At 69.1% G+C, this 57,671-nt stretch carries 55 protein-coding genes and 3 pseudogenes; 51 read left to right on the top strand and 7 right to left on the bottom strand.

Translation table 11 applies throughout. The annotated features are described in order from the left end of the window. Positions 1 to 409 precede the first annotated feature (409 nt). The 40 genes and pseudogenes from GA0115233_RS19120 (at position 410) to GA0115233_RS18935 (ending at position 33,170) form a co-directional block, all read left to right on the top strand. On the top strand, positions 410 to 1,543 hold the full coding sequence (locus GA0115233_RS19120) for a C40 family peptidase (protein WP_093721461.1): 1,134 nt from the start codon (positions 410 to 412) through the stop codon (positions 1,541 to 1,543). Positions 1,544 to 1,682: 139 nt separating this feature from the next. Continuing rightward, positions 1,683 to 1,997 (top strand): DUF6112 family protein, encoded by a 315-nt coding sequence (locus GA0115233_RS19115; protein WP_006143162.1) that lies wholly within the window; start codon positions 1,683 to 1,685, stop codon positions 1,995 to 1,997. Then, positions 1,997 to 2,692: a hypothetical protein gene (locus tag GA0115233_RS19110; protein ID WP_093721460.1), complete on the top strand. Its 696-nt coding sequence runs from the start codon at positions 1,997 to 1,999 to the stop codon at positions 2,690 to 2,692. Before GA0115233_RS19115 ends, GA0115233_RS19110 begins: the two co-directional genes overlap by 1 nt. Positions 2,693 to 2,729: 37 nt before the next feature. Then, entirely contained in the window at positions 2,730 to 4,112 is a 1,383-nt protein-coding gene (locus tag GA0115233_RS19105) for an SCO6881 family protein (protein WP_093721459.1), read from the top strand. An 81-nt stretch (positions 4,113 to 4,193) separates the two neighbouring features. After that, positions 4,194 to 5,666, top strand: a complete 1,473-nt coding sequence (locus GA0115233_RS19100; protein WP_176711856.1) for an SCO6880 family protein — start codon at positions 4,194 to 4,196, stop codon at positions 5,664 to 5,666. A gap of 58 nt (positions 5,667 to 5,724) precedes the next feature. Then, positions 5,725 to 6,174: a DUF6238 family protein gene (locus GA0115233_RS19095; RefSeq protein WP_176711861.1), complete on the top strand. Its 450-nt coding sequence runs from the start codon at positions 5,725 to 5,727 to the stop codon at positions 6,172 to 6,174. Positions 6,175 to 6,202: 28 nt separating this feature from the next. Further along, positions 6,203 to 7,717, top strand: coding sequence for an ATP-binding protein (locus tag GA0115233_RS19090; protein WP_093721457.1), 1,515 nt, complete (start codon positions 6,203 to 6,205; stop codon positions 7,715 to 7,717). Between the two features lie 333 nt (positions 7,718 to 8,050). Next, complete coding sequence (locus GA0115233_RS19085; protein ID WP_093721456.1) at positions 8,051 to 8,311, top strand: hypothetical protein; 261 nt, start codon at positions 8,051 to 8,053, stop codon at positions 8,309 to 8,311. A gap of 123 nt (positions 8,312 to 8,434) precedes the next feature. Beyond that, positions 8,435 to 8,665 carry a hypothetical protein gene (locus GA0115233_RS40655; protein WP_141689539.1) on the top strand — a complete coding sequence of 77 codons (231 nt, stop codon included), beginning with the start codon at positions 8,435 to 8,437 and terminating at the stop codon, positions 8,663 to 8,665. Then, positions 8,655 to 9,581, top strand: a complete 927-nt coding sequence (locus tag GA0115233_RS19080; protein WP_093721455.1) for a hypothetical protein — start codon at positions 8,655 to 8,657, stop codon at positions 9,579 to 9,581. Before GA0115233_RS40655 ends, GA0115233_RS19080 begins: the two co-directional genes overlap by 11 nt. A 29-nt stretch (positions 9,582 to 9,610) precedes the next feature. Further along, positions 9,611 to 10,384, top strand: a complete 774-nt coding sequence (locus GA0115233_RS19075; RefSeq protein WP_093721454.1) for a hypothetical protein — start codon at positions 9,611 to 9,613, stop codon at positions 10,382 to 10,384. Between the two features lie 291 nt (positions 10,385 to 10,675). Then, positions 10,676 to 11,470 (top strand): hypothetical protein, encoded by a 795-nt coding sequence (locus GA0115233_RS19070; protein WP_176711855.1) that lies wholly within the window; start codon positions 10,676 to 10,678, stop codon positions 11,468 to 11,470. Between the two features lie 138 nt (positions 11,471 to 11,608). Then, positions 11,609 to 12,124, top strand: coding sequence for a hypothetical protein (locus tag GA0115233_RS19065; RefSeq protein WP_176711860.1), 516 nt, complete (start codon positions 11,609 to 11,611; stop codon positions 12,122 to 12,124). A 48-nt stretch (positions 12,125 to 12,172) separates the two neighbouring features. Next, the gene (locus GA0115233_RS19060) at positions 12,173 to 12,916 is read left to right on the top strand and encodes a glycosyltransferase family 2 protein (RefSeq protein WP_093721451.1); all 744 of its coding nucleotides are present in this window, start codon (positions 12,173 to 12,175) and stop codon (positions 12,914 to 12,916) included. After that, positions 12,909 to 14,015, top strand: coding sequence for a hypothetical protein (locus GA0115233_RS19055; RefSeq protein WP_093721450.1), 1,107 nt, complete (start codon positions 12,909 to 12,911; stop codon positions 14,013 to 14,015). Before GA0115233_RS19060 ends, GA0115233_RS19055 begins: the two co-directional genes overlap by 8 nt. A 37-nt stretch (positions 14,016 to 14,052) precedes the next feature. Next, positions 14,053 to 14,511 (top strand): hypothetical protein, encoded by a 459-nt coding sequence (locus tag GA0115233_RS19050; protein WP_093721449.1) that lies wholly within the window; start codon positions 14,053 to 14,055, stop codon positions 14,509 to 14,511. Then, positions 14,508 to 15,699, top strand: a pseudogene (locus GA0115233_RS19045) (hypothetical protein). Before GA0115233_RS19050 ends, GA0115233_RS19045 begins: the two are co-directional and overlap by 4 nt. A 41-nt stretch (positions 15,700 to 15,740) precedes the next feature. Continuing rightward, positions 15,741 to 16,238: a hypothetical protein gene (locus GA0115233_RS19040; RefSeq protein ID WP_176711854.1), complete on the top strand. Its 498-nt coding sequence runs from the start codon at positions 15,741 to 15,743 to the stop codon at positions 16,236 to 16,238. 99 nt (positions 16,239 to 16,337) lie between these two features. After that, entirely contained in the window at positions 16,338 to 16,763 is a 426-nt protein-coding gene (locus tag GA0115233_RS19035; RefSeq protein WP_093721448.1) for a hypothetical protein, read from the top strand. A 118-nt stretch (positions 16,764 to 16,881) separates the two neighbouring features. Continuing rightward, complete coding sequence (locus GA0115233_RS19030; RefSeq protein WP_093721447.1) at positions 16,882 to 17,733, top strand: relaxase/mobilization nuclease; 852 nt, start codon at positions 16,882 to 16,884, stop codon at positions 17,731 to 17,733. Between the two features lie 13 nt (positions 17,734 to 17,746). Then, positions 17,747 to 18,451, top strand: a complete 705-nt coding sequence (locus tag GA0115233_RS19025) for a hypothetical protein (protein WP_093721446.1) — start codon at positions 17,747 to 17,749, stop codon at positions 18,449 to 18,451. Positions 18,452 to 18,477: 26 nt separating this feature from the next. Continuing rightward, entirely contained in the window at positions 18,478 to 19,236 is a 759-nt protein-coding gene (locus GA0115233_RS19020) for a hypothetical protein (RefSeq protein ID WP_093721445.1), read from the top strand. Further along, on the top strand, positions 19,233 to 19,562 hold the full coding sequence (locus GA0115233_RS19015) for a hypothetical protein (RefSeq protein ID WP_093721444.1): 330 nt from the start codon (positions 19,233 to 19,235) through the stop codon (positions 19,560 to 19,562). Before GA0115233_RS19020 ends, GA0115233_RS19015 begins: the two co-directional genes overlap by 4 nt. 22 nt (positions 19,563 to 19,584) lie before the next feature. Beyond that, on the top strand, positions 19,585 to 19,968 hold the full coding sequence (locus GA0115233_RS19010) for a hypothetical protein (protein ID WP_093721443.1): 384 nt from the start codon (positions 19,585 to 19,587) through the stop codon (positions 19,966 to 19,968). Beyond that, the gene (locus GA0115233_RS19005; protein WP_093721442.1) at positions 19,965 to 20,768 is read left to right on the top strand and encodes a DUF317 domain-containing protein; all 804 of its coding nucleotides are present in this window, start codon (positions 19,965 to 19,967) and stop codon (positions 20,766 to 20,768) included. The genes GA0115233_RS19010 and GA0115233_RS19005 overlap by 4 nt, the downstream gene beginning before the upstream one ends. 29 nt (positions 20,769 to 20,797) lie before the next feature. After that, entirely contained in the window at positions 20,798 to 21,154 is a 357-nt protein-coding gene (locus GA0115233_RS19000; protein ID WP_093721441.1) for a hypothetical protein, read from the top strand. Between the two features lie 124 nt (positions 21,155 to 21,278). Then, positions 21,279 to 21,437: pseudogene (locus tag GA0115233_RS42380) on the top strand (hypothetical protein); the annotation flags it as partial. A gap of 6 nt (positions 21,438 to 21,443) precedes the next feature. Next, on the top strand, positions 21,444 to 21,965 hold the full coding sequence (locus tag GA0115233_RS42375; protein WP_369691372.1) for a DUF317 domain-containing protein: 522 nt from the start codon (positions 21,444 to 21,446) through the stop codon (positions 21,963 to 21,965). A 74-nt stretch (positions 21,966 to 22,039) separates the two neighbouring features. Beyond that, positions 22,040 to 22,564, top strand: coding sequence for a hypothetical protein (locus tag GA0115233_RS18990; RefSeq protein WP_176711853.1), 525 nt, complete (start codon positions 22,040 to 22,042; stop codon positions 22,562 to 22,564). Between the two features lie 2 nt (positions 22,565 to 22,566). Continuing rightward, positions 22,567 to 23,355 (top strand): DUF317 domain-containing protein, encoded by a 789-nt coding sequence (locus GA0115233_RS18985; RefSeq protein ID WP_093721439.1) that lies wholly within the window; start codon positions 22,567 to 22,569, stop codon positions 23,353 to 23,355. Between the two features lie 35 nt (positions 23,356 to 23,390). Next, positions 23,391 to 25,184 (top strand): type IV secretory system conjugative DNA transfer family protein, encoded by a 1,794-nt coding sequence (locus tag GA0115233_RS18980; RefSeq protein ID WP_093721438.1) that lies wholly within the window; start codon positions 23,391 to 23,393, stop codon positions 25,182 to 25,184. Next, positions 25,181 to 25,639: an XF1762 family protein gene (locus GA0115233_RS18975; RefSeq protein WP_093721437.1), complete on the top strand. Its 459-nt coding sequence runs from the start codon at positions 25,181 to 25,183 to the stop codon at positions 25,637 to 25,639. Before GA0115233_RS18980 ends, GA0115233_RS18975 begins: the two co-directional genes overlap by 4 nt. A 187-nt stretch (positions 25,640 to 25,826) precedes the next feature. Beyond that, the gene (locus GA0115233_RS18970) at positions 25,827 to 26,429 is read left to right on the top strand and encodes a hypothetical protein (RefSeq protein WP_093721436.1); all 603 of its coding nucleotides are present in this window, start codon (positions 25,827 to 25,829) and stop codon (positions 26,427 to 26,429) included. Between the two features lie 197 nt (positions 26,430 to 26,626). Beyond that, on the top strand, positions 26,627 to 27,097 hold the full coding sequence (locus GA0115233_RS41790; RefSeq protein WP_255310263.1) for a hypothetical protein: 471 nt from the start codon (positions 26,627 to 26,629) through the stop codon (positions 27,095 to 27,097). Further along, the gene (gene trpA, locus GA0115233_RS18960; protein WP_093721482.1) at positions 27,094 to 27,933 is read left to right on the top strand and encodes a tryptophan synthase subunit alpha; all 840 of its coding nucleotides are present in this window, start codon (positions 27,094 to 27,096) and stop codon (positions 27,931 to 27,933) included. The genes GA0115233_RS41790 and trpA overlap by 4 nt, the downstream gene beginning before the upstream one ends. After that, positions 27,926 to 28,393, top strand: coding sequence for a hypothetical protein (locus GA0115233_RS18955; RefSeq protein ID WP_093721434.1), 468 nt, complete (start codon positions 27,926 to 27,928; stop codon positions 28,391 to 28,393). The genes trpA and GA0115233_RS18955 overlap by 8 nt, the downstream gene beginning before the upstream one ends. Before the next feature lie 96 nt (positions 28,394 to 28,489). Then, entirely contained in the window at positions 28,490 to 29,353 is an 864-nt protein-coding gene (locus GA0115233_RS18950) for a hypothetical protein (protein WP_176711858.1), read from the top strand. Continuing rightward, entirely contained in the window at positions 29,350 to 30,618 is a 1,269-nt protein-coding gene (locus tag GA0115233_RS18945; protein WP_093721433.1) for a DNA cytosine methyltransferase, read from the top strand. Before GA0115233_RS18950 ends, GA0115233_RS18945 begins: the two co-directional genes overlap by 4 nt. Beyond that, positions 30,618 to 31,736: a DnaB-like helicase N-terminal domain-containing protein gene (locus tag GA0115233_RS18940; RefSeq protein WP_093721432.1), complete on the top strand. Its 1,119-nt coding sequence runs from the start codon at positions 30,618 to 30,620 to the stop codon at positions 31,734 to 31,736. Before GA0115233_RS18945 ends, GA0115233_RS18940 begins: the two co-directional genes overlap by 1 nt. Before the next feature lie 66 nt (positions 31,737 to 31,802). Next, positions 31,803 to 33,170: a DUF317 domain-containing protein gene (locus GA0115233_RS18935; RefSeq protein WP_093721431.1), complete on the top strand. Its 1,368-nt coding sequence runs from the start codon at positions 31,803 to 31,805 to the stop codon at positions 33,168 to 33,170. Between the two features lie 361 nt (positions 33,171 to 33,531). Here the strand turns inward: GA0115233_RS18935 and GA0115233_RS18930 are convergent, their stop codons facing one another. The 3 genes from GA0115233_RS18930 to GA0115233_RS18920 are packed head-to-tail and all read right to left on the bottom strand — an operon-like array spanning position 33,532 to position 39,478. Further along, positions 33,532 to 36,609 (bottom strand): type I restriction endonuclease subunit R, encoded by a 3,078-nt coding sequence (locus GA0115233_RS18930; protein WP_093721430.1) that lies wholly within the window; start codon positions 36,607 to 36,609, stop codon positions 33,532 to 33,534. Positions 36,610 to 36,612: 3 nt separating this feature from the next. Further along, positions 36,613 to 37,935, bottom strand: coding sequence for a hypothetical protein (locus GA0115233_RS18925; RefSeq protein WP_218063500.1), 1,323 nt, complete (start codon positions 37,933 to 37,935; stop codon positions 36,613 to 36,615). Next, positions 37,928 to 39,478 (bottom strand): type I restriction-modification system subunit M, encoded by a 1,551-nt coding sequence (locus tag GA0115233_RS18920; protein ID WP_093721429.1) that lies wholly within the window; start codon positions 39,476 to 39,478, stop codon positions 37,928 to 37,930. The genes GA0115233_RS18925 and GA0115233_RS18920 overlap by 8 nt, the downstream gene beginning before the upstream one ends. Positions 39,479 to 40,039: 561 nt before the next feature. Here GA0115233_RS18920 and GA0115233_RS18915 point away from each other — a divergent pair. From GA0115233_RS18915 to GA0115233_RS18900, 4 genes are all read left to right on the top strand, one after another. Continuing rightward, positions 40,040 to 41,275, top strand: a complete 1,236-nt coding sequence (locus GA0115233_RS18915) for a helix-turn-helix transcriptional regulator (protein WP_176711852.1) — start codon at positions 40,040 to 40,042, stop codon at positions 41,273 to 41,275. A 65-nt stretch (positions 41,276 to 41,340) separates the two neighbouring features. Continuing rightward, positions 41,341 to 42,612: a restriction endonuclease-related protein gene (locus GA0115233_RS18910; RefSeq protein WP_093721427.1), complete on the top strand. Its 1,272-nt coding sequence runs from the start codon at positions 41,341 to 41,343 to the stop codon at positions 42,610 to 42,612. Beyond that, the gene (locus GA0115233_RS18905; RefSeq protein WP_141689538.1) at positions 42,609 to 45,932 is read left to right on the top strand and encodes a hypothetical protein; all 3,324 of its coding nucleotides are present in this window, start codon (positions 42,609 to 42,611) and stop codon (positions 45,930 to 45,932) included. The genes GA0115233_RS18910 and GA0115233_RS18905 overlap by 4 nt, the downstream gene beginning before the upstream one ends. A gap of 32 nt (positions 45,933 to 45,964) precedes the next feature. Beyond that, on the top strand, positions 45,965 to 48,931 hold the full coding sequence (locus tag GA0115233_RS18900) for an RNaseH domain-containing protein (RefSeq protein ID WP_093721425.1): 2,967 nt from the start codon (positions 45,965 to 45,967) through the stop codon (positions 48,929 to 48,931). A 329-nt stretch (positions 48,932 to 49,260) separates the two neighbouring features. Here GA0115233_RS18900 and GA0115233_RS41785 read toward each other — a convergent pair. The 3 genes and pseudogenes from GA0115233_RS41785 to GA0115233_RS18890 all read right to left on the bottom strand — a co-directional run. Then, positions 49,261 to 49,377: pseudogene (locus GA0115233_RS41785) on the bottom strand (transporter); the annotation flags it as partial. Between the two features lie 98 nt (positions 49,378 to 49,475). Further along, positions 49,476 to 49,889 carry an NUDIX hydrolase gene (locus GA0115233_RS18895; RefSeq protein ID WP_093721424.1) on the bottom strand — a complete coding sequence of 138 codons (414 nt, stop codon included), beginning with the start codon at positions 49,887 to 49,889 and terminating at the stop codon, positions 49,476 to 49,478. Further along, complete coding sequence (locus GA0115233_RS18890; protein WP_093721423.1) at positions 49,886 to 50,545, bottom strand: NUDIX hydrolase; 660 nt, start codon at positions 50,543 to 50,545, stop codon at positions 49,886 to 49,888. Before GA0115233_RS18890 ends, GA0115233_RS18895 begins: the two co-directional genes overlap by 4 nt. Before the next feature lie 406 nt (positions 50,546 to 50,951). Here GA0115233_RS18890 and GA0115233_RS18885 point away from each other — a divergent pair, with 406 nt between their 5' ends. From GA0115233_RS18885 to GA0115233_RS18860, 6 genes are all read left to right on the top strand, one after another. Then, entirely contained in the window at positions 50,952 to 51,461 is a 510-nt protein-coding gene (locus GA0115233_RS18885) for a nucleoside-diphosphate kinase (RefSeq protein WP_093721422.1), read from the top strand. An 80-nt stretch (positions 51,462 to 51,541) separates the two neighbouring features. Continuing rightward, positions 51,542 to 51,841, top strand: coding sequence for a hypothetical protein (locus tag GA0115233_RS18880; protein WP_093721421.1), 300 nt, complete (start codon positions 51,542 to 51,544; stop codon positions 51,839 to 51,841). A 156-nt stretch (positions 51,842 to 51,997) separates the two neighbouring features. Continuing rightward, positions 51,998 to 52,582, top strand: coding sequence for a hypothetical protein (locus GA0115233_RS18875; protein WP_093721420.1), 585 nt, complete (start codon positions 51,998 to 52,000; stop codon positions 52,580 to 52,582). 39 nt (positions 52,583 to 52,621) lie between these two features. Then, a complete protein-coding gene (locus GA0115233_RS18870) occupies positions 52,622 to 53,386 on the top strand; it encodes a hypothetical protein (protein ID WP_093721419.1) in 765 nt (254 codons plus the stop codon). Between the two features lie 2 nt (positions 53,387 to 53,388). Then, the gene (locus tag GA0115233_RS18865; RefSeq protein WP_093721418.1) at positions 53,389 to 54,780 is read left to right on the top strand and encodes a hypothetical protein; all 1,392 of its coding nucleotides are present in this window, start codon (positions 53,389 to 53,391) and stop codon (positions 54,778 to 54,780) included. A 51-nt stretch (positions 54,781 to 54,831) separates the two neighbouring features. Then, on the top strand, positions 54,832 to 55,569 hold the full coding sequence (locus GA0115233_RS18860) for a class I SAM-dependent methyltransferase (protein WP_093721417.1): 738 nt from the start codon (positions 54,832 to 54,834) through the stop codon (positions 55,567 to 55,569). Positions 55,570 to 55,866: 297 nt separating this feature from the next. On the opposite strand, the gene GA0115233_RS18855 is transcribed toward GA0115233_RS18860, so the two are convergent. Then, positions 55,867 to 56,763, bottom strand: a complete 897-nt coding sequence (locus tag GA0115233_RS18855) for a DUF5655 domain-containing protein (RefSeq protein ID WP_093721416.1) — start codon at positions 56,761 to 56,763, stop codon at positions 55,867 to 55,869. A 577-nt stretch (positions 56,764 to 57,340) separates the two neighbouring features. On the opposite strand from GA0115233_RS18855, the gene GA0115233_RS18850 reads away from it, so the two are divergent. Next, positions 57,341 to 57,671, top strand: a 331-nt coding sequence (locus GA0115233_RS18850) for a hypothetical protein (RefSeq protein WP_141689537.1), incomplete at its 3' end; no start/stop codon positions are given.

Genomic DNA, 57,671 nt, shown 5'->3' with positions numbered 1-57,671 from the left:
AGGAGGCGAGGGGAGTCCAAAAACTGTAGAGGCGAATCCGCCGACGACCAAGAAGTGCCGTGCGAGGGTGCCGGATTCCGGCACCTCGCGCCAGCTTTTTGGTCAACCGCCAATCCGCATCTACTGTTTTTGAACCGCCCGGCGCACACCGCCGCTGGCTACTCCCCCGCCACACCTCACGGAGGTACCCCCTTGCCCCGGCACACCTAGCTCACGGCCGGGCCAGCTGGGAGCGAGCGGCAACTCGCCCCGCATCGGTCCGCCTTGATCGCCCACCCCGGCCGCCACGCCCTTCCACCACGCCTCGCGCACGCGGCACGCCGGACACCGCACCCCCGAAGGACACGCTCATGACGTCTCGCTACCCACCCCTGCCCGACCTCGCTGACCCACGAGCGGTCCGCTCCGGTTGAAGGCGCTCGCCGCCGGCATCGGCGTCGTCTTCCTCTCCCCGCTTCTGCTCGCCGGCACCGGCATGATGATGGCGTCCTCCGCGGACGCCGTTCAAAGCAGCAGCAGCTCCCTCATCTGCCTGAACGACATCAACACCGGCAAGGTCGCCGAGCAGGTCACCAAGATCCTCGACGGGGCGTCCGGCAAGAACGTCCACGTCGAGGGCCTGGACCTGCCCGCCGAGCAGGTGCCCAATGCCCAGACGATCGTGGCCACCGGTATCAGCCTCGACGTCCCCAAGAAGGGCCAGGTCATCGCGCTCGCCACGGCGATGCAGGAGTCGAGGCTACGCAACCTCAACTACGGCGATAGGGACAGCCTTGGGTTGTTCCAGCAGCGTCCCTCCCAGGGCTGGGGCACCGCCGAGCAGATCCGTGACCCGACGTACGCGAGCGAGCAGTTCTACAAGCACCTGCTCAAGGTGAACGGCTGGCAGCAGATGACCGTCACCCAGGCCGCCCAAGCAGTACAGCAGTCCGGCCTGCCGGACGCCTACGCGCAGTGGGAGCACCTGGCCACCGCGCTGCAGGAAGCCATCGCCAAGACCTTCCCCGGCGCCGGCAACAACAAGGACGCCAAGGAGCCGAACACAGGCAAGGACCCGGGAGCCGGCACTACCGGCTGCGCTCCGGGCCAGGACGGCTCCGGCTTCGGCCCCATCCCCGAGGGCAGCGTCCCGAAGGGATACAAGATCCCCAAGGACGCCGACCCGAAGGCACGCAACGCCATCGAGTGGGCGATGCACCAGCTCGGCACCCTCTACCAGTGGGGCGGATCCTGCACCAACGCCCACGGCCCCGACCCGATGGGCCGCTGCGACTGCAGCTCGCTGATGCAGCAGGCGTACGCACACGCCGGCGTAGCCCTCAGCCGCACCACGTACACGCAGGTCAACGAGGGCAAGGCAGTCTCGCCCGCCCAGCTCAAGCCCGGTGACCTCATCTTCAGCCGCGGTACCGCGAGCCGTCCCGAGCACGTCGGCATGTACATCGGCGAGGGCCTCGTGATCGAGGCACCGCGCACCACCAAGCCGGTCCGGATCACCCCGATCAAGGACTGGACGATTCTCGCCGCCCGCCGCGTCATCTGACGCCACCGCCCGGTCACCGCTCCAGGCCGGCCGCCGCGGCGATCTCCCGCGCCCCGAGCGCATCTCCCCACCCCCTCTGCTTCCCCTCCCCCCGCCGGCCCCTCGTCTGGCCCGCGTATGCAAGGAGCCCGCCACACCTATGTCCCTCCCTCTCGCAGACCGCGTCATCCAGCTCGCCTACGACCCAGGGATCTCGCCCAAGGGCGGCGGCCTGCCCGGGCTCAGCGTGCTGAAGAACGTCGTCAACTCGATCAACATGTTCGGGATCATCGCCGTCGTCGGCGCCCTCGCCGTCTCGCTCGGCGTGTGGGCATGGGGCCACCACACCGGCGGCCACCAGGCCGAGGCCAACGGCAAGAAGGGCGCTGTCGTCGCCGCGGGCGCCGCCCTCGGCCTCGGCGCCGCGAACGGAATCGTCGCGTTCTTCTCCACCCTCGGCTCGCAGGTCCACTGATGCGGACCCGATTCCCCACCCTCTCGCTGTCCTCTTACGGCGTCGGCTGGTCGGCCAACCGACGCATCGCCATCGTCGCTCTGGTCGTCACCGTCCTGCTCACCATCGCCGCAGCCGTCGCCTGGCTGTCCGGCAGCGGCAACGCCCACCGGGATCCGACAGCTGCCGGGCCGGCCGCAACGCACAGCCCGTCCTCCTCCGAGGCCCCCGCCCCGAAACCCGAGGCCGGCTCCGGTTCGGTGCCCAAGCCTCCGCAGATCTCCGAGCCGGTCGCGTACGCCAAGGCAGCAGCCCAGATGCTGTGGTCCTACGACACCCGCGACACCAGCCGCGACCAGCAGCTCGCCGGCATGCGCGAGTGGATGACCAAGGAGCCCACCTACGCCGACTGGGCGTCCGTCTCCGGCCAGGTCCCTGATCCGTTGCTGTGGTCGCGGATGGCCGACCAGGACCAGCACGCCACCGCCCGCGTCACCGAAGGCCACTACCCGGGCGCGTTCAAGCAGGCCCTCGCGGAGGACCCCTCGGCGATCACCGAGGCGTACATCTACGTCGTCACCGTCAACGGCAAGCAGCAGATCGCCTGGAAGAAGGGCGGCGGCGGAGCCGAGGACCGCGCCGTGACCCTCGCCGTGCGGTGCCGCCCCGGCCACGACTGTGCCCTTGCCGCCATCGCTCCGAGCGTCACGCAGTGACCCGCGCCTGACACGAGATAAGGAGGAGTAATTCCCCGTGGGTTTCTGTGATTACCCCCTGGCGGACAAGCTCTGTGCCGTCGGCGACGCGGTCGATTTCGCCTCGGACCCTGGCAAGGCCATCGGTGACTGGATGGCGAAGTCCGCAGGTGAGCTGGCTGCGGCAGCGGCCGACTTGGCCGCCAAGGCGGTCAACACCACCACGAGGGTCGACCTGAACGCCGGATGGTTCCGCGACAACTACGAGATGCTGCTGCCGTTGGGCCTGGTCCTGCTGGTCGCCACCTTCTGCGCGCAGCTCGTCCGGGCCGCCGTCAGACGCGACGGACAAGCCCTCACCCAGGCGTTCACCGCCACCATGTCAGGGGTCCTGTTCGCGTTCTGCGCCATCGCCCTGACCACGGTCGCCGTCGAAGTCGTCGACGCCGTCAGCGACGGCCTGTTCAAGACCGCGCACCTGAGCATCGAGTCGGCCGTGCGCCGCATCGTGAAGGTCAGCCAGATCGGGTCCCTGGCCGGACTCGGCTGGCTCGTCCCGGTCGTCGTCGGTCTCGGCGCCGCCATCGGCACCTTCCTCTACTGGTGCGTGATGATGGTCCGCAAGGTCGGCATCCTCGTCATGGTCACCCTGGCCGTCTTCGCGTCCGCCGGCGGCGGCTGGGAAGTCGCACGCCGCTGGCGCAAGGGCTGGATCGAAGCCACCGCCACCCTCGTCGTCAGCAAGCTGCTGATGACTGTGATCTTCGTGCTCGGCATCGCCGCCATGGGCAAGACCGAAGCCACCGACGGCATCGCCGCCCTCGCCGACGTCATGTCCGGCATCGTGATCATGATCCTGGTGCTGCTGTGCCCCTATGCCGTCTTCAAGTTCGTGCACTGGGCGGCCGACGGCACCGACGGCGAGTCCATCCACCGCGCCGGCGGCGCAGGAGCGCAGATCGCCAAGGCTCACGCCGAGAACGCCGCCCGCAAGGCCGCGGCAGCAGCCGCCACCGCCGGAACCGGCGGCGCGGCAGCCGGAGCGGGTGTCGCCGCCGCGCAAGGCCCCGACGCCGCAGGCGGAGGCGGATTCCCCGGCGACATCGCCGCCAACCCGACCGGCGACAGCGGCGGCGGCAAGGACGCTTCGCAGGGTGGAGGAACGGGCGGCTCGCCCGGTGGCGGTGCCATGAAGTCCGGCCTGGAGAAGGCCGTCCAGCCCGCGCCGACGAGCGTGTCGGATGACACCAGCGGCCAGGTGGGCGGCAGCCCGGGGCCGGGCGGATCCGGCGTAAGCGCCGCGGCCGGCCAGCAAGGCGGCTGGCAGTCAGTGCCGCCGACCACGACCCCGCCGCCGCAAGGCGCACCGCCGTCCCCTGGGGCACAGAACGCCACGCCCAGCGGGACGGCCTCACCGCCGCCGCCTGCGACCGGCCTCTGATCCCCTGTTCGTCTACCGGGGGCGGGACGTGTACTGCACCCCCGCCCCCGGGTTTCCGCCCGCGCCTTCAGGACCCGCCCCTTGACTGATCTCTCCGTCGCTCCGGTCACGGTGAAGTTTCCGCACCGGTCCCGCCGCGGCATCCTCCTCGGCCTCTCCCTGCCCCAACTCATCCTCGTTTCCTGCACGCTGGCGCTGCTGCTGATGACGGTGGTCTCCACCGGGCTGGTCGGCGCCGTCGCCCTGGCCCCGCTGTGGGCGGCATCCGGTGCACTCGTGGTGATCCGCCGGCACGGACGCTCCCTGATCGACTGGGCGCCGATCGTCGCCCGCTACGCACAGCGCCGACGCACCGGCCAGACGCTCTGGCTCGCCCGGCCCGTCACCCGGCCCCGGCAGGACGGCCTCCTCCACCTGCCCGGCACGGCTGCCTCGCTCAAGGTGGTCACGCCCGGCGACTCCGCCAACGGCGCCGCGGCCGTGCACGACCCGCACCGGCAGACCCTGACCGCCATCGCCCGGGTCAGCAGCCGCGCCTTCGCCCTCCTCGACCCCGCCACCCAGAACCACAACGTGGGCAGCTGGGGCCGCGCGCTCGCGGGCATCGCCCGCACCGGGCACATCGCCACCGTGCAGGTGCTGGAACGCACCGTCCCCGACAGCGGCGACACCCTCACCCGCCACTGGGCCCAGAACGGGCACCCCCAGACACCGGTCGCCGGACAGATCTACTCCGAACTGGTCGCCTCGGCCGGCCCCGCCGCCGCACCCCACGAGACCTACCTCGCCATCTCCCTCGACCTCAAAGCCGCCCGGCGCCTGATCTCGCAGGCCGGCGGCGGGCTGCCCGGGGCGTTCACCGTCATGGAGCAGACCACCGCCTCCATCGCCCAGGCGGCCCGCAACGCCGGACTGATGGTCACCGGGTGGCTGACCGCGCGGGAGATCGCCGCCGTCATCCGCACCGCCTACGACCCGGGGGCCCTCGCCGCACTCCAGCAGTGGTCCGACACCGGCCGCGCCGAGGCCGATCCCGCAGCCGCAGGTCCCGTCGTCCAGGTCGAGGAGTACGACCGCCTCGCCACCGACAGCGCACGGCACGCCACGTATTGGGTGGAGAACTGGCCCCGCACCGAGACGAACGCCGGTTTCATGCACGGCCTCATGTTCACGGCCGGCGTGCGACGCAGCCTCTCCCTCATCTACGTACCGCAGGGGCTCGAGTCCGCACTGCGGGACGTCCAGCGCAAGAAGGCCGCGATCATCGCCGACGCCAACGAGCGCGCCCGCCGCGGACAGGTCGATTCCGAAGAGGACTCCGTCGAGTACGCCGACGTCAAAACCCGCGAACGCCAGCTCATCGCCGGACACGCGGACGTCGCCCTGACCGGCCTCGTCACCGTCACCGCCGAGACCGACGCCCTCCTGGACGCCGCCTGCGCACAGATCGAGACCCACGCCGTCACCTCGGGCGTCGACCTGCGACGGCTGAACTACCAGCAGCCCGACGCGTTCGCCGTCGCCGCACTCCCCCTGGCCCGCACCACCCTGTAGCTGCCAGTTCGCCCCCACACCCCGCTCCCGCCTCTTTGGCGGCAAGGACCTCCCCTTGATCCCTCCCCGTCCCAGCGCGCCCGACGCGCACCCCTACCTTCGGGCCGCCACCGCAGGCGTCCGCCACCACGCTCGGGCCCTCAACCGTGCCGCGCCCCCGGATCGCGGGCACCTCGACACCCTCCACGCCCACCTCACCGAACTACACCGGTTCATCGACCAGTTGGTCGAGGCAGCAGGGCCCCCGCATCCTGCAGCAGGCCGCCACCTCGCCACCGCGCACACCCGGCTGTGGCAGGCCGCCACCGAGATCCATGCCGCCTTCCACCTGCTGCCCGGCAATACAGCGCAGGCAGACACCGAGACGAGCGCGTGCCATCCGGAGCGGCTGCCCGAAGGGCCGCCCGTGCTGACCATCTGCCAACGCCACCTCGCCGCCGGGCACAGCATCCGGCGTAAGACCACCCCCACCGACCTCCGCCCGCACACCACGGCCTGCGTGCGATGAGCACCACCCGCAGAATCGAGGGCCTCCGATGAGCCACCGGCCCGCTCGCCGCGCCCGCCGCGCCTCCGCCAGCCCGCTTTTCACCCCCCACGGCACCGACCGGGCCAGCCGCAAGGCAGCCCGCCGCAAGCTCGCCGAAGCCACCGCCAAGGCCCGCGCCGAAGCCACCGCCCACCAGGCCGAGAGCACACCCGCCGAGCACGAGATGCCCGCTCCGCTCTACCCCCCGAGCGGACGTCCCGGGCCCGCCTCCGCGCGCAACAACCGGCTCAAGCTGCCCGCCCACCGCATGACCACCGCCGTGGCCGCCGGCGCCTACCCCTTCCTCGCCGAAGGCGGGCTCGGCGCCGAGGGCATCTACATCGGCCGCGATGTCCACGCGGAAGCGTCGTTCGTCTTCGACCCGTTCGCGCTGTACGGCAAGGTCGAGGGGTTCACCAACCCCAACCTCCTGCTCGCCGGGGTGATCGGCCAGGGCAAGAGCGCGCTCGCCAAGTCCTTCGCGCTGCGCTCGGTGGCCTTCGGCTACCGCGTCTACGTCCCGTGCGACCCGAAAGGCGAGTGGACGCCGGTGGCGAACGCGCTCGGCGGCCGGTCCGTCGCGCTCGGCCCCGGACTGCCCGGACGGCTGAACCCTCTGGATGAGGCCCCCCGCCCGCAAAGCGTGACGGAGGCCGACTGGGTCGGCGAGATCCGCAAACGGCGCCTGCTCCTGCTCGGCTCCCTCGCCCGGACCGTCCTGGGCCGGGACCTCATGCCCATGGAGCACACCGCCCTCGATGTCGCCCTCGACGCCGTGGTCACCCGCGCCGCCGGCACCGGCCGCACCCCGCTCCTCGGCGACGTCGCTGCCACCCTCAACAACTCCAGTGCGCTCGACGAAGCGGCTGGCATGATGTCCGGCCAGCTCGGCGACGCCGCACGCGACCTGGCCCACGCGATGCGCCGCCTCGTCTACGGTGACCTGGCCGGCATGTTCGACGCCCCCTCCACCGTAGCCTTCGACCCGCACGCGCCGATGCTCACCATCGACCTCTCTCGGCTCGGCGGATCCGGCGACGACACCGCCCTCGTCCTGGCCATGACCTGCGCAAGTGCCTGGATGGAGTCCGCCCTCTCCGATCCGAACGGCGGCAGGCGCTGGATCGTGTACGACGAGGCGTGGCGACTGATGCGGCACGTCGGCCTGCTGCAGCGGATGCAGGCCCAGTGGAAGCTCAGCCGCGGCCTCGGCATCGCCAACCTCATGGTGATCCACCGGCTGTCCGACCTGCTCACCGCCGGCGACGCCGGATCACAAGGCCGCGCCCTCGCCGAGGGCCTCCTCGCCGACTGCAGCACCCGGATCATCTACCGCCAGGAGACCGACCAGCTCCACGCCGCCGCCGCCCTGCTGGGCCTGACCTCCGTGGAAATGAACGCCATCGCGCACCTGAACCGGGGCCGTGGTCTGTGGAAAGTCGCTGGCAGATCCTTCATCGTCCAGCACCTGCTGCATCCCCACGAGCTGGCGCTCTTCGACACCGACTCCCGAATGCATTGAAAATGCGTCAAGTTCACGAATCCTGACAACACCCCATCGAAGGACTTTCGTATCCCCCCGCGTGACCCGGACTTCGACCTGTACGACAACGTCGGCCGCGACGCCGACCAGATCCATGCCGCCCGGTACAACCTCGCCACCCGCGGCGACCTGAAGCGGTGGGCGCGACGTGACGCGCAGCCCTTCCTCGACGCGCATCCGCTGCCGGACCAGCCCTGGCCCGCACCTGATCTCACCCCCTACCTGGACGCCCTCGCCGCGGCTCAGACTCCGGCGGAGATCGAAGCAGTCACCGACCACGTCCTGGACGCCGCCGAACCTGCACTGCGTGCCGTGAGCGACTACCTCGTCGCCGCCGCCCGGTGGCGGCGGGAGAACCGCGGTGCGGCCAAGGGATCTCCCTCAAACCTGCTGATGACGGCGGCCAGCCGGGCGCTGTCGGTCCTGGCCCTCGCTGACGAGGCCGGCCTGAGCCGGCTGCGCGCCGCCTACGACCCGGCTCCCACCCCCGCGACACCGACCGGCGGCCAGCCTGGGGCCAGCGCAGGTGTCCCGCCCGCTCCTCCGTCCCCTGGCTCCGCACCCCGTCGATAGCTCTCTTTCGGCGATTCCAGTCACGCCGCTTCTCGCAAACGCGATGCCGAGGGACCACCCCTGTTGATCGACACGGCATCGCCACCGCCTGCACACGGAGTCCTCTTGAAAAGTCCCCCTCACGTGAACGCCACCGAATGGGCCGAAGACCAACAACGTCGAGCCCAACTCGACGACCTCATGGCACAGGTCGCCGACCAGGAAGCCCAGATGGAACACGACCTGATCGCCACCCACGACGAGTACGAACTCGGCTTCAGTCAGGAGTCGCAGCCGGGAGCCACCCTCGCTGGACGGACGCCTCCACCGCACCGATCGCCCGCCTCCTCCCGCGGGAGGAACCGTGGCCGCTGACGAAGCGAGCACCCCAGACTCCCGCCGCGTTGCCTCGCTCGCACCGCTTCCCGACCACCGCAACGTGGACACCCCATGGTGGCAGGAGCTGTGGCGTCGCCACGCGCATATCACCACGCCGCTGCGGGCACGCGGCCTGCCATGCGACATCGAGTTCGGCCTCAGCGCCTACATCGTGCGCGTCTCGCTCCCCGACGACAGCTTCCTGATCATCGGTCCGCCGCAGGAGCCGTCCTCCGAGCGCCCGCCCGGAGACCCCGAGGGCTGGATCGCGACGCGTGAGCACCCCGACGAGCCGTCGCTGTTCGAGGTCCTCTACGACTCGGCCCCCTCCGACGACCCCGGTGCTCTGCAGCGGCCCGAAGCCCGCCACGGCGGCAGCGCCCAGCCCCTGATCGAGGCGATCGACCACCGTCTGGCCCAGCTCGGGCTGCTGCCGCACCCTGTCTTGCCCGGCGAAAGCCCACGCGTGCACGCAGTCCGGCCGACGCCCCCGCCCCAGGCCCAGGGCGTCCCCGGCATACCAGACCGTGCTCCCGCCTACGTCTATGGCGACGCACTGCGCGCTCTGACCGACCGGCTCAACGGAGCGGAGTCGCATGCGGATGCCGCTGCCCTGCTGCACCAGATCCTGGAGCCCACCGACGGACTGCTGGCGCAGCTCGGCGAGTTCTTCGAAGCAGCCGGGGAGAAGGCCAAGGAAGCGGAGGAGGACGACGGCTTCGACCTGTCGTACGACCTCGCCGACGCCGCCGCCGAGATCCGCAACCTCGGAGAGGTCCTGCACGTGGCCGAGGACAGGATGCGGGCCCTCACCCCGCTCGCGTCGGCACCGCGACTGCCCTCCAGCCCGGCCCATGCACCGTCCCTTCCCCCGCGAGTGCTCCCGCCGGCACAGCCGCGGAACGCGCGCTGACCCGGACCATCGCTTCCCTCCAGGAACACATGACCTCACCCCGCTCTGACCTGGCCGCCTTCGCCGCCGGCCTTGCCGCGCGCCTGCCCGGCACCTGGACCAGCGAGTACCAGCGCCACGCGCAGTACGCCGACCAGTTCCCCCGCACCCAGCAGCTCTGGGACACCGGCCACGTCGACTATGTCGTCAGCCAGTACGTCCTCACCCACGACGCCGTGCTCCACGGGCCGGCCGACCAGCGGCTGTACGTGGCCGACCGCCCGCGCTACCCGCACCAGTTCGTCGTCGCCCCGCTCGCCCCCGCCAGCACGCGCATAAAGCCCCACCACTTCGCGGAAGTCGAAGAACCCAACGGCATCGCCGTACCCAAGGACCCCGCGCGGGCGGCAGCACGCATCGCCCGGCGACTGCTGCCCCGCTACGAACAGGCCCTGCACGCCGTCCTCGACAACGCGGCGCACCAGCCCGAGCCCCCACACCGGCCCGCCCCACCGCAGGTCGACCAGGTCCTCACCCTGACCCTGTACAGCGACGGAGCCCTCGGCGCACCGTACGCGAGCGTGCCGGTGGATGCCCGCATGACGCTGTACACCCACGGCTTCCAGTACCACCCGCACCAAGCAGCGTTCCTCCTGCCCGCCACCTACGGGGACACCGGCCACGCCCTTCGCATCCACGGCGTGGTCCAGCAGCTCACGGCCCAGGGCATCGGCGTGAACCTGCGCCACTCGGCGCCCACCACCAGCGCCCCTCTTCCGCCGGCGTCAGCGAAGGCCGCATCCCCGATCCGCCGTACGCGCTGACCCGCCCGCCGCCCTCAAATCCTTGGAGTCTCCATCCGCATCGCCCGCCGCACCCTGCCGCTGTTCGCCGGCGTCGCCTGTCTCGCCCTGGCCCTCACCGGCTGTGCCGACGACGGCACCACTGTCGCCAAGCCGTCACCCAGCGCCAGCAGCGCGCCAACGCCGGCGCCTGCCCTCAGCGCCGCCCAGGCCCGCGACGTCATCACCCACTACTCGAAGATCAACAACGAGGCCAACTCCGACCGCGACCGGCGCCTGCTCGACACGGTCGAGGACGGCCCGCTGTACGCCATGTCCGTCTCGGACTACACCGAGACCGAGGGACTCCCCGCGGCTGACCGCACGCCCTACAAGCCGTGGTCCTACAACACCGCCAGCGCCAAGCTGTACATCCCGCGCCTGGGAGCCGGACAGGACCGCTGGTTCGCCGCCGCGCTCTCGGACGACAAGGGCAAGGCCCCTACGCGGCTGGCGGTGTTCGCGGAACGCCCCCAGCACAAGCGCTGGGAGATGGTCTCCGTCGTCGATCTCGACAGCCCGGACCTGCCGGACATCGCCCTCGATCACGACGGGTACGCCACGGCCGTTGCCGCCGACGGCAACAAGCACCTTGCCGCCGACGCGAACCTGCTGCGTACCGCGGTGCTCGACAATTTCGCCACCGGCGGCACGAGCACCGGGACGAAGGTCTTCACGCCGACCACGGCGAGTAAGCGGCAGATCGAGGTCCACGACAAGACCGGCACCCGCTACGGGGACCAGGGCACCACCGTCTTCGCCGGCACCGACAACCGCTACCAGGACGCCTACGCCCTCAAGACCGCCGACGGCGGCGCGCTGATCCTCTTCTCCCACATGCACACCCAGACCGACGCCGTCGCGCACTCGGGCCTGCAGATCAACCCCGGCAAGGAGGACCGGGCCTGGCTCCACGACGTGCCCCGCACCTCCATCACGTACACGTTCGTGTGCAACGACGCCGCCACGGTCCCCGCGAAGGCCGCCCCGTCCCGCCTGATCGGCTACACCTGCGCCCGCACCGACGCCTCCGGCCCCCCGGTCCCGTCCTGGTCGCAGGGCGCGTAGAGACACCCGCCCGCCACCTGATGGCCGCCGAACCCTTCCCCCTTGCTCGCCGCGGAGAACTCCCTGTCCACTCGCTCCTTCATCGCCCGCCCCACCGCCAGCACGGGGTACACCGGCATTCACGTCCAGCTCGACGGCGTGCCCAGCCACCACCTCCCCCTGCTCCTGGCCGCCTACCAGTACAGGTTCGGACGCGACATTGAGGCCATGTGCCGGCACCTCATCGACGACGTCGCCGTCGGCTGGGACGAACTCGGCACCGATCTCCTCGACGATGCCCCGCCCGCACTCGTGACCGCGCTGACCGGCGGCGAGCACTGGCCCAGCCGAACCCTCGACCACCTGGTCACCCCGGACGGCTCTCCGCCGGTACGCATGTCGGTCACCGACGAGACCGCCGACGAGCAGGACATGGAGTGGGGGTACGTCCTGCACAAGGAGGGCGTCGAGGTAATCAGCCTCCTGCACGAGGACACCGGCCCCATCGTGAGCTGGTCCATCGACCCGCGCACCGCCTTCAACGACCACCCGGCGGCCTGGTCCTCCCGCGACTCCCCGCCCGCTATCCGGGCATCACGCAGCACGCCGAGTCCGAGCGCTCCTGCCGCAGCCCCGGCGAAGGCCGGCCCCTCGCGCCCCACCGCCCGCCGCTAGCTTTCCCTCGTCTTCCCGGAGCCTTCCCTGCCCCTGCACACCACTCCCTTGATCACCGTCGTCATCGCCAGCCGCCTGCGCGAAGACCGGCTCGACTACCTGACCGCCATGCACTCGAGCCTGACCCGGCAGTCCGTGCCGTGGGAGGCCGTGATCGCACTCGACGGTGCCTCTCCCGACCGCCTGCCGGCCCCGCTCGCACAAGATGTCCGCGTTCGCACCCTGACGCTGCCCCGGCCGGTTGGCGCCGCCTGCGCCCGCAACCTGGCCCTGAACCACGTACGCACCCCATACATCAACTGGGCTGATGATGATGACGAGTTCACCGACGATGCGATGGCCGTACGGCTGGACACCCTGGAGTCCACCGGGGTCGGCTGGTGTGCGGGCTGGAGCGAGGACAAGTATCCCGACGGCTCGACCACCCTGTGGCGCTGTCCCACGCCGCCCGGCCGGCACGAGGCCGGGGACGTGTGGACGTACTGGAAGTCGTCGGCGGACACCATCCCCCTCGGACCGACCACGATCCTCGCCCGCACCAACCTCGTGCGCGCCGCGCCGATGGGCGGCCTCGTGCAAGGTGAGGACTACTGCGCGGCCCTCGGCGTGACCGCTCTCGCGCCCGGGATCCTGCTGCCGGTCCCCGTGTACCGGTACCGCAAGTGGAACGGGCAGATGACAGCCCAGGTCGGATACGACCAGCTGGAGGCGGCTGCCCGTGAGCACGCCTGGGCGTACGGCCGCAGCCTGCGCTCCGTCCTGCGCGGTGGCGAGGACCTGGTCCATGGCTGAGGCGCAGATCATCCTGTCGCACAGCCGGGAGTCCGGGATCGTCGCCATCGCCTCGGGCGAGCAGTACCGCTGGGCGCACACCGCCCTCGCCGAGAGCGGCTTCCAGCGGGATGACGACGGCGTCTGGCACCTGCCCGCGGGCGGCACTAAGACCACCGTGGTCGACCTCATCGGGTGTGCGAAGCGGCACCGCACCAGCGTGCACACGAGCAGCCGCCGGTTCATCGGCGACGCCGCCCGCGACCTCGCGCGCCTCCTGCCCGGCCAGTGGCACGCCTCGGTCGAGAGCTACTCGCACCCCGCCTGGCAGGAAGACCTCGTCCCCTGGATCTGGGACAGCGGCGAACTCGGCCGCGCCGTCCAGAGCGAGCGGATCCCCTACGCCGCGCTCCTCACCGACGCGGTGCAGGGCACCACGCTGCTGTTCATCGAACGTCCCGGCCGTCAACTCGACTACCTGGTCGGAGCCTTCTCGCCCGAGGGACTGGAGGGGGGCTACGGCGATCCCCACGCCCCGCGCAGCATCGTCCTGCCGCCGTTTGCCGGACGGGCTGCCCGGGTGCTCACCGGCCGGTACCTCCCCGCCTACGAGCAGGCCGTCCACGCCCGCCAGACGGCGGCCATCGCCGCTGTACTCGGGGACATCCGCTGCGAGCATGACACCTGGCAGGCCAGGAACGCCTCCGGCCGCTACAGCGACGCCACCCCGCTGAGCGCCGCCGCTCTCGGCACCGCGACGGAGTTGTTCCTCGACCATGCTTGGCGCCGTTTCCTGACCGTCGTCGACCACGCCCCGGCGCTGCTCGACCGGTGCCGACCCGCGAGCAGCCCGTGGCCCGATGACGCCGCGGCCCTCTCCCGTCTGGCCGACGCCGTGATCGATGCCGAGGCCCTGGTCGACGAGATCGTCCACGGCGGTTTCGTGCCGGAGCAGGAGCGTCGAGCACGCGCGTGGCCGGCCATCGAGACCTGGCTCACCGACGGCGCAACGTTCTTGCGTCAGGCCCGCATCAGCGCACCCCACCGCCGCCCGGCCCTGCCCGTCGCCGCGCCGGCCCGCCCCCTCACCGCGGCCCGGCCCGCGCACCGCGGCCCCTGACCCTTCCGCCCCACGCCCCGAGGAGAACCTCGCCCCCTTGCGACCCGGCACCCACTTCGCCTTCGGCGACCACGAGGAACACGGCTTCGTCGCCTCCTTCACGCCCTCTATGCCCGCGCACCTCGCCCACTGGTACCTGGAGCGCGAGCAGTTCGAGCCCGTCCCTGGAGAACCCGGCCTGTACCGGCTCAGCGAGCCCGAGCGCGACGGAGTCCGCCGCACCCGCCAAGCCGTCCACGACCTGCGCCGCCACGGCTACACCGTGCAGGCCGACATCCGCCTCGACCCGTCCCTCTCGGCCGGCCCGGCACACCCCGCCCGGCCCCGCGGACTTAAGGAGCGCCGCAGCCGTCTCGCCCAGGCCGCCGCCGGCCGGACGACGCAGCGCTCCGCACCGCCCACCACCTCCCCGCCGGCGGCCCGGCCGATCCCGCCGAAGCCCACCTACGCTCCGACCGTCCACCTGACGGCCGCGACCGGCGGGCGGTCCCGATGACATCCGCGAGCAGTCCGACCCCCGACGGCCCCTTGCCGACCGCTCCAGAACTGGCCAACGCAGCACGAGACTTCCGCTTGCGGATGGCGGTCATCGACCGCGAGACCGAGGCCGCGCTCGACAATGACACGCGACCGCTACGGCCGTACCGCCCACGCGGGCGCCGCGGCAGCCACGCGAGCCCACCGCGACAAGGCCGCCGTGGAGGCGTACGCCGCCCACCTCGCCCCGCACGCCGAGGCTCTCCTCGATGCCGCCCGCCTGGTGCTCGATGAGCTGCCACCCGCTCGGCACCTGACCGGGTGGCGGGCCGTCCTGGACGGCCTGGCCGCCTCGGCCGCCGAAATCCGCCGGGCGCTCGACCGGCCAGCCGCACCCGATTCCCCGGCCGCGCGTGCTCAGCACGCGGCCCTGTGGCCGCACCTGGCCGCCTGGGCGGACCACGGCTCCATCGCCAGCAACCTCGCCGACCAGCAGGGCGGCCAGCACCACAAGGCACCGCTGACCGACGAGGAACAGCAAATGTGGACCGAGAGGGCACAGGCCGCGCAAAGGCGCGGCGAGCTGGAGCTGACCGAGTCGTGGTACGCCGCCGACGGGCAGCCGATCACCCTCGCCTATTTGGTCGAGGGCGACGACTCGACGGTGATCGCGCTGCGCGGCGACCCGGACGCACCGGGCTGGCAGGTTGTCGGGCACTACGCCCACGAGTACGAGGCGGGCAAGGTGCTGCCCGCTCCGGTTCCGCCCGGCGTGCTGCGCGCGGACGTCTCCCGGTTCAACCGCCCGGCGCCGGTCCCGGAGGTGTCCCTGCAGGACCTCATCCGCGATGTCGTCGAAGGCCAGAGCGCCGGTGACGCCTCCAACGCTCTCCTCGGCGCCGTCCAGCGCGGCTATGACGCCGGCCCGATGGTCCGCCTGCAGGAACTCCTGGAGACCAGCGGCCAGTTCGCCAGCGCCCTTGAGACCGTGCAGGGCCGCCAGATCGCCGCCCGCCTGGCAGCGCTGAGCCGGCAGATCGAGTTCCTCACCCGTGAAGTCGAAGAGGCGGCCGAGGACCTCGGCGCGACCGTCGCCGTCCTGCCCCCGCACCGCACCCCCGTGCTGCGCGCCCGTCCGCGCCCCGCCGTGGACACCACACCGCCCACGCCGCCACCCCGCGCCAGCACCACCGCCCGACACCGCTAAGCGCAACCCCCACCTTGCAACCCCTTTGAGGAGATCGAATTATGGCCGTGCGTACGCACTGGACCGTGGAGCACGCCTGCTCCCACCGCGTGGATCATGACCTGTCCAATCGCCCTGCCGACAAGCGGGCCGGCTTCGCCCGCTGGCTCGCGGCGAAGGACTGCACCGACTGCTGGAAGGCGGCGCGCGACGCCGACGCCGAGTCCAAGGAGGAGTGGCTCGCGGCCAAGCGGGCCGAGGAGCAGGAGGCAGCCCTGGCGTGGGCGAAGCAGTTCGGCATGCCGCAGTTGGAGGGCCCGGAGAGGGCCCTGGCTTGGGGTGAGCGCTCCCGCCACCAGCTGATGACATCCGCGCACACGGCGCTCGTCGTCGAGGGCACGTGGGACGAGGCGGACTGGGCGGAGCTGGAGGAGAAGGCCCGCGCCATCACCCGTGCCGGATGGTGGATCGACCAGCGCGACGCCGAAGGCGCTGACCTGCTCGAACTCCTTGACGCGGCCGGTGAGGCGGATCGCGGGACGGAGAACCCGTTCCGCTGACGGCGGGGCAACATAGCCGGAGAACGCCGGTTAGCCAAACCGGCGTTCCTCCGGACTATTGATGCTCCCACCCCGCCAGCATCTGCGTGGAAGGAACTCATGTCCCAGCCCCCGCCAACCTCGGCGTTCGCACCGACGCCCGACCCGCTTACCCCAGATCGGGACATCACCCATGCCCACTTCCAGGCCGGTGACACCGTCGTCGTCCTGAAGGGGATGGCCGGCGGAGACCTGTGGGGTGACGCGATGCGCGTCGTGGCACCGTCCTGGCACACCCCGACCGACGAGGACGGCTGGCGGCTGCGTGATGCGACCGGCGGCGCCCAGTCCTACGTCACCGCACACCCCCGCTACCTCGTGCACCTCTCGCGCCGCTGCCCGGACTGCCTGATCTACCTGCGGGCCATGGAGGATGCCCTCCTTACGCGGTTCGCCGACCGTGACGAGCTGATCGACTGCGGCTGGTACACCACCACCGCCCTGGGTCAGCTCGTGCACATCGCGGACATCCGGGGCGGCCGATGACTTCCTCCATGCACCGCCCCGGCCGCACCGCCCTGCTCCGCGAGCGCTCCCTGCTCTGCACAGCCCGCGACCTTCATCAGCACCGGCCGCCCACCCGCATGTCGAGCCGGGTGCCGTCATGATCCCTCGCCTGCACGCGCGGACCCACTCGCCGCGCGACCCGCTCGCCGAGGCACTCGGGCGGCCCCTTTCTGCGAACGAGGGCCGGACGGAGTACACCATCGTCGCCCACTGGTCGGGCCTGGACTACTACACCCCGGATGACGAGCAGAGAACCTGGACGTCGGTTCAGTGGGCCGAGCACCTCGAGGATCCCTACCTGGAGCATCCGTTCGCTGCCAGTGCGGACGACGACCGACGGGCGATCCTCCATCTCGACATCCGCCTCCACCCGGACGACCGGGAGCTGACCGGTCCCGAGTGGGCCGAAACCGCTCACCGGTTCGCGCGAGCCGCCGGTATCGAGATACCCGGCGCCGCGGAGCACGGCTGGCGGTGGATCGCCGTCCAGGCAAAGCCCGGACGCCTGGACCTGATCGCCAACCTGATCCACCTCGACGGCACGTGGCGCACCCCGCCCGCAGACATCCTGCGGCGCCTTGCCGACGAGGCGCGCCGCATCGAACAGGACCTGAACCTGATCCCGGCCCGCACCGGTCCCACAGCTCGGCCCGCTGTCCGTACGGCGCCCACGGCATCCGCGCAGCTCGCGAGCGTCCTTGCGCAGCTCGCCGACGAGCAGGCCGGCCCGCTGGCCACGGTCCGCGGACTGATCGAGCACACCGCTCACCGCATCGCCCGCCAGCCCGGAGCCGCCGGCACCGAAGCGGCACACGGTCTGGAGCTGATCGCCCGCCGGCTCCACGCGATCCAGCAGGACCTGGACACCGCCGCGGCCCACCTGGTCCGCCGGTCCCGGATCGCCGCTGCACCGCCCGTAGCCCGGCACACCGCCCAGAGATCTCCGTAGGAGCAACGCTTCCTTGCCCCGCAACACCGACCGCTTCCTGGACATCCGCCGTGACCCGCACTCCGACGAACTCCTCGCACGCGGCGGCGACTCCGAAGCACACAGCATTCTCCAGCGCGCGGGGTTCATCGCGGTCGTCCGCCTCCACGAGATCTACCACCGCGTCCCCGCCGACCTCACCGAGGACGACGAGTCCCGTCTCGCCACCGATGCCGTAGCGCGCCTGCGGGCTGCCGGGTACCACGTCGACTGCGACGAACCGTTCAACACCGACGCCCGCCCGGCCCGCTACCCCGCGCTCGGTACCTCGGTCTCCCACCTCGCCGAACGCCTGCGCGAAGCCACCGACACCGCCGAGGCAGCCGACATCCTCACCGAACTCACTGCGCCCCACGACGGCATCCTCGCTGGGTTGGAGGAAACCCTCGGCGCCCTGGCGGAGTTCTTCGGCGGACTCGGCGACACGACCGACCCCTATACCGCTGGGCGGCTGCGCTACCTCGCCGACGAATACGTCCGCGTCATCCACTCTGACCTCGCGCACACCCGCGAACGGCTGGCCGACCGGCACGCCCCTCACCCCGGCCGCCGCCCCTGCGCCGAGCAGGTTCCCGACCACGAGCCCGAACGCTCCGCGGTGTGCGCCTGCCCACCCCCGCCGCGGGCACTGCCGGTGCCGGCACCGCCGCCCGTCGGTGCCACCCGCCTGCGCCGCTGAGCCCCTGCAACTGCCCAAGGACCACCATGCACGACCACGACACCTCCGAGCGCCTCGCCTCGTACGCCGACGTCCTCGCCGGTGAACTCCCCGACACCTGGACCAGCACGCACCTGACGGCCGACGCCAAAGACGACCTCGCCGAACTCACCGACCGGATCTGGGACCTGGACCTGGTCGCCGCCTCCCTCGCCGAGCACCCACTGACGCAGGCAGCCGTCCTCAGCCGCCCCGACGGCGCCCAGCTCGTCCTCCTGGACCGGCACGACGGACGCGACGGCTTCTTTCTCGCCGCCGTCGCCCCGCGCGCCCTGCCCGACGAGGCGTACCGGGCTGTCCCTGAGCCCAATGGCATCGCCCTGGCAGACGACCCGTTCCTGAGTGCCGAGCAGGTCGCCGGTGATCTGCTCGCCCGCTACGACCGTGCGCTCGCACAGGTCCGGCACAACGCCCTGGGTGGCATCCAGCCCTCCCAGCCGGACCGGATCGTGTTGACCTGGCAGCCGGACGGCAGCGTCGCCACCGCTCCCGCCGACGACCGGGCCGGCGCGATCCTCGTCGCCCACGGCTTTATCCAGGACCCGCAGAGCGGCATCTACCGCCTGGGTGGTGACGACACCCAGGTCCAGGCCCGCGCCCTGCGCGAGATCGGCCCGCGCCTCGACGCGCTCGGCATCGGTACCGCCCTCCAGCACCCCGCCGGACGGACCGCGCCCACCTCCGCCCCGGCATCCATGCCGCCGGCCCCAGCCGGCACCCGCACGCCAACCGCCAGGACTCGATGAACCAGGCGGAGGCCGACCTCGGGTATTCCTCCCTGCTCCTGACCGGTCCGTGCACGGCCTCCGTACCCCGTAAGACGCCCGGGCGGCCCCGGTACCCCGCCGGGGCAGCCCGGCACATCGCCCGACTCCCGGAGAAACCCGTAGCACCCCGCACACCCCCACCGATCAGCAACCGGCTCAAGCCCCGACTCGCCACGGCCCTGTTCCGCCGCTATCTGCGCGCTTGCATACCGACCGGCCCCGACCACACCTCCCCGCTGACCGGCGCCCGCCCAGAGGCCGTCCTCACCGAGTCACAGCGCGTCGGGCAGCGCCACCACCACTGACCGTCCACCGACCCGGAGGAGCATGTCCCACCCCGCTCCCTACCCGGTGAGACTGGCCGACGAGATCACCCGCCAGCTCGGCCAGCTCGCCGACCACCTCTCGCAGCTTCCCCCGCCCCAGGCCGCGCAGGTCATCGCCCGCGTTCTCGACCCGGACGCCGGAGTCCTCGGCGGCGTCACTCACCTCGTCGCCACCGGAAGCGTGTTCGCCAAGGACCAGGCAGAGCGCGGCGCGCTCCCCGCGGAGGTGTGGCTCGCTCTGGGCCGTGCCTCGAACGAACTGCACGACATCACCCTCGACCTGGACGAACACCAAGACACCCTCAAGCGCGTCGGCGCCCAGCCCGCCACCACCGCGGCGAAGCCGCCGGCACCCGCACCGCTCGTGGTCCGGCGGCGCCGGTGAAGAAGAAGCAGTGGCAGGGCTGGGGGCCCGGCGAGCAGGCCGAGCAGCACTACCTCGTCCAGCCCCGTGCCCTGGCAGGCGGCGGCGACGTCCGGCACGTCTCGGAGTTCCTGCGCGCCTCGGGCTGGCGGGACAAGTCCAAGACCGGCGGCCCCTTGCTTATGGAGAGCCCGGACCGGACCGTCCGCGTCGCCTACGACCCTTACGTCCTTCCCGGCGGCTGGACCATCCACGGCCGGGCAGACGGGGCCAGCGGCGAGTGGTCGGCACACCTGGGCCGTCAGGCCCCGGTGGAGATCGTCGCCGGCCTGACCGACGCCCTCACCCGTCCCCGCTCCGCACACGCCCCCAACGTCTGGGCCCCGCTGCAGGAGCAGAACTGGCACACGCGTTTCGAGGGCGAACACTACGTGGCGACCAGCCCCGATGGCACCGCCTGGATGCAGTACCGCCAGAACCCCGACGGGGCGGCGATGTGGTGGAGCGGAGCGCAGGACAAGCAGGGCAACGGCTGGACGGCCAACTTCACGCCGAACACCCCGATGCACCTCGTGCAAGCCTTCTCCACCGAACTCGCCAGCCCCGAGCCCGTGATGCGCCCGCGCGGACGCGTACCCCACAGCGCGCAGATCCGCACCTGGTCGGTATCCGTCAGGCCCTCCCAACTCAGCGCCTGGCAGCAGGCCCGCATCACGGCCGCCCGGGCCGCCACCTGGGCCCGCAACAGCGCCCGAAGCGCCAGACCGCGCACCACCGCCCGCGCTCACGCCGCCGCCGGCGGCGCACGAACCCGCCGCTGACCACGACACCCACCACCCCGAGGAGCCCGATGCCTTCAGTCACCCCGGACACCATCCGCGCCGCGACCGACACCCTGTGCCGCCTCACCGAATACCTGCGCGAGAACCCCGACCCCCAGGAGGCGCTCGCTCTCGTCGAGCCCCTCCTCGACGAATACACCGGCCTGCCCATCCAGCTCGGCGACACCCTGCGCGCCCTCGCCCGCGCCGTACAGAGCCACCCGAACACACCGCGCAGCGAGAAGATCAGCGATCTGGTCACCGAGCTGCGTGCCGCGGCGTGGGTGCAGACCGACCAGTACATGCTCCACTACGTCCTGGACGAGCTGCGCAAGCAGATCGTCAGCGCCGCCCCAAGCGAGCCGGGGTGCGGCCGGTGCCGCTGAGCGAACGGCAGCTCGCCGCCTTCGCCGACAAGCACGCCTGGCGGATCCCCTTCGACACCAGCCCCCGCCACCTCGCCGGCCCCGGGGATGCCCGCCACGTCACCCACGGCCTGGCCGCCGCCGGATGGAGCGCCGTCTCCGACCCTTTGAGTGCCGAGATCGTCCTGCGCAGTCCCGACCTCCGCCACAGCCTCCAGTTCGACCCGCAGCCGCCACCTCTGCGAGGTGGCGGCTGCGGGCCGAGCCCACCGACACCGAGCCCGACTGGTACGCCGAGTTCGGTGAACTCGTGCCCGCCGAGGTCCTCGCCGGCTTCACCGACGCCCTCATCGCCCCGCCGCCACAGCAGCCAGACCCGTGGCAGCCGGTGACCGCGGCGGGCTGGCACCGCGACACGGACGGTACGGCGCGCTCGCCGGACTCCATGTGCCACATCGAACTGCGCCCGTTGAGCGAATTCAGTGGCCGGTCGTCCTGGCACGTTGAGACCTGCGAGCCCGGCGACGGGCAGTTCCCCGGCCCGCGCATCTGGCACGCCTACTTCGACGAGGGCGTCCCCGCCCGCCTCGTCGGATCGTTCCTCACCGCGCTGGCCGACCGCAGCCCGCTCCAGCGCGGCATGTACGACCGCACCGGCCACTACAGCGCCGTCCAGGAGCCCAGCCCGCTGCGCCCGCAGCAGGTGGTCGACGCCCACACCGCCCGTATCGCCTCGCTCCGTGCCCGGGCACGCTCCGCCCGCAAGCAGCAGACGAAACCCGCGACGACCCCGGCGCAGGCCCACACCGCCCAGCCGGCTCCTCGTCGCTGAACCGACAGGACCCCTTTCCCATTTCCGCCGATCACCGCGCCCACCGTGAACTCCTCCGTCACCTCGACCATTACGTGAGCGACAGCAAGAAGATCCTCGACGCCTGGGACGCCTACTCCGACGAGCACACCGACCTCGACGGCTGGCCCTACGACGACCACGCCTACGGAAGGCGCGCGAGCCAGCGCGACGCCGACACCGCCGAGGCATTCGAGCCGCTCCGGTACGGCGCCCGTCACCTGCTGGCCACGGCCGAGACTCAACTGGCCCAGCTGCCGGAGAACAGCGTGCAGAGCCGCTGGGTCTACCAGCTGGGCGTCCTGCGCGACGCCCTCGACCGACTCGACGAACTACACGAGCAATGGCTGATCACCCGCGACGCCCTCCCCGCCACCGCCAAGCCCGGCACCCCGGACTTCGACGACGCACTCGCCGCACATCACGCCGAATCGTGGAGCTACCTCGACGACTGGGCCACCCACGGCAAGGCGCTCCGCGAGATCAACACGGCCGCCCGCAAAGCCCCTTCACCCCTGGCTCCCACACCGACACCGGCCCCGGCCACCGCGCCCGACCGGCGAGCTGCGGCACGAAAGTGAACATGGCCCCGACTCCCGAGACCGTCGAGGTCGACTTCATCACGCCGCGCCACCTGGCCGGCGGCGGTGACCCCGCCTGGATCACCGTCCCCCTGCACCGAGCCTGCGGCTGGAGCCACGGCAACGACCCCCTGATGCCCCGCGTCCTGCTCTCCAGCCGGGACCAGAAGGCCCTCCTGCGCCTGGAACCCGACCCCGACGGACAGTGGTGGACCCTCCACCATGCGGCGGAGGCGGACCGGCCCGCCTGGTACGCGAGTTTCGGCGCCCGCACCCCGGTCGAACTCATCGCCGCCTTCACCGACGCCCTCACCGACCCCGCCCCTGCCCCCGCCGGGAGCACACCCTCGGATCCGTACGAACCGCTCCGGCAGAACGCGTGGCAGCCCCCGGCCATCGGCGCTGACGGCCTCGTGTCGCCCGACAAAACGGCCTACGTACAGCGCCTGGGAACCGCGCAGGAGCCGGGAGCCTGGTTCGTCACCGCCTCCCTCGGCCCAGAGCGAAAGCCGGTGTGGCAGGCCCGCTTCGGCGAACACACCCCTGCACGACTGGTCGCCGCGTTCACCACCGCGCTCACCGATCCGCACCCCGCAGCGCGTACCGGCAGCTTGCGCAGTCTTCCCACCCGCGACCCGGGCGTCGTCACCCGCCGCACGACGGACGTTCTCGCCGTGCACGTCGCCGCCGCCCTGGAAGAACGCGTCCACGCCCTCGCGGCCCGCCACACCGTCCAGACGGCTCCAGGCCCGCCGCGCCAGCCGCCGGCCAGGAACAGCCGCAGCCGCTGAATGCCCCGCCCCCCGCCCGGAAGGCACGTAACTCTTTGCCCCCCACCTCCTCCAACAGTTCCACCGACGGGTACGAGATCGTCCTGCGCCTCCTGATCGGCGTCGCAGCCGTCGTCGTCCCCCTGTCCCACCTCGCCTGGCTGTCCGGCAACATCACCGCCTACCTCACCGGAGGCGGCTGGGCGCCGTACCAGCCGACCACCGCCCTGCTCCACCCCGAGCGCCTCTGGCCCCATATGGGAGAAACGTCCCTGCTGATCGGGGCACGCGTCGTGCCTGTTCTCCTCCTCCTGGCCCTCGGGACAGCGGCGGGCATTTTGTGGGCTCGGCACAAGAGCCGCAGCGGCGGCCGGAAGAAGAAGATCAGCGGCATGGCCAAGGCCCGGGACGTCGAACCGCTGATGGCCAAGGCGATCACCGACAAGGCCCGCTCCCTGCGCCCGAGCCTGAAGGACGCCAAGCACATCGAGGCCCGGGACACCGGCATCCTCCTCGGCAACCTGCAGAACACCAAGCACGAGATCCGCATGGGCTACGAGGACGTGGCCGTCGCCATCATGGCACCCCGCTCGGGCAAGACCACCTCGCTCGCGATCCCCTCCATCCTCGCCGCGCCCGGCCCGGTCCTGCTGACCTCGAACAAGGCCGCCGGCGATGCGTTCACCGCCACCTACGACGCCCGCGCCGCGGTGGGACGGGTGTGGGCGATGGACCCGCAGCAGATCGCGCACGCCGCACGCGAGATGTGGTGGAACCCCTTGGCGGACGCCAAAACGTTGGATGGCGCCGGGCGGCTGGCCGGCCACTTCCTCGCCGCCTCCGTGGACGCCTCCCAGCAGGGCGACTTCTGGTCCAAGGCCGGATCCAACATCCTCGCCCAGCTCTTCCTCGCCGCGGCCCTGGACGAGCGGCCGATCACCGACGTCATGCAGTGGCTGGCCTTCCCCGCCGACCGCACCCCGCTCGACATCCTCCGCGACCACGGATTCACCGCCGTCGCCGCCCAGCTCAAGGGCACCGTGGAAGGACCGCCGGAAACCCGGGACGGCATCTACGAGACCGCCCGCCAGTACGCCGCCGCGCTGCTCAACAGCGAGATCTCCGCGTGGGTCACCCCGCAGAAGAACGTCCCTGAGTTCAGGCCGTCCGAGTTCGTCACCTCCACCGACACCCTCTTCCTGCTCAGCAAGGACGGCGGAGGCGGAGCCTCGGCGCTGATCGCGGCGTGCGCGGACTCGGTGATGCGGGCCGCGACCGCCCAGGCCGAACGCGCCGGCGGACGCCTCGACCCGCCCATGCTCGCGATCCTCGACGAGGCCGCCAACGTGTGCAAGATCTCCGATCTTCCGGACCTGTACTCGCACCTCGGATCCCGCGGCATCATCCCGATCACGATCCTGCAGTCCTACCGCCAGGGCCAGAAGGTCTGGGGAGACGCCGGCATGGACGCCATGTGGTCCGCCTCGACCGTCAAGGTCATCGGCTCCGGTATCGACGACCCCGACTTCGCGGACAAGCTGTCCCGCCTGATCGGCGACCACGACGTCGAAACCACCTCGACCTCGCACTCCGAGTCCGGCAAGTCGACCTCGGTGTCGATGCGACAGCAGAGGATCCTGCCCGCCGACGAGATCCGCGCCCTGCCCAAGGGCACGGCCCTCTGCTTCGCCACCGGTCTGCGCGCCGCCATGCTCGACCTGCGCCCGTGGTACCAGGAGCCCGGCGCGGCGGAACTGTCCGCGGCCTCCGACCGCGCATCCAAGGCGATCACCGCCCGGGCCAACGCGAAACACGCACCGGTGCAGTCCGACTTCGGACCGGCCGCGTGAGCGAATCGCGCCTGCACCTGGTGCCCGTCCGCTCCCGCGATGCCAAGGAATTCGTCCGCCTCTGGCACCGGCACCACCCGCCGCCCGCCGGACAGATCTTCTCCCTCGGTGCCGCCGACGAGGCCGGCATCCTGCGCGCCGTGGCCGTGGTCGGCCGCCCCGTCGCCCGCCACCTGGACGACGGCACCACCCTCGAAGTCACCCGCACCGCCAGTGACGGCACACGCAACGCCAACTCCCTGCTCTACGGCGCCGCCTGGCGAGCGGCCAAAGCGCTCGGATACCGGCGGCTGATCACCTACACGCAGGCAGGGGAGAGCGGAGCCTCGCTGCGCGGCGCCGGGTGGCGCATCCTGGCCCACCGTCCTCCAAGGCCGGGCTGGCACACGCCGTCCCGGCCGCGGACGGACCGCGGAACCGCGCAGATCGCTCGCACACTGTGGCAAGCGCCCTGACAGGACACGCTCATCGGCACCTACGCATCCCACGACCTCGACGACATGACGTCCGCCGCAGCGCTGGACGCGGTCATCGCCGCGGCCGTCCCGCTCAGCAGGCGCGGTACCACTTGCAGGCTCGCCAGGCCCGCCAGGCCCGCCTCAGCAACCGCCAGATCCCGTTTCCCCGACCCCCTGGACCACCGTGTCTCTTCTGGACATCCCCGATGTGTTCATCGGGTCCACCGACGACGGGCACACCTTCGTCATCATCAACCGCCGCATCCCCGATGCCGACCGGATGCTGACCGAGGCCGGGTTCCTCGCCCGCGAGCACCTCGGCCGCACCCTCTACCTGCTCCCGCCAGGCACTGCCCAGGACGCGCACGAGCGCGCGGGGATCGCGATGTACGGGCTCCTGGCCCACACCCACGACCTGATCGATCTCTGCTGGACAACGCGCTGGACCCCCGGCAGTCCCGTCGCCGACCCGGAGATGCGCTTCCACTTCAGTGCCGGCACCGTGGCAGTGACGGCCAGGACCGCCGCCGCCCGCTCCCTCCTGGACCGGCACGGCTTCATCCCGATGGCGAACGGCTCTTCCTACCGGCCGCCGGACGGACTGGACGAGCGCCGTCTGCTCGGCGCCGTGACAGCTGCCGAAACCCACGCCTATACGCACGGTCTCAGTGTCCGGGTCGACCTCGGCATCCCCACGCCGGCCGACATCCCTCCCGCTCCCCGCCGCACGTCAGCTGCCGCCCCCGGCTCACCGACCACGCCTGCGGCCCGCCGTCGCACCCGCTGACCCCCATTCGGATGGGGGTCGGGGTTGTGAACGATCGTCGAGCCCCGGCCACGGGCGCGCAACGGTCACACCTACGCACCCCAGCCCGTTGACTGCCAGCCCCTTGGAGTCTTCCCACGTCGACCCACACCCCGAGTGCGCATGACCTCGCCTGCGCGCTCGCCGACCAGATCCGCCCCGGCGCCGCTCCCCGTGACGTGGGCGTCAGCTTCAGCGTCCGCCGACAGGCAGCAGCCAAGTACGACCACGGCTCCTGCGGCGGCCCCGTGACGGCTTTCGCCCAAGCGCTGCACGCCCAGCTCTACGGCCTTCCCACGGACGACGATCCGCTGCCCACCGCCCTGGACGCGCTCCTGCAGGCCACGCACACCGCGACCGCCCCCGAGCAGCAGACCGCGATCCTGCAACAGCTCGCCGAGCAGCTGCGCAACGCCACCGAGATCATCCAGCGCTACCAGTACCAGGCTCAATGGGACCGGCTCCCCAACGCCGTCGCCGAGCGACTCCGGGACGCCCGCGACCAGGCCGAGCAGGTCACCAAGACCCTCGACGCCGTCGCCCCCGCCTTCAGCAGCCAGCCCGCCACGCCCCTGCCGCCTGCCGCGCAACCGCGCCACACCGCCAGACCATCCGCGCCCACGACTCCACCGGCCGGGCGCCGCCGCTGACCTCCGGCGACAGCCCACCCGCCGGGAAAGGCACCACCCTGGCCACCGCCGACCCCCTCCGCACCCGCCTCACCCAAGGACCCTGTGCGCTGGGCGTGTTCATTCCCGCCGGCCTGCACCCGGCAACCGCACAGCGCCAGCACCTCGACCAGCTCGCGCAGGCAGGCGCCGACCTGTTCGAGGTCGGCCTGCCCACCGAGGACGCCGCCCTCGACGGCCCCGTCATTCAGGCCGCCTACCACCGCGCCCTGCACAGCGGAAACGCCCTCGACCAGGCCGTGCGCGCCGTCGAACACGCCGCCAGCCTCCGGCCGACCGTTGTCATGACCTACTGGGAGCCCGTGAGCCGCCACGGCCCCGCGTACGTGGCCCGCCTGTTCGCCGACGCGGGCGCCGCCGGCGTGATGATCGTCGACCTGCCCGCCCACCAAGCGGCCCGCTGGCACGAAACCGCATGGGCGACGGGCCTTCGCACCCCACGCCTGATTTCCCGCACCACCCCTGACCCGCTCCTCCCGGCCGCAGTCGCCGGCGCGTCCGGATGGCTCTACGCACCCGCGAGCACGGCCCCCACCGGCTACCGAGGGCCACTGGACATCCCTGCGCTCGCCGGCTTCACCCAGCGGCTACGCGCCGCGAGCCCACTGCCCGTGGTGTCGGGAGTGGGGATCTCCACCCCGGCCCTCGCCGCACGCGTCGCCCCGCTGGTGGACGCCGTCGTCATCGGCACCCCCGTCGTCCGCGCCCTGGCCACCGACCCGGCCCAAGCCCCGGTCCTGACGGCCGCGTTCGCCCGAGCCCTGCACCCGACCACCCTCACGGAGACCCGTGTCTGATCCCTCCGCCCCGACCGAGGCCCTCGACCGGATCACAGCTGACGCCCTCACCCTGCACCAGGCCCTGCGCACCAACAGCATCGGCCACGCGCTCGCGCTGGCCGCGCGGATCACCGACGCCCAAGACATCGCCGGCGCCGCCCTGCGGCTGTTCCTCGACCTCGCCCAGCACACGCCGCACACCACGGCCGGGGAGCTGCTGCTCCTCGACCACATCGCGCAGATCGCCAAGGCCGCCCAGGACGCAAGCGCCGAACTGACCGCAGCCCTCGCCCGCGCCGTGGAGAACCAACGCCGCCGTGCCGACGCCACGACAGGGCCGGCCGTCCTCATCCGCCCCTCACCACAGCAGTTCATCGAGTCGGCCACCGACCTCCTCGACCGCATCCCCGCCCTCCACCACGCCATACACCGCGACCGGCTGATCCCGCCCAGCCGGCTGACGCACCAGCCTCATTGAGGGCGCGCCCCCCTTTCCCCATCTCCAGGACAAACCATTTCAGATCAGCCTCAATTCCGTGCCCTTTCCCTGGGCGCGGGAGTTCAGTCCAGCACCCTGCTCGCCCTTTCAGCAGAAGGGATCCTCCCGAAGGTCGACTACGCGATATTCGCCGACACCGGATGGGAACCCAAAGCCGTTTACGCTCACCTGGACCGACTGGAACAGGAGATAGCCAAGCCAGCCGGTATACCGGTTCTCTGCGTCTCGTCCGGAAACATTCGCAGCGACGCCCTGAATCCGGACCACCGCTTCGCCTCCATGCCCCTGCACATCCTGAACAAGGACGGGCGGCCTGGCATGACCCGCAGGCAGTGCACCGGCGAATATAAGGTAAAGCCGATAAAACAGAAGGTGCGCGAACTACTCGGACACCCCTACCCCTCGCGCATCCCCAAGGGGGTGTTCGTTGAGCAGTGGGTGGGAATCTCCACCGACGAGTTCCACCGCGCCAAAGACGCCGACGTAAAGTACATGCGCAACCGGCATCCACTTCTGGACCTTGGCTGGAGCAGAGCGGACTGCGTTCGTTACCTGACCTCGCTCGGGCTGGCCGATACACCGAAATCGAGCTGCCTGGGTTGTCCGTTCCACGGAAATGCGCAGTGGAGGCATATCAGGGACACGTCCCCGTCCGAGTGGTCGGACGTCGTCGAATTCGATGCGGCCATCCGGCAGGGCAATGCCCGCGCCAACGCCTCGGGCAGCCGACTGCTCGGCGAGGCGTTCCTGCACCGCTCCCGCGTCCCGCTGAGACAGGCGCCGATCGACCACGTCACCGCCGCCGAGCGGGCAGCACTGCGCATTGACGCGGACGAAGCCGACGCGCTGGAGAACGGCGTCGTGGACGGCTGCTCCCCGTGGGCGTGCCGAGGGGACGCGGACGCGCTGACCCGCGACGACTTCGGGCTGGCCACGTGATACTCGACCTCTTCGCGGGTCCGGGCGGCTGGAGCAGGGCACTGGGGGTCCTCGGGGTGCGCGACGTCGGCCTGGAATGGGACGAGTGGGCTTGCAAAACGCGTGTGGCCGCTGGGCAGTTGACGATCCGGACCGACGTGGCCATGTATCCGACGTGGCCCTTCCTCGGCCGCACGCGCGGGCTGATCGCCTCCCCGCCGTGCCAGGCGTGGAGCATGGCCGGCAAACGCCTCGGCCTGGTGGACCAGCCGCTGGTGCACGCGGCGGTGGAGGATCTCGCTGCCGGACGTGACACCCGAGAGCGTCTCCTCGCCGCCTGCCGCGACGAGCGCTCCCTGCTCGCGGCCGAGCCGATGCGCTACCTGCACGCCCTGAACACGGTCGGCGAGCCTGAGTGGGTCGCGATGGAGGAGGTGCCGGACGTCCTGCCGCTGTGGAAGCAGTACGCGGCCGTTCTGCGCGGCTGGGGGTTCTCGGTCTGGTACGGGATCCTCAACGCCGCCGACTTCGGCGTTCCACAGACGCGCAGGCGAGCGATCCTGATCGCCTCCCGGGTCCGTACGGCACAGCCTCCCACCCCCACGCACGCCCAGATCGCCGAGCCGGAATCGCTGTTCGGTCCGGGCCGCGCCCGTTGGGTCAGCATGGCCGAGGCCCTGGGATGGGGTGCGACTGACCGGCCCGTGCCCACCGTCTGCGCCGGCGGCGGACCGGGCGGCGGGCCCGAACCGTTCCCGTCGGGCTCCCGCAAGTCGCTCTCCGACGCCCGGGAGCGCGGCACCTGGATGCCCAGGCCGGACGGTGTGCTCCTGCAGTCCCGCCGCGAAGGAACTGGCTGGAAGGCACGGCACGGCGCACGGCAGAACCGTGCCGCCGACGCTCCGGCGCCGACGTTCACCGCCGAGGCCCACCGCTGGTCCTGGTCCCTGCGCAGCAACAACCAGGCGAACGCCACCGTCCGCCCGCTGTCCGAGCCGGCGGGCACGCTGTTCTTCGGGCACCGCGCGAACGAGTGCACCTGGGTCGCCGAACCCGCCTCTCCGACCGAGGACACGGACGCGGCATCGGTGCCGGAGCCGATCCGGATCACCGCCCGCGAGGCCGGCCTCCTGCAGACCTTCCCCGCCGACTACCCCTGGGCCGGCAACAAGGGCCAGCAGTTCTCGCAGATCGGCAACGCCGTGCCCCCGTTGCTCGCCGGCCACCTCCTCGCCCCGCACCTCGGCGTCACCCTCGACCCCGACGACTTCACCCTCGCCGCCTGATGCCCCACGTCCCCGAACCCGAAGAAGACGACCTCGACGCGATCGCACCTCTGCAGCCGGTGTTCCACGTCGAGCAGGCCCTCCTCGGCGCCCTGCTCCTCGATCCGCACCGTCTCGGCGACGTGACCGGCGTCGCCGCCGACTCGTTCTCCACGGCCGCGCACGCCGCCGTGTTCGCCGCCATCAGCGCCCTGCCTCCGCCCGACCCGGCCGAGCAAGCGAAGAACACCAAGTGGCTCGACCGAGTGCTCGCCACGGGCCAGCAGCAGGCGCGCGGACTGACCGCGTCCTACCTGCACACCCTCGTCCAGGTCTGTCCCTGGCCCCGCCACGCACCGGCCTACGCCCGGATGGTCGAGGCAGAAGACGCCCGCCGGCGCCTGCAGAGGGCCGCCGAACGCCTCATCCACACCGTCCACGACGCCTCCCTCCCGCACCCCGTCGAGACAGTGCTCGCCGAGGCCGACGCGCTCGCCGCGGTCGTGGACGACATCGCGAGCCGGTTCCCGCCGCGCGCCGGAGTGCTGCCACGCACCGCGGCACCGCCGCCGGCCATCACCACCGACCACACCGAGGCGGTCGAGGAGGAGCAGCTGCTGCTCGCGACCGCCACCGCCCACCCGGCCGACATCGAGTCCGTCCGGTGGCTGCTCCCCGACGACCTCACCCGGCCCCTGCACGCCGGCCTGTGGCAGTGCCTGACCGCCCTGGCCCGCCGCCGCGAGCCCGTCGATCCCGTCACCGTCCTGTGGGAGGCCCAACAGCGCGGCCTGCTCGACAACACGAGTGACCCCAGCGAGGTGCTCCGCCTGCTGGCCGAACCGGCCGGATCCGTGGAGCACTGGGCCGAGCGAGCCCTGCAGCGCTCCCTCCTGGCCACCGCCGATCAGGCTGGCCAGCGCATCTCGGCGTACGCCGGAGACCCGGCAAACACCCCGTTCCAGCTCGTCGTCGGCGCACGCCGCGCCCTCGCCGACATCAGCGCCGTCCGCACCCGCTGGCAGCACGCCACCGGAACCGTCCCGCCACCACGACCGCGCCCGGCACCCGCCACTCGCGCCGGCCCGCCGACCACGACGGCCGCTCACGCCGCCCGCGCCGCGCGAGCAACCCGATAGCACCCCGCATACGCCGGTGGCCGGGCCCGAAGGCCCCGTCACCGGCAGAAGAGACGACATCCCAACGTGACTCCCTCCATCGACGCACACGTCCGCCTCGACACCCACCCCACCCATCCCAGCGCCGTGACCGCTGTCCTGACCGGCAGCCAGGCCCGCATCGCTCTCACGGCTCTCGAGGCAACCGACTGGGCCGTCCTCGCCGACAACGTCCTGGTCTTGGCCCGCATCGACCACGAGGAGCCCTACTGGGCTGAGGACGCAGCCAAGCATCTGTCCGCCGGCGGCATCAGCGTCGAAATCACCCCTCGACTCCGGGAGGCCATGGACGAGGAATGGACCTGGGCGGACTATCCGATGCCGTGGTGCACCCGCAGCGAGATCCGCGAGGTCTCCAACCAGGCGCAGAAGATCCACGACGACATCCGCCACGGCCATCTCCTCATCCACGCACACGCCCGCGACGGCCACACCACCGTCGCGGTCGGCACGTACCTCGGCCGTGACGGCAAGTCGGTCTACCTCCACGGTGAGGACCACCTGCGCCAAGTCGCCGACACATTCGACTCACCCGCTCAGGCCCTGCTCGCCTTCGAGAAAGTCCACGGCACCGACATGCGCCCCGGTCCGGCACCCCTGACCGACGCCGAGCGCGCCGCCGTCGAGGCCAGTGCCACCTTGGACCTCGGTGCAGCGAAACCCGGGCCTCACCGCCCGGAGTCGGAGACCGTCCCTGTCTACCTGGCCGATGCCGGCGACCACGACGCCCTCCTCGACTCCTTCCTCGACAGGCACGGCGAGTTCGAGAAGTGGCGGACTTGGTCCGACGAGACAACCCACGCCATCCACGAGTCGCAGACCCTGCGCATCGAGCGCGTCCACGAGACCCCGGCTCACGAGACCGCGTGGACCGTGGCGGCCTACGAGACGCCCGTCTCCGACCGCATGTGGGTCCTCACCGCTACCGGCGCCACCCCCGCCCCGGTGATAGAGGAACTTCTGCATCACCTCGCCGACGGCGACGGCTGGGACACGCCCACCGGCGCCCCGGTGGGCGAGAAGATGGTCACTGCGGCCACCCAGCCGCTCTCCGACGCCGGATGGAAGCACACCGTGGACGGGCGATGGATCCGCTGGACATCCCCCGACGGGAACGTGGGCGTCCAGTTCGACGCCTTCACGGCACAACACCCGAATCAGAACCTAGCCACCTGGACCGTCTGGGCCGGCCCCGGACCGGACCGGCCGACCTGGGCCATCACTGCGTCGCCACATACGCCGACTTCGCTGATGGCGGATCTCTCAGAGAACCTCGCCCACGAAACCGGCACCCGCAGCCATCAGGCCACGGGTCGCGCACCAACAAAGGGACTCGCCGTCACATCGCCGACTGCTCTGGCGGTCACGAGCTTTGCAGCCAGCCATAGGCGCTGATCACGGATACGCCTGAAGAGACCACCCGACGACCAAATCTCGCCAACAGACACCCAAGGCCAGCCGACACTGTCGGCCGTCACTCCGCCCCATAAGCTCGCGGAACGGCTCGTGCGCCCGGTCCACGTGCCTCGGCTGCGGAGCTCCACCCGCACGTCGTCCGCCCAGTAATGGCAGAACGCCCTCCTGAGCGCGAAGCCCGAGGCAGGCTCCGGACCCCCAAGAACGGCGAGGGGAGTCTGGCTGCCCTACGGACCCCTGGAGCTGCACTCTGCTTGCGACCAGCGGCAAGCAGAACTGAACACAAGCAGCCCAGGGGATCTGACAACCACCACAGGTTGCCGGATCCCCTGGGCGTACATCAGTCGACGAGGTAGTGGGCTTCGATGTAGGCGACGGTGGAGCCATACGGTTCCCCCACCGGCTTCAACGCGTACCGGCGGAAGACCGCGGCGGTGGCACGGCGAACACCTCGGTTGCGGGCCTCGGCGTTGTCCCACGACTGCGCGAGGGTGCGCTTGACCACTTGATCGATCTCCTCGGCCAGGTTCCGCTCCGTGACGGTGAGGCCGGACGGTGCGTGATCGTGAATGATCCGCGACAGGACACCCACATGGTCATCATCCAACACGACAGCTTCGTCCGGGTGCTTCTCAGCGTTCACGATGGCACGGGCGACTCGGAGTGCTTCGGCCAGGAACTCCAGCGCGTCCTGGGCGTTCTGGATGATCCGGTCCCGCAGCTGCCTGATCCGCTCTGCCAGGGCGGTGTACTTCGCAGACCCCGGTTCGACCCCCCTTTCGAGGGCGGCCTTGATCTGGTCCAGGATCTCCGCCGCAGACGGCGGCCTCTTGTCCTCGCTGTCGTCCTTGTCGGACTTGGGGCGGACGAGGGCCAGCAGTTCCTTGAGGATGGTGATGCCCTGGGCGTCGAGGACGAGGGGTTCCTCCTGGGCAGCGACCACAGAGAAGGAGTGGACGTGGGCATTGATTATCTCCAGGACCATCGGCCCCAGCTCGCCCAGGCGTTCCTTCCTCTCCTCGTCGGAGGACTTTTTGAACAGGGTCGTGTACGCGGACCCGAACAGCCCGAACCCGTCCCGGTACTTGGCGATCCGCTTGTCGGTGTTGATGAGCGGGTACAGGCGGGCCAAGAGCCGATAGTCTTTGGAGAACGCCTCGGCGGCGACAGGGTCGGCGTCCAGGAAGACGTTAATGGCTCGTACCGACTCGTACCCGTGGACCGTGAGGTCCAGTCCGTCCACGTTCGCAAACAGGTCTTCGATACGGGCGAAAGTGGTGCGGAACTCGGCGACCAGGTCGGTCACGTCGGTGACGAAACCCCCACCCTTGCCAGCGGTCCCCTCCGCGGTGGGGTCGACGACGGCCCGCTGGACCTCCTCGGCCAGGCTGATGTAGTCCACGACCACACCGGAGGTCTTCACGAACCCGGTCGGGGACACCCAGGTGCGGTTCGGCCGGGTGATTGTCTGGAACAGGTTGTGGGCCTTCAACGGCTTGTCCAGGTAGAGGACGCCCTCGTTGGGGGCGTCGAACCCCGTCATCAGCTTCGCGGTCACCACCAGGAAGCACAACGGATCGTCCGGTGCGAGGAAGCGCCGCTTCTGCTCCTCCTCCTCGACCTCCGAGAGCCGGTAGGGCCGCATGGCGGCGTCCTCGTCCTTGGAGTCCTTGACGTGGATGTTGACCTCGGCGGTGATCCGGTCATGTTTCCCGACCTCGGCGAGCACCTGTGACGCCTCGAAGCCGGCCAACAGCTCGTTGATTTTGTCGGTGTAGGCCACGGCCAGCTCACGGTTGTAGGCGACGACCTGGGCCTTGAGGCCGTTGCGGTAGGCGCCGGCCAGGTAGTGGTCCACGATGTCCTGGCAGACCGTGTGTATCCGTTCGGGGTTGGCGAACACCGAGGTGAGGCGCCCGAACTTGCGGGACAGGGTTTCACGGTCGGGGTCGTCGAGGTCGAATTCGTCGGCGAACTGGTCGAACTCAGCCTGCAGCCCCTGGTCGTTCATCTCGAAGGTGACCGGGTGCGGGTCCAGCATGACCGGGACGGTGGCCTCGTCATGCAGGGATCGGGACACCGAGTATCGGTGCAGCACCCTGCCGGGGTCGGTCTCCTCGCCGAAGAGGGCGAAGGTGTCGGTGGCGAGGTTCCTGATCGGGGTGCCCGTCATGCCGAAGAACTTCGCATGCGGCAACGCTGCACGCATCTGCCCGGCCAGAGACTCCTCCTTGGAGGACTGGGTGCGATGTGCCTCGTCGACCAGCACGATGATGTTGCGGCGGGTCGATAGGTTCTTGCCGGCGTCGGCGAACTTATGGACGGTGGTGGAGATAACGCCGCGTACGTCGTCGGCCAGCAGGGAACGCAGCTTCTTGCTGGTGGCGGGCTGGTGGAAGTAGGCATCCCCCATCGCGGAGGTGAATACCCCAGAGGTCTGCCGGACGAGGTCGGTGCGGTCCGAGAGCAGGATGATCGTTGGCGAATCGGTGCGAGTGTCGGCCAACAGCAGGGAGGCGGCGAACACCATCAGCAGTGTCTTCCCGCTGCCTTGGTGGTGCCAGATCAGACCCTTACGGCCGTCGGCCAGAACCCGCTCGTGGATCAGATGCGCGGCCTCCATCTGCGGATAGCGGGGCAGGTACTTCTTGTCCGCGCCGCCCCCGGAGGTGCTGAAGAGGGTGAAGTTGGCGAGCATATCCAGGACCGTGGCCGGGGTGAGCAGCAGCTCGACAGAGCGTTGCACGTCGGCCTGCCCGGAAAGGGCCTCATCGTCGGCAGTGGACCGGAACGGCTGCCACAAATTCAGGGGCGCACCGGCGGCACCGAATCGCAGCTTCAGCCCGTCAGAGGCGATGGCGAAGAGGTTAGGGGTGAAGAACCATGGGTACTCGGTGGCATACACCTCGTTGATCTCGCGGGCGGCGCCGGCCCACCCCGACTTCGCGGTCGGCGACTTCACCTCTACGACAACGAGGGGCAGGCCGTTGACCCAGTAGACGAGGTCGAACCGTCGGGGGGTCTTGCCAGGGATGGTTATGGTCACCTCGTCCGACACGACCAGCGTGTTGGCGATTGGATGCTCGAAGTCGACGAGCTTCAGGGCGTGCCACACGCCGTCGGCGTGCCGAAACTCCTTCTGCCCGCGCAGCAGTTTCAGCACCTGTTCATTGGCCCGCACCAGCCCGCCCTCGACGGCGTTGACCGTGGCGACGATCTCCTCGACCACGGCGTCCACGTCGAACCCGTCGATCACCTCAGGGTTAAGTCGGACGATGGCGTCCCGCAGGTGGCTGACGATCACCGTCTGCGTCGTCTCACGCGGCAGCGACCTGCCGGCTGTGAAGTTCCAGCCCATTGGCAAGGACCATTGGATCATCAAATTCTGGAACTCGCGCTCCCGAATGCCCTTTGCCACGCCTCAGACCCCCAGATCGGCAGACTTGATGTCGATGGTGCGGTCCAGTAGCCCCGCCAGCAGCCCGGCCCGGACTTCACGGAGGCGGGCAGCCTCTGCGCGGGTCGCCGCGACGACCTCGCTCATCGAGTCGAGCTCTGCGGCGATGCGCTCCTGGTCGGTCACGTGCGGGAGACGCACTCGCATGCCGAGCGCTCGCCTAGACCCGATGTGCTTGATGTTGGTGCCGCCAGCGACCTCACGGAATTTCCCGGACTCGTACGCCCAAAGGCACCAGTGCTTGACGAACGCCGGAATGCTTACGCCTTGGATGGCGCGATAGCGAAGCAGAGTGTTCTGGAAGCAGACCGGGGCTGGAATCTCGTCCCGCCACATGGCTGGCATTCCTACTGCGGTCTCGCTCGCGCTCCCCTCGGAGACGAGGACGTCCCCGTACCGAAGCCCGAAGGTCTCACGTTCGCTCGGGTTGAAGTCCATCTCTAGTACGTCGGAGAGGTCGAGAGTTCCGTAGCCGACGTTGGCAGACCGTAGATAGGGAGTCATGTGCGGGCCGGAGGCCCGTTGCGGCGAGCGCTGGCGTCCCATCGTGATGTCGAATGCCTCGTCCGCCAGGACTTCATCGGCGGAACCATCTGTCATCAAGTCGGCGCGAAGGCGACGAAGGACGTCTCTAAGCGCATCCGCCTCCGCGTCGAGCGCGGCGATCTGAGCATCGACCGCGTCGATGACCTCGACGATCCGCTGCTGCACCGGCAGCGGTGGAATTTCCATGACGATGGTGAGGAAGTCAACAGGCTTCACTCGCTCACGCCTGCCACCCATCCCCTTGGACGCCCCCTGAAGGGCAGCCCACATGCGCTGTGTCGTGGCGAGGATGCGAAAGAAGTCGGGGTCAGCCTCGGATGAGAAAGCGAAGGTGGGGAATTCCTGCGAGGCGAACGATTCCGGCAGGTCGCCGGGTGTGACGGTGATCGCACCCTCGAACGCCTTGAGTCGACTGTAGACAAGTACGCCCGGGCGGATGCGGTTGAGCTTCTTGTAGGAAGTTGAGCTTCCGGCCACGGGATCACGGAAAAGCAGACCTCGCCCCCGGTTCAGCACCCCCACGATTGGGTAGCTCTGGTCCGGGTCCACCTCCACGGATTCCACGTTCAGGGTTAGGAACCGTGCCAAAGGCGACGGGGTCCAACCATTCTGAACCAGGGCGGCATCGTTATGGCCCGTGGTATCGCTCATCGAAGCGCCGGATCCCTGCAGCGGAACGGCTACCTCGCGACGTACGGGAGTTTCCAGATCACCGAGGCTGATCTGCTGCCAGTCACTCATCGAAGCCCTCGATCCCTGCGGCAGAGAGGACCGCGAGCATGCGCTGCTCGGTCTTTTGGCGCTCAGCCCGGGCGATGTTATAGGCGTCGATGAGGGTGCCGAGGTCCTCCTGCTCCGCGGCGGCCTGCTTGATGTAACGGCCGATGTTGAGGTCGAACCCGTTCGCCGCGATCTCTGTGGCGGGGACAAACCGCGCCGAGAGGCCAGCCTCTCCGTCACCGTCGGAGCCCGAGTGATAGGCCGTCACGATGTCGGTGATGTCTGCGGCAGTAAGGAGGTGACGGTTCTTGGCTTTGGTAAACCGTGTGGAGGCGTCGATGAACAGCACGCCGCCCTGCCGCTCCGGGGTCTTGGTGCCCGGGGCACGCAATACCAGGATGCAGGTCGGAATCGTCGTGTTGTAAAAGAGGTTCGACGGCAGCCCGATCACGGCTTCCAAGAGGTCGTCGTCCAGGACGCGCCGGCGGATAGCTGCCTCCTGACCAACTCTGAAGAGAACGCCGTGCGGCAGGACGACGCCGGCACGGCCCTTCTTCGGATCCATGCTGGCGATCATGTGCTGCACGAATGCCCAGTCCGCCGACGACTGTGGGGCGACCCCACCGATGGCGCGCGGGTCGTTGGTCCAGGGCTTCCACTTCAGGCTGTAGGGCGGATTGGCGACAATCACGTCGAATTGCTTGACGGACCCGTCCGGCTTCTTGAAGCGCGGGTCCCTCAGGGTGTCGCCGACCTCGACCTTGAATTCAGTCAGGTTGTGCATGAAAAGGTTCATGCGGGCCACACCTGCAGTATCCGTTACCGCCTCTTGCCCGTTCAGGCTCAGTGTGTAGCCCCGCCCGCCGTGGGTCTTCAGGAAGTTCGCGGCGGCAATGAGCATGCCACCAGACCCGCAGGTCGGGTCGTACACCGACTCATGGTTCTTGGGGTCCAGCAGCTCGATGATCAGCTCGACGACCTCACGCGGGGTGAAGAACTGGCCGGCGCGGGTGCCTGACCCGTCGGAGAAGCGCTTGAGCAGGTACTCGTACGCTCCACCTAGCACGTCGTGGGACATGTTGCCCTCGTGCATCTTGGGGGTGCGGTCCATCGCCCGCATGACCGACGCCAGCACCTCCCCTGGCAACACCGTTTCGGAGGTCCAGGTCATGGACCCGAACAGACGGGAGAACTTGTCAGGGTTGGCCGACTCGATGGCCTGGAGGGAAGCGCGAACCCGCTGGCCGAGGCCGTGCTGGGCGACGGTGGCGAGGATGGATGACCAAGAGGCGCGGCGCTCGGCGACGGTACCAGGGAAGATGAAGGGGATCTTGAACGTCTGGTAGTTGCTGTACTCGACCTCGTCGGCTTCCTCGGCTGAGAGGTCGAGGTCCTCGTTCTCCTTGAGGAAGATCTGGTGGGTGTGCTCCCAGGTATCCGACAGGTACTTCCAGAACATCAGAGGGAAGACGACCGAGGAGTACTGCGCTTCGGGCATCGCCACGCGCAGCTCGTCGGCGGCGTCCCACAACCGGTTCTCGATCTCCTGCTGGGTCACTACCATCAGTCGGGGGTGTCCTTGCTCGTCTAAAGGTGGCGACCCGAGGGTCGTGGTGTTCCTATCAGTCAGCCCAGTACGGGGATGCCCGGCGCGCATCCACCGGACACGCCGCCGAGTGGACATGCGCGGGGCGTCGCATCCCTGTGCGGACGACCCGCCAACGATATCCCTCCCCAGGACCACGAAGGACGGCAATCGCGCCCAGCAGGAGACGCTCCGAGACTGACGGAGACGGCGCCACAGCGACGCCGTGGGCTGGCCGCCCTATGGCGCGTGCTCGTCGGCGACCGCCCCTTCTGCGACGTCTGGCGCGCCCGCCCTCGTGATCGACAGGTCACGCCTTCGATCGCGCGCCCGGCAGGTGCATGACTCGGCCCCGATGTGCTCCTGGAGGACGGCGCTATCTACGCCCTCATCACCGACGACTCGATCCCGGGACACGATCACGACGGGCTCTGGGCTTCAGGCACGCCCCCCCGCACTCGCTTGAAATCCCCTCCACGCTGACAGGCACCCGGCGCCTCATCAGTTGCCATGAAGTCTTCACTGAGGTTCCCTACGAGTATGCCGAGGCATCTGCTAGCCGTTGAGCACACCAAGATCAGGGCGCTGCGCGAGCAGGCTGGACTCACTCCGCAGGAGCTTGCTGATCGCGTGGGGGTCACGTACCGCGTGGTCGTGTACTGGGAGGAGGGCAGGTATGCGCCTGAAGCCAGGAACGTGCGGCGGCTCGCCGATGCTCTGGGCTGCGCCACCGCCGACCTCACCGGTACGCCCAGCGGGTCCGAGACGCTGGTTGATCTCCGATATGCCGCTGGTCTCACCGCGGAGGAGGTCGCCACTCGTCTTCGCGCGACTGCCGTCGGCCGTGATCTGTTCGTGGACGCGCACAAAGTCCGCAGCCTGGAGCGGGGCCGTCAGGTGTCCGGCTGGAACTGGAGGAAGCCGGGACACACGGGCCGACTCGTGCAGCAGATTGCCGCCGTGTACGAGGTGCCGGTCCGGATGGTGGTCGACGCCTGGATGCGTACGCGGCCGTCTGATGAGCCCCCGCAGCTGCCCGAGCGGGAGCGGAACGGTCCGCCGGCGTCAGCGGTCGAGGGCTGGGAGGGGCTGAATGAACGGCAGCGGGTCTATCTGGGGGAAATCCTGCGCGATGACCAGATGACTGAAACTGAGATGTGGATGCGCCGGCAGAACCAGGCCAGCGTTCCGCCGGCCAAGCAGTGGCGGAAGTTGCCGTTCGCTCTCGACGCACCCACCGAAGTAGTCGGCCACACGCGCCTTCAGCAGCGCCTGCGGAGCGCTGGCGTCCACGATCAAGGGGCCGGGGCCACCCTCCACTCCCTGGAGCGGCTGGGACTGATCAAAGTGACCAAGGACCGCGTAGACGTTCCAGGGGTCGGCGAGGCGGACCGGACCCTCGTGGAGATCACGCGCCGCGGCCGTGCCTGCGCCCGCGCCGGGCTGGGAGAGCCCGCAGAGTCGGCGCCTCCCGCGCACCTGCTGTCCGAATGGCTGTGGGGCGTTCTGCTGCGTGTCGCCGCGGCCGGCCCGGAAGGTCTCCACGAGAGCGAGCTGACGGGCAAGTCCCTGTTCTACTTGGCTGTCGGCTATCGGCCGAAGCGCCAGGCGCATCCCAGCAGAGGCTTCATCGAACTACGTCCCCGGATGGCACCGGGCGATACGCACGTCCTCGAGTACCGGTGGCACACCACCGCTCTCGGGCAGCAGCACATTGCCTCCTACCTGCACGTCTACACGGAGATGTACCCAGCTGCGGCGTCTCCAGCACAATGATCTTTTAGGGCCGTCCGAGGCCGTTCCGGGGGGATTGTCAGACCCGTGCTCTACCGTCGTCTCCCGTGACGACCCATGTCGATGATGACGGCCTGACGTTCTCGCATTTCGAGGCGTTCCGCCTGATCAACTTCACCTTCATCAAAGCCTGTCAGACGATCAATGCCCCGGACCTGAGCCCGAGGGACCGGGCCGAAAAGCTGATGCGGTACCACGGGGACTTGCTCGCCGCGTACGGCCCCGGAGTGCCGCTGTCGTTCGGCGAGTTCCGTCGAAGGCTGCGCGGTCCCATCGACGGCCTACTCCCGCCGTGGCTGGACCGGTCCGGCTTCGGCGATCTCGACTTTCCCGTTGTCGACGCCGAAGGCTGCGTCACCGGGAACGCCTTCGATCTGCAGTGGGAGACCTCCCAGTTGCACCGGATTTTGAAGCGGCTTCGGCGGATCGGCCGGATGCGGTTCACCGAGGAGCAGCTTCAGGACGAGATCGACCAGGATCAGATGTACGAGATCCTCAAAGGTCGCGGTGACGCCCAGTACGTCAAGGACCGCACCACGCTGGTGGAATGCCCGGCCGGCACGACCGCGGAGCTGAACAAGCGCGGCCTGCCCCTCAACGCGATCGGCTTCTACGAGCCGATCCCCTACCACGCCGTCTACCGCACCTGGTGGTTCCCCTGCACGGTGTGCAAGTGGCCCATGAAGATCAGCAAGCGGATGAGCGCGGGCCGCGAGTACTACCGCGTCGCCTGCCTCTACGGCCGCCACGCCGATACCGGCGCCAGCTTCATGTTCCGCCCCACGTCCGGAGACGCGCCGCAGCTGCATCCGGACAGCCCCGACACCCCGGCTCCCCACGAGGCAGCTCTCGCGCTGGGCACCAGCGGTGCCGTGCCGGAGGCGAAGCCGGTTGAGGGGCATCTGGCCCTCAAACGAGGCGTGTGGCGCTACACCTGCGTGCCCGGCCTGCACGAGCTGCGTTTGCACACCGTTCTGCGGGAGCGGCTGGCCACCGCGCTGGCAGATGTGGACGAGGCCGTCAGGCTCTGGCCGATGAGCGATGCCTACGACCATCGCATCGAGGTCAAGGGCCCTGACGGGAGAACGCACGTCTTCACCGTGGATGTGAAGGACTACACCCACGGCCGTGTCCTGGCCGAGAGCCTGCACCGCAACGAGGGCGACAAGGGCGGCGCCGAATGGCTCGTCGTTCCCGACCACCGGGCCGACCAGATCCCCCTGCTGACCGTGACCTGCCACAAGTACGGAATGAAAGCCGCGACCATGACCGACTTCGCCAAGATGGTCTGCCAGAGCGCCGGGGTGGTGTGGGCATGAGCCAGATGACCGTCAGGGACGCCTTCGTCCGCGCCGCGCTTGCCCTGGCCGCACACTACTTCCCGCAGCAGGACGATGACGGCAAGCCGCTGGCCTCCTTCCGCCACGCGGCGTTCTTCGCCAGCTGCAAACCGCAGGCATGGGAAAGATGGAATGAGCTGGGCAGTGAGGAACGACTGCTCGTGGCCGAGGTGATGAAGCTCAGCAACCCCGACCTCGCCGACGAGAAGCGGTTCGCCTCCGCCGCACGGATCCTCCTGGGCGCCATGGACACCGCCGACGAAGAGGACGAGCAGACCACCCTCCAGCTGTTCACCCTGGCCGGTGATCCTCTCACCGCCACCGCGGCCTACCCCCTGCTGGGAGGGGACTACCTCGGCTACACCAAGAGCCTTCTCGCGCCCTACCGGCGGCCGAGCAGCCGGCGCAAGCCCCACGACTTCGCAGCGCCGGGCCAGACGTACGAGACGAGTGAACGCACCGAGGGCAACGAGATCGTCCACGGGCGCGTGACCATCCCCCGCTTTCCCGCATTCACCCAGCCCCTCGGCCACGACACGCTGCCCGCCCTCACCACCCGGCCCAACGCCGGCACGGTCCCGGTCTACGTCCAAGATCTCAAGGACATCGCACAGCTCCTGGACACCCAGTACGAGGACACAGAGGCTGGCCCCTGGTTGCACAAGGTGCTGACGGGCCTGCTCGACCGCGTCAAGGCCCGTGACACCGACACCGTCAACGTGCTGGAGCTCCTGGCCGGCAGCACCCAGATCTTCCACGCGCCCACCGGAACCGGTAAGTCCGTGCTGGTCCGTCTCCTGGGCTCGTGGGCCGCGCTCAACGGCTACCGCATCACCCTCCTCGTCCCTGATGTGAAGGCCACGCTCGCCTCCGTCTGGGACGTCAGCCGCGACCTCGAGATCCTGCACGAGGCGGGCAAGACCGAGCACCTGGCGACGTGCGCTCCGCTGATGTCGCCGTCTTCACGGCACGAGCGGGCCCTCAAGCACGCATCCCTGGTCAAGGAGGACCCCGACGCCCCCGGGGAATGGGGCAAGCGAGGCCGCCGTGACGTCGACCACCTCGCCTATGGATGCGCACAGCAGCACTGGCTCGACTCCGCCGGCATCTACCGCCCCGGCAAGGAGAACTGCCTGAGCCTGCGTGGCGGCGGAGAGATTCTGGCCTGCCCCTGGATCCCGACCTGCGGCAAGTTCACCCCCGCTTACCAGGCCGCTGACGCCACGGTGATCGTCACCAACCACCACAACTTCATCCAGGGCACCATGCGGGTGGGCATCCAGATCGACGGCCGCCCGGTCCGGTCCGTCACCGTCCGCGAGTTCGTGCTCCGCGCCAGCGATTTCGTCATCATCGACGAGATCGACGCCTTCCAGGCCGTCGCCGTCGACCGCTGCGCCACCACCGTCGATCTGCACTCCCGACGCCCGTGGACCGCAGAACCGCAGGTGCTGGACACCGCGGCCAAGCACCTTCCTCTGCGCTTCGAGGACCAACTCATCGAACCGGTCAGCCACGTCCGGCTCATGGCCGAGTCCCTGCTGACCGGCCTGTGCACCAAGGCATTCCGCCTCAACCACCACGACGATGCCCGAGTCCCGCGGCTGCGGCACGAATACGACTACGAGGGCTGGCGCCTGCCACGCTCCAAGGACCGAGAGCTCATCAGCCTCCTGTTCCCCGAATACCAGGTCAGCGACGGCCAGCCGCTTCCCGCCGAGGCCATCCACCGGCTCAACGCCCTGGTACCGGCACCCGACCTCGGCGAAGACGACGAGACGGCTCCTACACCCATGCTCTTGGACCCCGAGTGGGAACGAGTGAGCAGCGTCCTCGGGGCCGTCGTGTCGCCGCGCGGCATCAACCAGCGCGACGCGCTCAAACTCAGGCTCCACGAGGCCCTCGCCCCGATGATCAGCGACGGCCGCACACGCAACCGGGCCATCGACCACCTCCTCATCCGCACGCTGATGAGCGAACTGGACGTGTCGCTCGCCGTTCTGCGCGACACCGCCCAGTCCCTGCGTCACTCCGGGCTGCTCAGCGCCAACCGCATCATCGACTCGATGCGCTCCGGCGGCATCGCCGACGTACTTCCGCACGGAACAATCGGCAGGCCGATCAACGGCTACCGGGTCACCGGCATGAAGAACCCGGAGAAGGACGCCAAGCTCTCCACGCAGCACATGGCCGGCGACCCGCACACCTACGTGTCGGAACTCGGCGGACTCGTCTCACTGATCACCGCCGGCGTGGAGCGGCCCATCTTCGGGCTCTCCGCCACGGCCTACTTTCCCCAGGCGGTCAAGGAACACGTCCACGCCCCCGTGATGTGGTGGATGACCGACGCCCAGGAAGAATCCATCCTGGTCGAGTCCTCGGCCGTCACCTACGGCAACGGCCACCGAAAGGCCGGAGAACGCATCCCGATCGCCGGCCAGTTCCCCTCCGACAAGCCCGAAGCCCTGCGCGAAATCGGTGAACGCCTGTACGAGACAAAGCTGTCGAGGAAACTCACACGCCTGGCCAAATCGGAATCGACCCGCACCCGCGCCCGCGTGATCCTCACCGCCAACAGCTACGAACAGTGCGGCCACATCGCCACCGGCATCGCCAAGGCGAAAGGGCTCTCCCACCGCGTGTGCGTCCTCGTCCGGGAAGAAGACCGCCTCAGCAACGTCCGCTACCTCCCCGACCCGTCACTGGTCCGCCGCATCACCGTCGAAGAGGTCGAGGAATTCCCCCAATTCGGCGACATCCTGATCGCCCCACTGGCTAACATCGCCAGAGGACTCAACATCGTCGTCAATCTCCGCTCAGCCATCCACTCCATCTACCTGTGCGTGAGGCCCCCGCTGATCATCGACGACCCCACCTGGATGTACGGCAGTGTCAACGCCGCAGGCATCAACTCGTTGCCCGCATCCGGTGCGTCGGATCCCGTCCAGGCTCTGCAGACGGCTCGCACCGCAGCACGCGACCACTTGGCCACCATTCTGCGTTCCTCCCCGCAGTTGTCGACCATGGACCTCGTCCTCCAGGAACAGATGGTCGCCGGAATGCTGGTGTCCCTCATCCAGCTCGCCGGCCGAGCACGACGCGGCGGTACCAACATGGAACTGCACTTCGTGGACTACGCCTTCCACGACGAGACCTGGAGCTCTGACCTGGCCAGCATCATCGAACGCATGGCCTCCCGGTGGCTGCCGGAAGAACGCCAGCAGATGGCCGAACTGTACGGGGAGGCGGTCAACGCCTTCCTGTCCTACGCCGGCGTCGACCTCGCCCTCTCCGCATAGCCCAGCGCTTTTTCCCGAAAGAGATCACAGCATTGAGCGACACCACCACTCTCCCGAGCACCCTCACCCTGCGCTGCACCCCCGAACTCGTCCAGGGCCAGAAGGTGTACGTACGGCTCTTCCCGCGCAGCGTGCGGGATGAATGGGAGAAGCTGAAAGGCGGCCGAGACGACGAGCAGAAGAGCCAGCAGCATCCGGACGAGAAGAAGAATCTGCCGTATTCAACCGCCCTGACCTACCTGAAGTTCAAGACCGGCGGCTACGTCCACCTCGACCGGTACCTCAACTTCCTGGTGTCACTGGAGAAGATCGACGACGAGACCCTGCGCCACGTCTTCCGGTGCGTCGTCGGCTACAGCAAGGGGCTGAACACCGACCAGGCCGTCCTCCTCGATGTACCGCCGGTGGCCGAAGCCATCGCGAACACGCCCGAGCAGGAGTTCGAGATGACGCGCTTCCTCAAGCCGGTGTCCGGCAGGCAGCCGAAATGTCCCGACTGGATGTACGTGGCCGTGCCCTGGGTGATCTCCAAGAAGCTCGCCCAAGAAAAGTTCACTATCTACGACCTCGTCCCGATCACTGAGAAGGTCGCCGCGAAGGAGAAGGACGGCTCCCCCAAGCTCGACGCCAACGGCGAACAGGTCTACAAGAATCGCACGATCGGCTGGAAAGCCAACCCAAACAAAAGGGAAGTCACCTACCTTCCCGACAGCCGGGGCGGCCTCATCGCCTGGGATCACCCTTTCGGACGCAAGTACAACCTCCGTGACGACGCAACCGAGGTCAACGAGGCCACCAAGGCCCAGTACGCGATGTCCCGGCTCTCGGTGGTCATGAAGACCGAGCCCAACGTCATTCACCCGGTCATCTTCCTGGACGCACATGTCACCCGCGTCCACAGCAACATGGTCTACGCGAAGTCCACGCACATCTACCAGGGCAGCGACGGCCTTCCCATCCTGCACACCGAGCTAGTACGCAACGGCAACGTCCGCGCCGTCAACCAGCGCGCCCTGGAACTGCTCGCACGCGACGAGATGGACATCAGCGTCCTGCAAGCCCTGCAGGCACGCGTCACCGAGGAGCGGGACCTGCTGGAAAGGGCCGCCGAGAAGGGGGAATTCCCCTCGTTCATCACCCCTGACGCCGGCGTCATCCGCCCGCTCATGCCGCAGAACGACAACTTCGCTGTCGGCACGGGACCTGGCACCCTCCACCTGCGGCTCCTGGCCGAACACGTCTCCAAAGTGCTGGGCGAGAAGGCCACCTGGGTCGACTTCACGGTGGAACCGATGACCTTCGAGCCGCGCCCCACGGACAAACAGAAGATGGCCCCGCAGGAGCGTGCAAGCCGTATCGAGGCCGGCGAACTCCTCCACAGCATTGGCTTTCCCCCACCCGAAGAGATCACGGCTTCCGTGAAGGCACAGGGTTTCGAGCACCTGCGGATCGTATGCCTGTGGTACCGCTGGAACACCCGCCTTCGCATGATCAACGCGCTGTCCCTGGCCTTCCCGGACGGCCCGCCCATCGGCGATCCCTCGCCGGGCGAGGAGGTCTTCCTCGCTCCCGGCATCAGCGTGGTGTTCCGCCAGGCCGAGCGCTTCCTGTCACACGGCGACGCCATCAACCGGACCGTGGAGTTCAAATCCCTCGAAGACGACTTCGCCGACAGCGAGTCGCAGGTAATGGTCGGCGCCTGGTGCGAGACCGAGATCCCGGCCCTGAAGAAGAAGGACGGAGAGAAGCGAAACGCCTTCCTGCTGCGCAAGGAGCGCTATGACGGAAAGTTCCAAGTCCGCCGCTTCCTGGCCAAGAAGGGCTTCGTCTGTCAGTTCACCACGGGAATGAAACCGGGATCCTTCGGAAACCCCGCAATAGAAATCAGTCCTCCGAAGCCGGGGAAAGACCACGCCGCTTACATGGCGCTCCTCGACCTGTACCGCTCACTTGGGATCATCGACCAGCGCCTCGCGCGGGCCATCGCGAAGGACCGGAAGGGACGCGAGGCGGGGAAACTCGTCTACTGCGGGATCCACGCCCGCCGGCAAGCCAAGACCGCCGACGGCAAGCACACCAAACGCATCATCGTTGCCACCGCCCTGTTCCCGCCGGAGGAGGAGGGCGACGCCTGGACGATGCGAGCGTGGACGCCGCAAATCGGGGCCTGGGTGCCCTACCGGGAGGCAATCGCCGCCTTCCACGCCAGTGACTACGCACTCCACGTCGACGGCAAAGGCGAGACGGACAAGGAACGCTGGGCGGAAGCAGCAGCACACGTCGAAGATGCCCTCTCCAGCCTCGTCCGCGACGAGCTGGAACCCGACATGGGCTATGTCGTCATGGTCGACGGGCACGCCTGCCGACGGATGTGGACGGGCCTCCACAACGAGAATCAGAGCTATCAGGAAGAGGACATCACCGATCCGCGCACCTGGCTGCCGGGGTACGGCAAAGGCAGGAACGCACCGCGCAAGAAGCCGAGCGCGGTCATCCGGATGAACGTCGCGGCGGACGAGGTGCCCCAGTACGTTCCCGTCCCTCGCGAGAGCGATCCGGACACCGAAAAGGAATCCATCCTGTTCGCATCGGCCAAACTACACCGTGCCGAGGTGGACTTCGGGAATCCCTTCTGGATCCTGTTCAACATCCCGCGCAACTATCAAGCCAAGGGCGGAGACCTGGGCAAGTCCATCACTCGCTGGGATGCCGACCCGGGCAAGGGCGGGGAGGAGGGGGAGCGGGAAACGAATGAGCTTAAGGCTCCGTGGTGGGCCGTCACAGCGACCGAGATCTACCCCGTCGGTGTAGCCGATGGGGTCGACCGGACGATGCTCGCACGGGCGACCGCGCGCTTGTGTCACCAGACCATCGCTTGGTCCGACCGCTCCCGCTACCCCGTTCCCTTGCACGCAGCCAAACAGCTCGACCTCGACCACCCTCAGTACCGGCGGTCGGCGCCGCCCGAGGAACAGGGAGATGACGCAGCCGACGAGTAGCCCATGGGCGCGTCACTGGGACGATGCCAGAAGGAAAGGCCGGCCCGCCTCCTGGGCCGGCCGATGGCGGTTAGCGGTGTCGTATCCAAGCGCTACTGATCCAGCCGTGCGACTGGTCGTAGACGCCGTGAACCGCCCCTGATAGCGGCCGATCTCGGGGTCAGGCACGCTGCTCACTGGCACGGCAGGACGGGACTACATAGAACGGGATCGCGGGTAGCCGCTCGTCATTGATCATCCATCGGCACTCCCTGCCCATACGTCGATAGGCATCTCCCGACGGCCACGGACCAGCCGCCAAACACGCCCGGCCAAGGGCCGACAAGAGATCACGCCGCGGGTAACTCACCCGGCAACAGATCCTGCGCCCGCTCCACGTCCCTCGGCGTACGGAGCTGCATTTCCAGATTCCCCGTCACGTGGTGACCGAGACCGGACGCGTCCCGGCGGAGAGAGACGACGGCGGTCAGTGCCGCCACTCCGCCCCGACGACGACAGCACACTCATTCGAGATCACGAGACCGCCACCTTGAGAGGGGAGTGCTCAGGCAGACAGGGTTGCGTCGAGGTATTCCTGCACAGGCTCGAACAACCCGTACGGCACGTAATGCGGGATCTCGTCATGGGCGACCCAAGCGAGTTCGGCCAACTCGTCGGTGTCGGCTACGTGAGCGGTGCCGCCCATCACCTCGCAGGCCGTGTAGGACATCAGCCGGCCAGTCTTCGGATGGACCCGCTCGCCGAGCAGCTTTATGGCGGCCACGTCCAGGCCGGTCTCCTCCCGGGTCTCCCGTACGGCGGCGTCTTCACGCGCCTCGCCGGGCTCGACCTCACCAGCCGGGAACTGCCACGAGAGCTGTCCCTCGCTGACCCGGCGCCGCACCATTAGCACGCGCCCCTCGCTGACGACGATGGCCGCGGCAATGCCCGGCTGCTCCTCCGCTTTCTGCTGCGTCACGTCTGCTCCTCCAGGACAGCCAGGATGGGTGGGAAGATCGTATCTACGGGGATGAAGCGGGGGACCGAGTTTCTTGGGACCCACATGACGTCGATGTTCTCGACTGCGTCGGTGTTGCTGGCTTCGCCCGCCAGGTATTCGCAGAGGAAGTACTCACACAGCACGCCGGTCACGGGATGAAGCCGGTTACCAAGGCGCTGCCGGACCGCACAGTGGACGCCCGTTTCGTCCAAGGTTTCCCGCACGGTGGTGGTCTCCGCCTTGGCTCCTGGCTTGATGACACCGGCCGGGAACTGCCAGGTGATCCCGGCGGCGTCGTCGTCGCGCCGGCACACGAGCAGTACATCTCGGTTACGAATGACCACAGCGATGGCCACGCGCAGCGCCTGGGCACCTGACGGTGTCGAATCTGTCGGGCCCCGCTCCTTCGCCAGCAGTAGCGTGAAGCGCTGCCGTGCAGCCGCGGGAGCTTGTTCGTAGGCCGTGTCGAGGAGCTGCTGCATCTCCCTGCGAGGGACGACGGACGCGTCGGAGTGCCAAGCGGCCACGGTTCTCACGGCGATGCCCAGGTGAGCGGCGAACTGTTCGTTGCCGAGACGTAGGGCGGACTGCAACAGGCAGGCGTAGCGGCCGGTCCAGCGCTCGACCACGTCCATGATGCTGCCCCCTCATCGTCGCTCTGGTGCAGGAACCTGCGCGCGGAAGGTGCACTCCTACCGCACTGGCACTGCATGGTCACGCAGCTGGAGCGTCGGAAGAATCGGAGTCGCCAGGAGCCGGGCAAGCACCCACCACAGGCTCAACCCTTGGGCAGGCCACAGAAGGGACGAGTGCACCAGACGATCACGTGGGGATTCTAGGTGCCTATCACCGGCGGACGACAAGGGAGGCAAAGTTGGCTGGATCGGTCACCTCGGTTGGCTGGTCAGCGATGCCATGCCGACGTCCACCCATCCGGGGTATTGCATGCTCGCCCGAGCACCCCGGGCGGCGCCGGTAACCTCAATTGGTGACGGATGATTGACCGTCAATATGCCGTTACTGGCAAGGCGAAAGGGAGCCATGTCCGAGGTTGAGGTACACACCGTCGAGCGCACGCTCGTCCTGCTCAAGCCCGATGCGCTGGCGCGTGGCCTGGCAGGAAGGATCATCGCGCGGTTCGAGGACGCCGCGCTGAAGATCGTCGGCACCAAGATGAAGTGGATGGACGAGGAGTTCACCCGTCGGCACTACTTCGACCTTGAGGAACGGCTGGGCTCGGAGGTCTACAACGTCACGTCGACGTTCATGCAGCAGGGCCCGGTCATCGCCCTGGTGCTGGAGGGCTTCGACGCCATCGCCACCGTCCGCAAGATCGTCGGCAGCACGTACCCGAACCAGGCTCCGGCCGGCACGGTGCGGGGCGACTTCTCGCACTACAGCGCCGCGGCCAGCATCGCCTCCGGCAAGGCCGTCGCGAACCTCGTACACGCTTCCGGCAACGCGGAGGAGGCCAAGCAGGAGGTGGAGCTCTGGTTCGACAAGGGCGAGCTGCATGACTACAAGACGCTGGCCGAGATCTACACCTACTAGCAGCGGGTCACGGCGTCACTGCGGGGACGCCGTCGCGTTGATCACCACTGGGGCACGACCGTCTGAACCGAGAGGGCACCATGACCAACCAGACCCGCCTGGCCTCCACCGACGAGCTGGAGTCGATCTTCCAGCGTGAGCTGGCGACCGACCTGTGGGCGGCCACCGAGACCGCGTATGCCCTGGCGGCGCGCCACCGCGACCTGGGCGACTGGCCCGCTTCGCGTGAGTGGGCCGAGCAGTGCCTCCGTCTGCTGGAGGGCTTCCCCAGCGAGACGGAGGAGCAAGTCGCCACCGGCCGCACGTCGGTGGGAGGCGTCCAGCTGCCGACCTACCTGCATTCAGGTGTCGTCCAGGAGCGCTTCGGCGCCCTGGGCTGAAACCCACCGATCCCCCGGGGTGATGCGGCCGGGACGGAATTGGCCGCATCACCCCGCGTTCGACCACCAGCCCCATAGCGATCGCCCGACCGGACAGGCCCCGAACGGCAGGGTCCGGCTAGCTTCGCCTTGCCTGAAACGAGGAGGCACAGCCCCGTGGCCGTCGAGATCGAGATGCGCGCCCGCTTCACCAAGGAGGTTCACGACCAGCTCGTCACCCGCCTGAAGGCGGACGGGGAGGACCTGGGCCCCGACGACAAGCACATCTACTTCTACGTGCTCCCCGACCAGCTTCTGAAGGTCACCGACAACACCGCTGCCGGCACCGCCAAGATCACACTCAAGGGGAGCAAGATCGGGCAGGGCGCGGCATTCGCGGAGACCGAGTTCGCCATCGCCCCAGCCGACGTTCCCGCCGCGGTAAAGGTGTTCAACGCCCTCGGATTCGAGACGACGATGCACGAGGCGTTCAACTTCCGTCACAACTTCCGCCTCGACGGCGTCGAGATCGCGGTCAAGTGGAGTGAGGCGTGGGGCTACCACGCCGAGTTTGAGGTCCTGCTGGAGGACGGCGCCTCGAACGCCGCCCGCGCCGAGGCCGAGGCCAAGATCACGGACGTCGCCACGACGCTCGGCGTGACCTTGATGACGGAGCAGGAGCTGGCCGACTTCACCGCTGCCTTCGAGGCGGCCGAGAAGGAGCGCAAGGAGCGCGAGCAGCAGGCCGCGCCGATCCGGTAGGGGACATCACCACGGAGACCACCAAGGGGGTGGGCACGAGTGAGCACGACCCCGTTGACCGCAAGTCTGATCGATCTGGCTGCCCGAGGGCAGCTCCCGCTCCACCAGCACATGGACCGCGCCACCGTCGCATGGATCAGCGACAACAGGCCCGACCTCCCGCCGGCGCCACAGCCAGCCTTGCGCCCGCAGTCGAAGGAGTTGCTCGCGCACGGCGGTCTGCCCACCCGATGGTGGGCAGACCCTCGCCTGTACACCTCGCTCCACGGAGTCCGGCACGCCATGAGGACGGCGGCGCTCGCCGCCCTCCTCGCCGAGGTGAACGGCCTCGCCGAGGCCGACGCAGCCACCGCAATCCTCGCCGCCGCCATCCACGACTGCCAGCGGCGCCACGACCAGGACGACCGCGGACACGGCGCCCGCGCGGCCATCTGGCTCGCTGCGAACGCTGATACTGTCTGGGGCCACTTCGGCCTCACCGCGACACCCCGACGGATCGTGCAGGCATGCACCGCCATCCGCCTGCACGACATCCCGTACGAAGCGTTCACCGCAGACGACAAGGCCGACCACGCCCGGGCCGAGCGCATCACCGACGTGGTCAAGGCCGCCGATGCCCTGGACCGCTACCGTCTGCCGAAGCTGAAGTGGTGGCCGGACGCCCGGTACGTCCGCGAGCCCGCCTTCGACCAGCTACGCGGTCTCGCCTTCAACCTGGTCCTCGTCTCCGAGCGGGCCCACCTCGCCGGGGCCAGCGGCACCACAGCCGTCCGCTACGCGCTCGCCGAGAAGGGCCTGGTCTAGCCGTGGACTTCCTCGACGCTTACCACCTGTGGGCCGACGCCCACGCCTTCTTCGACTCCACCCTCATCCCCAGTCCCTCCGACGACACCGACCCGCTCGCCACTCAGGCCGCAGGCTGGGACAGACGGCTCGCCGAGGACACTCCGAACGGCCACCTGTTGCGGCAGAACGCCCTCTTCGAAGCCCTGAGCGGCAACGGCAAGCTGCACCTGCTGCACGTCACCCACGCTCTGGAGGAGATCAGCCGGCAGGGAGTGCTCTACCCGTCGGGCGGTTGCCTCGTCGGAAGCATCTACTGCGCGCCTCTCACCGCGACCGACCAGGGCTTCCGTATGCACAACCTGGGCGCCTACGTCCTGACCAAGGAAGCGCCGACCTTCCTGGCCAAGCTCGGCGTCACCGACCGCGTCCCCACCCCGCTGATCTTCGAGATCGACACCCCGCCTCAGGTGTACCGCGGGCTCGCCGGCGTGGACTACCTGCGTCTGGGCCTCATCCACCTGCAGATCTACAGCCACCTCGAATATCTGCTGAGCAAGAACGAACGACACCAGCTGCGCGAAACCGTCGTCAGCCGCGTCAAGAATTCGGCTGCGTTCCTCGCCACTGCTGCCGCCGTCGCCTACCAGGGCACTCGGGTAGAAGCCGATCCGTTCCTCAAGCTGCTTGACGAGACGATCCCCCGCCTGCCGATCCTCGGCTACCTGTACTTCGAAGCGGTCGCTGAATACCTGATGCTCCACTCGGTCTCGCACCAGACCCAGCGCCTGGCCGAACTCGGTGAGCTGAACAACTGGCTATACAAGGAGATGCTGTTCGCCACCTTCCCCACCATGGCCGGCAAGTTCGACCTGACGAGGTTCCGTCCCCGCCCGAAGCAGCTCTCCGCGCTCATCCACCGAGTCGACCCGACCATCGATGCCAGCCACGCGAGCGCGTACTTGGTCGAGCGGATCAGCTATCTCGCCGCAGCCCGCTTCTTCGCACCCGGCAACGCCCCCGAAGCCTGGCACCACACGCGCTGGGAGTTCGACTCCCTGGCCACCCAGCTCGGCCCTCTGCTGGGCCATCTCATCCACCGGGAGTTGCGCACATTCGGCCGCTACCCCGACTTCTACTTCTACTTCGACCAGCACAAGGCGCTGCAAGCCTGGAACTACTGGAACCACATGGACATCGTCGCCCCGTTCAACGGCACGATCCCCAAAGGTGAGGTCGGCATCAACCCGGCCTACCCCAACCTCGACTACCGCGTCTGGCGCGCCGAGCAGGACGAGGCCGGGCACCTGCACCCGGCCGAGGAGCTCTCGCTGACCATCGCCCCGCGACTGGTGGACATCAAGTACACCCTCATGCGCAACAACCAGTGGTCCCCCGCACCTAGCGCCGCCTGAGCCACCAGCGGATCCACCCATCACAAGCACTCTCGCACAGGAGCCCCCGTGATGAGTCCCTTCGGTGTACCTTCCGTCGACCTTCTCAGCGAGCAGATCGAAGCCGTCCTCGTCGACCCCGCCACCACCCACGGCCTTGCCCGCGCACTCCGGGCCGCCTCCAAGGAGATCAAACTCCACCGCTACCACCACGCCAGCCGCCACGCCTGGCCCAACGGCCGCATCGACGACAAGCCCGCCAAGGTCCAGATCGGCGGCGGGGCCCACCGCATCGACGGCTTCTTCAACATCGACCTCGTCCCGCCGGCCGACCTCCTCTGGGACATCCGCGAAGGAATACCCCTTCAGGACGACAGCGCCGAGGAGATCTTCTCCGAGCACTTCCTGGAGCACATCGACTACCCGCGCTCCGTGAAGCACTATGCCCGAGAGGCCCACCGAGTCCTTGTACAGGGCGGCCGGATCGTTACTGGTGTTCCCGACGCCGCCCTCGCCTTGAGCCAGTACCCGGCCGCCCTGGAAGGCTCCGACGAGATGATCCGGCGCTGGTACGCCAAGCGCGACGGCCTCGGCGACATCAACACCCGACTCGACCTCGTCAATCTCGTCTTCCGAGACCAGGACGACGACCCCACGTACACCCCGCACCTGTGGGCCTACGACCACGACAAGCTTGTCCAGCTCTTCACCGAGGCCGGCTTCACCACCGTCGAACCCTGGACGTTCGACCCCACCATCGCCAACCCGAAGCGCCAGTGGGGCAGCGTCTACGTCATCGCGACGAAGTAGCGCGCCCGCCCAGCCGTCGGCGCAGACAGGAGCCTTCGGCTACCAGTAGCGCTAGTCGGCCCGACGCACGGCACGAGGACTCCCGCCGCTGAGCCATTGCGCGGTGAGCCAAGAGGTTCAGCGCACCGTGTGAGCGTGGGGCAGCGCAACATAGCGCGGGGTCGCCGGTTAGCCAAACCGGCGACCCCGCGCATCATTGGTAGTCCACCGCCACGTCCTGTCCCTACGTCGAAAGGCATCACACGACGAGCCCGGACCGCCCACACGAGCAGGCACGACCGAGGAACCCGCCAGCGATCACGCCGCCGCGTAGCTCGCCAGGAACAGATCTTGCGCCCGCTCCACATCCCTCGGCGTACGCAACTGCACCTCCAGATCACCCGTCCCGTGGTGACCGAGACCAGAGACATCCCGGGTGAATCCCGGGACAAGGTCGACGTCCTTCGGGTCGACCTTCAGGTAGACCAGCAGCTTGCTCCGCTGCGGCGGACACAGGCAGGCGAAGTTCCGCAGCCGCTGGTACGCCCAGTACGTCTTGCGCTCCACGCGATTCACACCGTCCCCGAGCCCGAGCAGGACTTCGTCGACCGCGCCCGCCAGCTCAATCATCGCCGCACCCTGGACGTCGGCCACTGCCTGGACAACAGACTGGCGCCGTGCCCGTCGGGCCACCTGCACGCCGCCGCTCACGGAGGCCACGGTCTCAAGCCCGAGCAGGTCGCTGCCGAAGAGTCGGTAGCGGACCAAGTCGATCGAGCGCCGGTGCTCGCGCACGGCGTGCACGTCGTAGCGGGTGAAGTCGCCGGCGATGCAGATGAGGCGCGGGCCGCTCCACAGGACCTGGGACGCGGCCGTCACCCCGAGCCGGTCGCGGACCAGGTGCTCGAACTCAGCCCGGTGGTCCATCAGCCACGCCAGGTAGAACAGGCCCTGATTGATCACGCCGGCATCCGTGCCCCGCTTGTACTCGACGATGACCGGAGAGCCGTTCTCGTCCAGCCCGAGCGAGTCGATCCGGCCCCCGTGCACCGGTCCGGTGCTGTATTCGCTCGCCAGGAACCGGACGCCCAGCAGCGTCTCCATATGCGCCTCGACGAGACTCTGTACATCGGCCTCGATCTCAGCAAGACGCGGCATGACCTCGGTCATGCCGCTATTCGTCGTCTCCGTGCGGAACAGCTTCAGGCCCGACACCTTCCCCTCCTCGGCTCGGAGATCGACAACGTCGGGCAGGTGCGGATTTGTTTCCGCTAGGGCCTTCGGAGCCGTAATGAAAGCGCAAGTGCAGGCTGCTCGGTGGCCCCCGCATCCCTCCTGCGGAGTTGCTGCCCACGAACCAGCACGGGAGCCTCACCGGCTCCCAGCACGATCCCAGCACGGTAGAGGTGAGCAGGGGTGATGACAGGTGACAAGGGATCAGATTTCCCAGCACCATCCCAGCACGGGAAAAAACCAGGGGCCCGACTCCTGAAAGTCGGACCCCTTCTGACCTGCACGTTTGCCAGGTCAGTGACGTGGTGGTATGTCACCCGCTACACGTTGAAGCGGAACGTTTAAGACCGCGATGCCACGAAGCCGACTTGCCTTCCTGGCCGCTGACGTGACGGTGAGCGCCCTGCCCTCCGTCTGACACGGATCGTGGTCCGCGCTCTCCTGGGGGTCGAGGCAGGCATCGGACTCCTGCTTCCAGCTGCGCATAAGCGGGTCTCGCGCTCGAGTGGCATACGTGACAATGAGGACGGAGGGAGAACCAGCGAGTTCGGGGGTACGTATGTTCGGCAAGTGGCTGGAGCAGGAGCCAGTGGAGCAGCCAGAGGGCGAGCTGCACTATGAGGCCCTCGTCGAGTCTGGAGAACTCGATGACGAGGAGCTGATGGACCAGCTCGGCCGCGATGTGGCCCGCAACTATCTCGCTCCCAGCGAGCTCGCACTCGTGTTCGACGACTTGGGGTCCCCGGAGGTCGCAGCCTACCTGCGCGCCAACAAGTTCCCCACACGAGTCGCGGTGCGGCACGGTGACTTCGGAGAGATCGTCACCGCTGCCCTCTACCGGAGGGTGCGGCGCTGGTGCGTGCCGATTCTCAAGCTCCGCTACAAGCAGA

The sequence above is a fragment of the Streptomyces sp. DI166 genome, from assembly GCF_900091315.1.
Classification (GTDB): domain Bacteria; phylum Actinomycetota; class Actinomycetes; order Streptomycetales; family Streptomycetaceae; genus Streptomyces; species Streptomyces fuscus.
This window is presented reverse-complemented; position numbering and strand designations above follow the sequence as displayed.

What these genes read in the sequence shown, in the direction of transcription:
- GA0115233_RS19115 (WP_006143162.1), top strand. Translation starts at nt 1,683, where the DNA reads ATGTCCCTCCCTCTCGCAGACCGCGTCATCCAGCTCGCCTACGACCCA.
- GA0115233_RS19110 (WP_093721460.1), top strand. Translation starts at nt 1,997, where the DNA reads ATGCGGACCCGATTCCCCACCCTCTCGCTGTCCTCTTACGGCGTCGGC.
- GA0115233_RS19090 (WP_093721457.1), top strand. Translation starts at nt 6,203, where the DNA reads ATGAGCCACCGGCCCGCTCGCCGCGCCCGCCGCGCCTCCGCCAGCCCG.
- GA0115233_RS19075 (WP_093721454.1), top strand. Translation starts at nt 9,611, where the DNA reads ATGACCTCACCCCGCTCTGACCTGGCCGCCTTCGCCGCCGGCCTTGCC.
- GA0115233_RS19070 (WP_176711855.1), top strand. Translation starts at nt 10,676, where the DNA reads ATGTCCGTCTCGGACTACACCGAGACCGAGGGACTCCCCGCGGCTGAC.
- GA0115233_RS19055 (WP_093721450.1), top strand. Translation starts at nt 12,909, where the DNA reads ATGGCTGAGGCGCAGATCATCCTGTCGCACAGCCGGGAGTCCGGGATC.
- GA0115233_RS19040 (WP_176711854.1), top strand. Translation starts at nt 15,741, where the DNA reads ATGGCCGTGCGTACGCACTGGACCGTGGAGCACGCCTGCTCCCACCGC.
- GA0115233_RS19035 (WP_093721448.1), top strand. Translation starts at nt 16,338, where the DNA reads ATGTCCCAGCCCCCGCCAACCTCGGCGTTCGCACCGACGCCCGACCCG.
- GA0115233_RS19030 (WP_093721447.1), top strand. Translation starts at nt 16,882, where the DNA reads ATGATCCCTCGCCTGCACGCGCGGACCCACTCGCCGCGCGACCCGCTC.
- GA0115233_RS19020 (WP_093721445.1), top strand. Translation starts at nt 18,478, where the DNA reads ATGCACGACCACGACACCTCCGAGCGCCTCGCCTCGTACGCCGACGTC.
- GA0115233_RS19015 (WP_093721444.1), top strand. Translation starts at nt 19,233, where the DNA reads ATGAACCAGGCGGAGGCCGACCTCGGGTATTCCTCCCTGCTCCTGACC.
- GA0115233_RS19010 (WP_093721443.1), top strand. Translation starts at nt 19,585, where the DNA reads ATGTCCCACCCCGCTCCCTACCCGGTGAGACTGGCCGACGAGATCACC.
- GA0115233_RS19000 (WP_093721441.1), top strand. Translation starts at nt 20,798, where the DNA reads ATGCCTTCAGTCACCCCGGACACCATCCGCGCCGCGACCGACACCCTG.
- GA0115233_RS18985 (WP_093721439.1), top strand. Translation starts at nt 22,567, where the DNA reads ATGGCCCCGACTCCCGAGACCGTCGAGGTCGACTTCATCACGCCGCGC.
- GA0115233_RS18940 (WP_093721432.1), top strand. Translation starts at nt 30,618, where the DNA reads ATGCCCCACGTCCCCGAACCCGAAGAAGACGACCTCGACGCGATCGCA.
- GA0115233_RS18925 (WP_218063500.1), bottom strand. Translation starts at nt 37,935, where the DNA reads ATGAGTGACTGGCAGCAGATCAGCCTCGGTGATCTGGAAACTCCCGTA.
- GA0115233_RS18920 (WP_093721429.1), bottom strand. Translation starts at nt 39,478, where the DNA reads ATGGTAGTGACCCAGCAGGAGATCGAGAACCGGTTGTGGGACGCCGCC.
- GA0115233_RS18915 (WP_176711852.1), top strand. Translation starts at nt 40,040, where the DNA reads ATGCCGAGGCATCTGCTAGCCGTTGAGCACACCAAGATCAGGGCGCTG.
- GA0115233_RS18905 (WP_141689538.1), top strand. Translation starts at nt 42,609, where the DNA reads ATGAGCCAGATGACCGTCAGGGACGCCTTCGTCCGCGCCGCGCTTGCC.
- GA0115233_RS18890 (WP_093721423.1), bottom strand. Translation starts at nt 50,545, where the DNA reads ATGGACGTGGTCGAGCGCTGGACCGGCCGCTACGCCTGCCTGTTGCAG.
- GA0115233_RS18885 (WP_093721422.1), top strand. Translation starts at nt 50,952, where the DNA reads ATGTCCGAGGTTGAGGTACACACCGTCGAGCGCACGCTCGTCCTGCTC.
- GA0115233_RS18880 (WP_093721421.1), top strand. Translation starts at nt 51,542, where the DNA reads ATGACCAACCAGACCCGCCTGGCCTCCACCGACGAGCTGGAGTCGATC.
- GA0115233_RS18860 (WP_093721417.1), top strand. Translation starts at nt 54,832, where the DNA reads ATGAGTCCCTTCGGTGTACCTTCCGTCGACCTTCTCAGCGAGCAGATC.